At 45.9% G+C, this 57,671-nt stretch carries 41 protein-coding genes (1 of these 41 running past the window's edge); 30 read left to right on the forward strand and 11 right to left on the reverse strand.

The window, feature by feature from the left end; genetic code table 11:
• The 13 genes from AB4512_RS10320 to AB4512_RS10380 form a co-directional block, all read left to right on the forward strand.
• On the forward strand, nt 1-924 hold a 924-nt coding region (locus tag AB4512_RS10320; RefSeq protein ID WP_372174873.1), incomplete at its 5' end, for a chemotaxis protein CheW.
• Between the two features lie 72 nt (nt 925-996).
• Nucleotides 997-1,491 carry a chemotaxis protein CheW gene (locus tag AB4512_RS10325; protein ID WP_017064109.1) on the forward strand — a complete coding sequence of 165 codons (495 nt, stop codon included), beginning with the start codon at nt 997-999 and terminating at the stop codon, nt 1,489-1,491.
• On the forward strand, nt 1,491-2,003 hold the full coding sequence (locus AB4512_RS10330) for a DUF2802 domain-containing protein (RefSeq protein ID WP_017060660.1): 513 nt from the start codon (nt 1,491-1,493) through the stop codon (nt 2,001-2,003). The genes AB4512_RS10325 and AB4512_RS10330 overlap by 1 nt, the downstream gene beginning before the upstream one ends.
• 278 nt (nt 2,004-2,281) lie before the next feature.
• On the forward strand, nt 2,282-2,899 hold the full coding sequence (gene ccmA, locus AB4512_RS10335; protein ID WP_017060659.1) for a cytochrome c biogenesis heme-transporting ATPase CcmA: 618 nt from the start codon (nt 2,282-2,284) through the stop codon (nt 2,897-2,899).
• Nucleotide 2,900: 1 nt separating this feature from the next.
• Nucleotides 2,901-3,569 carry a heme exporter protein CcmB gene (ccmB, locus tag AB4512_RS10340; protein WP_017060658.1) on the forward strand — a complete coding sequence of 223 codons (669 nt, stop codon included), beginning with the start codon at nt 2,901-2,903 and terminating at the stop codon, nt 3,567-3,569.
• A 148-nt stretch (nt 3,570-3,717) separates the two neighbouring features.
• Entirely contained in the window at nt 3,718-4,458 is a 741-nt protein-coding gene (locus tag AB4512_RS10345; protein WP_102332830.1) for a heme ABC transporter permease, read from the forward strand.
• Between the two features lie 14 nt (nt 4,459-4,472).
• On the forward strand, nt 4,473-4,679 hold the full coding sequence (gene ccmD / locus AB4512_RS10350; RefSeq protein ID WP_009848525.1) for a heme exporter protein CcmD: 207 nt from the start codon (nt 4,473-4,475) through the stop codon (nt 4,677-4,679).
• Nucleotides 4,676-5,158, forward strand: a complete 483-nt coding sequence (ccmE, locus tag AB4512_RS10355) for a cytochrome c maturation protein CcmE (RefSeq protein WP_017064106.1) — start codon at nt 4,676-4,678, stop codon at nt 5,156-5,158. The genes ccmD and ccmE overlap by 4 nt, the downstream gene beginning before the upstream one ends.
• The gene (locus AB4512_RS10360) at nt 5,155-7,125 is read left to right on the forward strand and encodes a heme lyase CcmF/NrfE family subunit (RefSeq protein ID WP_372174874.1); all 1,971 of its coding nucleotides are present in this window, start codon (nt 5,155-5,157) and stop codon (nt 7,123-7,125) included. Before ccmE ends, AB4512_RS10360 begins: the two co-directional genes overlap by 4 nt.
• Nucleotides 7,126-7,130: 5 nt before the next feature.
• Nucleotides 7,131-7,682: a DsbE family thiol:disulfide interchange protein gene (locus AB4512_RS10365; RefSeq protein ID WP_017060653.1), complete on the forward strand. Its 552-nt coding sequence runs from the start codon at nt 7,131-7,133 to the stop codon at nt 7,680-7,682.
• Nucleotides 7,679-8,170, forward strand: coding sequence for a cytochrome c-type biogenesis protein (locus AB4512_RS10370; protein ID WP_372174875.1), 492 nt, complete (start codon nt 7,679-7,681; stop codon nt 8,168-8,170). Before AB4512_RS10365 ends, AB4512_RS10370 begins: the two co-directional genes overlap by 4 nt.
• A complete protein-coding gene (ccmI, locus tag AB4512_RS10375; protein ID WP_050621064.1) occupies nt 8,170-9,390 on the forward strand; it encodes a c-type cytochrome biogenesis protein CcmI in 1,221 nt (406 codons plus the stop codon). Before AB4512_RS10370 ends, ccmI begins: the two co-directional genes overlap by 1 nt.
• Nucleotides 9,391-9,514: 124 nt before the next feature.
• Nucleotides 9,515-10,300, forward strand: a complete 786-nt coding sequence (locus AB4512_RS10380) for a VacJ family lipoprotein (protein WP_372051039.1) — start codon at nt 9,515-9,517, stop codon at nt 10,298-10,300.
• Nucleotides 10,301-10,396: 96 nt separating this feature from the next.
• Here the strand turns inward: AB4512_RS10380 and AB4512_RS10385 are convergent, their stop codons facing one another.
• The 4 genes from AB4512_RS10385 to AB4512_RS10400 all read right to left on the reverse strand — a co-directional run bounded on the left by AB4512_RS10385 (nt 10,397) and on the right by AB4512_RS10400 (nt 14,854).
• Complete coding sequence (locus tag AB4512_RS10385; RefSeq protein WP_372131974.1) at nt 10,397-11,701, reverse strand: outer membrane protein transport protein; 1,305 nt, start codon at nt 11,699-11,701, stop codon at nt 10,397-10,399.
• Nucleotides 11,702-11,997: 296 nt separating this feature from the next.
• The gene (locus tag AB4512_RS10390) at nt 11,998-13,260 is read right to left on the reverse strand and encodes an outer membrane protein transport protein (protein ID WP_017068970.1); all 1,263 of its coding nucleotides are present in this window, start codon (nt 13,258-13,260) and stop codon (nt 11,998-12,000) included.
• 297 nt (nt 13,261-13,557) lie between these two features.
• Nucleotides 13,558-14,286, reverse strand: a complete 729-nt coding sequence (locus AB4512_RS10395; RefSeq protein WP_060983667.1) for a DUF3379 domain-containing protein — start codon at nt 14,284-14,286, stop codon at nt 13,558-13,560.
• Nucleotides 14,279-14,854: a sigma-70 family RNA polymerase sigma factor gene (locus tag AB4512_RS10400; RefSeq protein ID WP_080582228.1), complete on the reverse strand. Its 576-nt coding sequence runs from the start codon at nt 14,852-14,854 to the stop codon at nt 14,279-14,281. The genes AB4512_RS10395 and AB4512_RS10400 overlap by 8 nt, the downstream gene beginning before the upstream one ends.
• A 525-nt stretch (nt 14,855-15,379) precedes the next feature.
• Between AB4512_RS10400 and fadI the strand changes: the two genes are divergently transcribed.
• Together fadI and fadJ are read left to right on the forward strand one after the other, a co-directional pair.
• A complete protein-coding gene (gene fadI, locus AB4512_RS10405) occupies nt 15,380-16,687 on the forward strand; it encodes an acetyl-CoA C-acyltransferase FadI (protein ID WP_017060645.1) in 1,308 nt (435 codons plus the stop codon).
• Nucleotides 16,687-18,903 (forward strand): fatty acid oxidation complex subunit alpha FadJ, encoded by a 2,217-nt coding sequence (gene fadJ / locus AB4512_RS10410; RefSeq protein WP_372174876.1) that lies wholly within the window; start codon nt 16,687-16,689, stop codon nt 18,901-18,903. Before fadI ends, fadJ begins: the two co-directional genes overlap by 1 nt.
• A gap of 303 nt (nt 18,904-19,206) precedes the next feature.
• On the opposite strand, the gene AB4512_RS10415 is transcribed toward fadJ, so the two are convergent.
• Complete coding sequence (locus tag AB4512_RS10415; RefSeq protein ID WP_372174877.1) at nt 19,207-21,984, reverse strand: insulinase family protein; 2,778 nt, start codon at nt 21,982-21,984, stop codon at nt 19,207-19,209.
• 305 nt (nt 21,985-22,289) lie between these two features.
• Between AB4512_RS10415 and sixA the strand changes: the two genes are divergently transcribed.
• A complete protein-coding gene (sixA, locus tag AB4512_RS10420) occupies nt 22,290-22,754 on the forward strand; it encodes a phosphohistidine phosphatase SixA (RefSeq protein WP_372174878.1) in 465 nt (154 codons plus the stop codon).
• A gap of 107 nt (nt 22,755-22,861) precedes the next feature.
• Here the strand turns inward: sixA and smrB are convergent, their stop codons facing one another.
• The gene (gene smrB, locus AB4512_RS10425; RefSeq protein ID WP_048661493.1) at nt 22,862-23,392 is read right to left on the reverse strand and encodes an endonuclease SmrB; all 531 of its coding nucleotides are present in this window, start codon (nt 23,390-23,392) and stop codon (nt 22,862-22,864) included.
• 62 nt (nt 23,393-23,454) lie between these two features.
• Here smrB and prmB point away from each other — a divergent pair, with 62 nt between their 5' ends.
• The 10 genes from prmB to hflX all read left to right on the forward strand — a co-directional run bounded on the left by prmB (nt 23,455) and on the right by hflX (nt 35,707).
• On the forward strand, nt 23,455-24,387 hold the full coding sequence (gene prmB / locus AB4512_RS10430; RefSeq protein WP_372170050.1) for a 50S ribosomal protein L3 N(5)-glutamine methyltransferase: 933 nt from the start codon (nt 23,455-23,457) through the stop codon (nt 24,385-24,387).
• Between the two features lie 253 nt (nt 24,388-24,640).
• Nucleotides 24,641-25,282: a LysE family translocator gene (locus tag AB4512_RS10435; protein WP_017060639.1), complete on the forward strand. Its 642-nt coding sequence runs from the start codon at nt 24,641-24,643 to the stop codon at nt 25,280-25,282.
• 535 nt (nt 25,283-25,817) lie between these two features.
• Nucleotides 25,818-27,275: a protein adenylyltransferase SelO gene (locus AB4512_RS10440; RefSeq protein WP_372174879.1), complete on the forward strand. Its 1,458-nt coding sequence runs from the start codon at nt 25,818-25,820 to the stop codon at nt 27,273-27,275.
• 159 nt (nt 27,276-27,434) lie between these two features.
• Entirely contained in the window at nt 27,435-28,163 is a 729-nt protein-coding gene (locus AB4512_RS10445) for a response regulator (RefSeq protein WP_017060637.1), read from the forward strand.
• Nucleotides 28,164-28,208: 45 nt separating this feature from the next.
• On the forward strand, nt 28,209-29,654 hold the full coding sequence (locus AB4512_RS10450; RefSeq protein ID WP_017064094.1) for an ATP-binding protein: 1,446 nt from the start codon (nt 28,209-28,211) through the stop codon (nt 29,652-29,654).
• A 111-nt stretch (nt 29,655-29,765) separates the two neighbouring features.
• Nucleotides 29,766-31,013: an ABC transporter substrate-binding protein gene (locus tag AB4512_RS10455; protein ID WP_017066147.1), complete on the forward strand. Its 1,248-nt coding sequence runs from the start codon at nt 29,766-29,768 to the stop codon at nt 31,011-31,013.
• Between the two features lie 144 nt (nt 31,014-31,157).
• Nucleotides 31,158-32,096, forward strand: a complete 939-nt coding sequence (locus tag AB4512_RS10460; RefSeq protein ID WP_009848503.1) for a carbohydrate ABC transporter permease — start codon at nt 31,158-31,160, stop codon at nt 32,094-32,096.
• Complete coding sequence (locus AB4512_RS10465; RefSeq protein WP_239717622.1) at nt 32,093-32,950, forward strand: carbohydrate ABC transporter permease; 858 nt, start codon at nt 32,093-32,095, stop codon at nt 32,948-32,950. Before AB4512_RS10460 ends, AB4512_RS10465 begins: the two co-directional genes overlap by 4 nt.
• A gap of 6 nt (nt 32,951-32,956) precedes the next feature.
• Nucleotides 32,957-34,069, forward strand: coding sequence for an ABC transporter ATP-binding protein (locus AB4512_RS10470; RefSeq protein WP_017066148.1), 1,113 nt, complete (start codon nt 32,957-32,959; stop codon nt 34,067-34,069).
• A 270-nt stretch (nt 34,070-34,339) separates the two neighbouring features.
• Nucleotides 34,340-35,707 (forward strand): GTPase HflX, encoded by a 1,368-nt coding sequence (gene hflX / locus AB4512_RS10475; RefSeq protein WP_017071725.1) that lies wholly within the window; start codon nt 34,340-34,342, stop codon nt 35,705-35,707.
• Nucleotides 35,708-35,820: 113 nt separating this feature from the next.
• On the opposite strand, the gene pfaD is transcribed toward hflX, so the two are convergent.
• The 4 genes from pfaD to AB4512_RS10495 are packed head-to-tail and all read right to left on the reverse strand — an operon-like array spanning nt 35,821 to nt 53,002.
• Complete coding sequence (gene pfaD / locus AB4512_RS10480) at nt 35,821-37,458, reverse strand: eicosapentaenoate synthase subunit PfaD (protein ID WP_372131983.1); 1,638 nt, start codon at nt 37,456-37,458, stop codon at nt 35,821-35,823.
• A 30-nt stretch (nt 37,459-37,488) separates the two neighbouring features.
• Nucleotides 37,489-43,434, reverse strand: a complete 5,946-nt coding sequence (locus AB4512_RS10485; RefSeq protein ID WP_372174880.1) for a beta-ketoacyl synthase N-terminal-like domain-containing protein — start codon at nt 43,432-43,434, stop codon at nt 37,489-37,491.
• A complete protein-coding gene (locus AB4512_RS10490; RefSeq protein WP_065583680.1) occupies nt 43,431-45,479 on the reverse strand; it encodes a PfaB family protein in 2,049 nt (682 codons plus the stop codon). The genes AB4512_RS10485 and AB4512_RS10490 overlap by 4 nt, the downstream gene beginning before the upstream one ends.
• A complete protein-coding gene (locus tag AB4512_RS10495) occupies nt 45,479-53,002 on the reverse strand; it encodes a beta-ketoacyl synthase N-terminal-like domain-containing protein (protein WP_372174881.1) in 7,524 nt (2,507 codons plus the stop codon). Before AB4512_RS10495 ends, AB4512_RS10490 begins: the two co-directional genes overlap by 1 nt.
• Nucleotides 53,003-53,711: 709 nt before the next feature.
• Between AB4512_RS10495 and AB4512_RS10500 the strand changes: the two genes are divergently transcribed.
• Nucleotides 53,712-54,524, forward strand: coding sequence for a 4'-phosphopantetheinyl transferase superfamily protein (locus tag AB4512_RS10500; RefSeq protein WP_372102858.1), 813 nt, complete (start codon nt 53,712-53,714; stop codon nt 54,522-54,524).
• 75 nt (nt 54,525-54,599) lie between these two features.
• On the opposite strand, the gene AB4512_RS10505 is transcribed toward AB4512_RS10500, so the two are convergent.
• On the reverse strand, nt 54,600-55,007 hold the full coding sequence (locus AB4512_RS10505; RefSeq protein WP_004736070.1) for a thioesterase family protein: 408 nt from the start codon (nt 55,005-55,007) through the stop codon (nt 54,600-54,602).
• Between the two features lie 346 nt (nt 55,008-55,353).
• Between AB4512_RS10505 and AB4512_RS10510 the strand changes: the two genes are divergently transcribed.
• The 3 genes from AB4512_RS10510 to AB4512_RS10520 form a co-directional block, all read left to right on the forward strand.
• Nucleotides 55,354-56,349, forward strand: coding sequence for a TRAP transporter substrate-binding protein (locus AB4512_RS10510; protein WP_016788636.1), 996 nt, complete (start codon nt 55,354-55,356; stop codon nt 56,347-56,349).
• 64 nt (nt 56,350-56,413) lie between these two features.
• The gene (locus AB4512_RS10515; protein ID WP_372174882.1) at nt 56,414-57,169 is read left to right on the forward strand and encodes a TRAP transporter small permease; all 756 of its coding nucleotides are present in this window, start codon (nt 56,414-56,416) and stop codon (nt 57,167-57,169) included.
• Nucleotides 57,170-57,171: 2 nt separating this feature from the next.
• Nucleotides 57,172-57,671, forward strand: the 5' portion of a protein-coding gene (locus tag AB4512_RS10520; RefSeq protein WP_372174883.1) for a TRAP transporter large permease. 862 nt of this gene lie beyond the right edge of the window; only the first 500 of its 1,362 coding nucleotides appear in the window; the start codon lies at nt 57,172-57,174; its stop codon lies beyond the right edge, outside the window.

Below are 57,671 nucleotides of genomic sequence, written 5' to 3' on the forward strand. Positions count from 1 at the left end.
CCAGAGCCAGAGCCAGAGCGCCAATTTTCGAGTCACCACTCAAGCTACGCAGAAATACGCGCGGCTGAGTTTGAGGTTCCTAACCTTGAAGATGTTCAGAAACTACTCAGCCGTTTAGAGGCGACCAATGTTGTTGATGAACTGAACCTTGATGAGTTGATGGATCAGAACACCCAGAAAATCGCCCAGCAAGCTGACATGCAAATGTTTGATGCTGCGGTTGAGTCTGTTCAAGTGTTTGAAGAGCCAGAGATTCAAGATTGGAATCTTCCAGAACCCGATTTATCAATTGCTGCAGAGTCATCTGTTGAATCGCAGCAAATTGAAGAGTTACAAGCTGAATCGCTGGAGACGGAACAAGTAGAAGTTAAGGCTGTTGAGCCTGAACTTGACGTTCCTGATCCCGAGACAGTTATTGAACCCGAAACTCAAGCCGGAGGTGCTGACCAGTTTACCTCTTGGGAAAGTACGATTCGCAAAGAAGACTTTCAAGTCTTGTATTTTGATGTAAACGGCGTGACCTTTGCGGTGCCACTTGATGAGCTTGGCGGCATCCATCGCCTTGAAGAGTTAAGTCATATCATTGGTAAGCCAGCTTGGTATTTGGGTTTACAAACCAACCGTGATAGTCAGCTAGATGTGGTCGACACCGCAAAATGGGTGATGTCTGAGAAACTATCAGGTGACGAATACAAAGAAAACTATCAATATATAGTGATGCTTGGAGAGAGCTTGTGGGGTCTGGCGGGCACAGAGCTCAAAGGCACCGAGCTACTTAATACAGACAAAGTACGTTGGCGAGAAATGGCAGGGAAACGCCCATGGCTCGCTGGTATGGTAAAAGAAAAAATGTGTGCTTTGATTCATGTTGAAGCATTAATCGCCATGCTAAACGCAGGGCTAGATGTAAAAGCATTAAGCTAGTAATAAGCATTGGGCTAACAATAAGCATCAAGTTAATAATAGTGGTCGGTAACGACGGCAAGAGGATTATCTATGTCTCATATGAGTGAAGTTGAAGTAAGAAAAGAGCAAACGAATGATGAAGTACTTCAATGGGTGACTTTCCAGCTAGAAGAAGAAACTTACGGCATCAACGTAATGCAAGTACGTGAAGTACTACGTTACAGCGAAATTGCTCCAGTACCGGGTGCTCCAGATTACGTTCTAGGTATTATTAACCTACGTGGTAACGTTGTTACTGTTATCGACACTCGTTCTCGCTTTGGTTTGATGCAAGGTGAAATCACAGACAACACTCGTATCATCGTTATTGAATCTGAGCGTCAAGTAATTGGCATTCTAGTAGATAGCGTTGCTGAAGTGGTTTACCTGCGTTCTTCTGAAATCGACACAACGCCAAGTGTTGGTACTGATGAAAGTGCTAAGTTCATCCAAGGTGTAAGTAACCGAGATGGCAAGCTACTTATCTTAGTAGATCTAAACAAACTACTAAGCGAAGACGAATGGGATGAGATGGCTCACCTGTAATGTTTGAAGCGCTTCCTTTAAGCCCTGTCGCTCTGATATCAGGCGTTGGGGTTTTTACGTTATTTATCCTGATTTTGATTAGCAAAGTAAAACGTGCGATTCAAAAGCAGCTCGATCAGTCACGCCTGCAAGTTCGTAACTTGGACAAAGAGCTTCAAAAATCGAGTAAGCAATTACTTGAGGTTCGCTCTGTTGTGGTTGGCCTTGGCCAGAAAGTGACTGAACAACAAGATCTTATCAAACATTTGAATGAACGTATTGTTGAGCTGGAACATGCGGATACCGATGGACGTTTGTACACACGTGCAACGAAAATGGTTCAGCTTGGCGCTGGGATTAACGAGTTAATTGAAGAATGTGAATTACCCAAAGCAGAAGCTGAGCTGATGATGTCTCTGCAGAACAAGCTTGCTGGTAAAGAGAAAATTCCTTCATTACGAAGCGACCCTTCATCGTACGATCAGCAACCCGATGCCTCTCGCGATCGCAGAGACCCGCCTCGACGTCGTTAAATTGAGCGCTTAATTCGTATTGAGCAATTGATGTTTATTACGTATTCCTCTTAAAAGAAGCTTCGGCTTCTTTTTTTATGTCTGTCCGATCTATATAGAACGATGTTTATAAGTGCTTGTATCTACGACAATATCTTGTTTGTTGATGAAAATGTGTAAATTGTGATGAGGTGGTAACAGTTTCTTACCGACTTTGTTCTATCGAAAACGCCTAGTCCTGTTTTGTCACCATGTTGGTGTGCTACTATAGTGCTCTCATTACTCGACTAAATTTACCTATGCTAGAAGTCTCAAATTTAACTGCTATTCGTGACGACAGGATTCTGTTTGAATCGTTGTCTTTTCAATTGAAACCAGGTGAGCTGGTTCAAGTTGAAGGTCGTAACGGTACCGGGAAAACGACACTCCTTAGGATTATTACTGGCTTAGGCGATCGCGATGACGGCACTATCTCTTGGGACGGTGAGTCTATTGAATCGAGTCGAGATGTTTATCATCAAAATTTACTTTTTCTTGGTCACCAAACAGGCGTAAAGCGCGAGCTTAGTGCTTATGAGAATCTGAGCTTTTATCAGTCGATTCACAGTGGCGGTACCAGCAAAGAAGAGCTTTATCACGCGCTGGCTCAAGTCGGGCTTGCGGGCAGAGAAGACGTACCTGCGGGGCAACTTTCAGCAGGCCAACAACGCCGAGTTGCGTTGGCTCGCCTTTGGTTGAGCAAGCAAATGTTGTGGATTCTTGATGAGCCGCTGACTGCCATTGATAAGCAGGGCGTGAAAGTTCTCGAATCTCTTTTTTCTCAGCATGCAGACAACGGTGGCATTGTGTTGTTAACCACACACCAAGATATGTTTGCTGATAGCCCGAAACTAAGAAAAATAAAGTTGGGTGAGTAATATGATCTCTTCAATGACCACGATTATCCGACGCGAACTGCTTATCGCGTTTCGACGTCAAGCGGATATCTTTAACCCTTTGTGGTTCTTCATCATTGTTATCACGCTTTTCCCTTTGAGTATTGGCCCAGAGCCAAACCTACTTGCGCGTATTGCTGCGGGTATTGTTTGGGTGGCCGCTTTGCTCTCTGCATTGCTCTCTTTAGAGCGTCTTTTCCGTGATGATTTTCAAGATGGCGCCCTTGAACAGATGATGCTGATGCCAATCCCGTTGCAGTTGGTAGTATTGTCCAAAGTCATAGCACACTGGTTGTTGACCGGGTTACCATTGATTTTAATCAGCCCATTATTGGCTGTTTTGTTGTCTTTAGATTTTGATACATGGCTCTCAGTTGTGTTGACCTTGCTGGTAGGAACACCCGCATTGAGTTTTATTGGTGCGATTGGTGTTGCGTTAACCGTTGGGTTACAGAAGGGCGGAGTCCTGTTAAGCCTGTTAATCTTGCCGCTTTACATCCCCATTTTAATCTTCGCGACGTCAGCAATTGACGCTGCGGCTTTGGGCGTTGCATACAACGGTCAATTGGCGGTGCTTGGGGCAATGTTAATGGGTGCGATGACTATGACGCCTTTTGCGATCAGTGCCGCACTTAGAGTAAGTGTGAACTGATTGGGGTTCCGTTATCGTATAGCCAATGTGAACCAAATGTGTCGATTGGACTCATAGAGTCAATAAAACTGAAAGCAAGACAAATAAAATTATTATAATTATAGCTTTAATAGCTGTAAGCAATATGAAGTAAGAGTGAGATTACAACATGTGGAAATGGCTCCATCCCTATGCCAAAGCAGAAACCTCTTATCAGCTTGCTGGTAAACTTTTGCCATGGTTTTCGATCCTAGCGCTATTGTGTCTATCCGTCGGTACCGTGTGGGGGCTTGCATTTGCGCCTTCTGATTACCAACAAGGCGATAGCTTCCGTATCATCTACATCCATGTTCCGTCTGCAATCTGGTCGATGGGCGTTTACATGTCGATGGCGATTGCTGCCTTTATCGGTTTGGTATGGCAGGTAAGGCTATCAGACATGGCCGCACTGGCGATGGCACCGATTGGCGCTGTGTTTACCTTCATTGCGTTACTAACTGGCGCAGTTTGGGGTAAACCAATGTGGGGTGCTTGGTGGGTTTGGGATGCGCGTTTAACCTCAGAGCTGATTCTTCTATTCCTATACTTGGGTGTGATCGCACTACACCACGCTTTTGACGACCAAAAAACAGCAGCGAAAGCGGCGGGTATCTTGGCTATCGTAGGCGTGATTAACCTCCCTATCATTCACTTCTCTGTAGAGTGGTGGAATACACTTCATCAAGGCGCGACCATTACTAAGTTCGCAAAACCTTCGATCTCAAGTGACATGTTATGGCCGCTTCTTCTTAACATCTTCGGCTTCGCCTTTTTCTTTGGTGCTGTGACTATGGTTCGTTTCCGTAACGAAATCATCAGTAAAGAAAGTCACCGTCCATGGGTTCGCAAGCTTGCGGCTGAAAAAGCGTAGTAGGGTAGGTAATTATGTATTTTGAATCTTTGAGTGATTTCTTTGCCATGGGAGGTTATGCCTCGTATGTCTGGAGTGCATTTGGAATCACATTCCTCGCGATGATCATTTTACTGGTCGTAAGCGTTCGTCGTGGTAAGCAATTACTAAATGAAGTACAAGCTAAGATTGATCGTCAAGCTCGTATCGATGCAGCAAAAAATATGGAGAACACTCTATGAACCCAAGACGTAAAAAGAGGCTGGGCATTGTCTTAGCGATCTTTTTTGGTATCAGTGCGACTGTTGGATTGATGGTTTACGCACTTAACCAGAACATGGATCTGTTCTACACACCAACTGAGCTGGTCAACGGCAAAGATGGTAAAAAACCTGAAGTTGGTCAACGCCTACGTATTGGTGGCATGGTCGTAGTCGGCTCTGTAAGCCGTGACAATGAATCACTACGTGTAAGCTTTGATTTGCAAGATGTAGGCCCTAAAGTAACGATTCTATACGATGGCATCCTTCCTGATCTTTTCCGTGAAGGCCAAGGTATTGTTGCTCAGGGTGTCCTTAAAAATGCAACGACAATCGAAGCGTTTGAGGTGTTGGCAAAGCACGATGAAGAGTACATGCCTTCTGAAGTTGCGGAAGCAATGAAGAAAACCCATGAGCCTTTGCAATACACGACTGAACAAAAAGAAGGAAATGCTCAATGATAGCCGAGATCGGCCATTTTGCGATGATCCTGTCCTTGGGACTTGCATTGCTGCTAAGCGTGCTCCCATTGTATGGAGCCGCTCGAAATAACACATTATTGATGAACAGCGCACGACCGTTGTCGTGGGGTATGTTCGGATTCTTAGCGATTTCGTTCTTTATCTTGTGTTACGCGTTTTACACAAATGATTTTACGATTCAATACGTAGCAAGTAACTCAAACAGCCAACTACCTTGGTACTACCGAATTACGGCGGTTTGGGGTGCGCACGAAGGTTCATTACTGCTTTGGGTTCTCATCCAAGCGGGTTGGACTGTAGCAGTAGCGACATTCAGTCGTGGTATGCCTCAAGAGTCTGTGGCTCGCGTTTTGGCTATCATGGGTCTGATTACTGTCGGCTTCTTGCTGTTCATTATCGTGACGTCTAACCCGTTCTTACGTACATTGCCTTTCTTCCCTGTTGATGGCCGTGACCTGAACCCACTACTGCAAGATCCGGGTTTGATTATTCACCCGCCAATGCTTTACATGGGTTATGTAGGTTTCTCTGTTGCGTTCTCTTTCGCCATCGCTTCTCTAATGAGTGGTCGTCTTGATACGGCATGGGCTCGTTGGTCGCGTCCTTGGACAATCGCAGCTTGGTTATTCCTAACGGTAGGTATCGCACTAGGTTCATGGTGGGCTTACTACGAACTTGGCTGGGGTGGCTGGTGGTTCTGGGATCCAGTAGAAAACGCTTCATTCATGCCTTGGTTGGCTGGTACTGCTCTAATGCACTCACTAGCGGTAACAGAAAAGCGTGGCACATTTAAAGCTTGGACAGTATTGCTGGCTATCTCTGCATTCTCGCTAAGCTTACTAGGTACATTCTTAGTTCGTTCGGGCATATTGGTATCGGTTCACGCATTCGCGTCGGATCCTGCTCGTGGTATGTTTATTCTAGGTTTCCTAGTCTTTGTTATCGGTGGCTCACTGCTGTTGTTCGCTATTAAAGGCGCATCGGTTCGTGTTCGCGGTAACTTCGATTTGGTTTCTCGTGAAAACGCACTGCTTGGTAACAACATCTTATTGATTGCAGCGCTTGTCGTTGTGTTAGTCGGTACGCTACTGCCATTAGTTCACAAACAGTTAGGCTTGGGCTCGGTATCTATCGGTGCACCATTCTTTGACATGTTGTTCTTCTGGTTAATGATCCCGTTCTCGTTCCTGCTTGGTATCGGTCCTCTGATCCGCTGGAAACGTGACAACCTATCTAAGCTTGTTAAACCAATGCTGATTTCAGGTGCATTCTCACTTGGCTTGAGTGCGCTAATGGTTGCTCTACTGGCTGACCGCTTCAGTGGTACTGCGTTTGCTGGTTGGGTAATGGCGTTCTGGATCATCTTCATGCACGGTTTTGAGCTGTATGAGCGTGCGACTCACCGTCACACATTCCTGAAAGGTCTAACTAAGCTACCTCGTAGCCACTGGGCAATGATGTGTGGTCACATTGGTTTAGCCGTGACAGTGATTGGTATCGCGATGGTGCAGAACTACAGCATCGAACGTGATGTGCGTCTGGCGCCAGGTGAAAGCTACCAGCTTGAAGAATACAGCTTCCTGTTTACAGGGGTTCGTGACAAAGATGGTCCTAACTACGATGGTTACATTGCTGACTTTGAAATTACTAAAGAAGGCAAATACATCAACACGCTTCACGCTGAAAAACGTTTCTACACCACAGCTAAGTCTATGATGACAGAAGCGGCGATTGACCGTGGCGTAACACGCGACCTATACATCGCAATGGGTGAGCGTTTGGACGACAACAAGTCTTGGGCCGTACGTATCTACTACAAACCGTTTGTACGTTGGATCTGGGCAGGTTCTTTGATCATGTCGATTGGTGGTGCTATTGCAATCAGTGACCGTCGTTACCGTTTCCGTAAGCCAACAAAAAAGTCGGCTGAAGAGCAGGAGGCTTAATTCGAATGAACAAGAAGATTTTATTCATTCCATTGATTGCGTTCATGGTTCTAGCTGGAATCTTTGCAACGCAATTAATGCGCAACCAGTCGGGCGATGACCCGACTAAGCTTGAATCTGTATTGATTGGTAAGCCTGTTCCTGAGTTCGGTCTAGAAGACTTAGAGCAACCAGGTAAGTTTCATGATCAAGCGATCTTTAAAGGTGAGCCACTACTTCTAAACGTGTGGGCGACTTGGTGTCCTACTTGTTATGCAGAGCACTCTTACCTGAACAAGCTCGCGGATCAAGGCGTTAAGATCATTGGTCTTAACTACAAAGATGATCGCAACAAAGCGGTTGGTTGGTTAAAAGAGCTGGGTAACCCGTACCTAATCAGCCTGTTTGATGGTAACGGCATGCTAGGTCTTGACCTTGGTGTGTATGGCGCGCCTGAAACCTTCCTAATCGATGCTAACGGCGTAGTTCGCTACCGCCATGTTGGTGACGTGAACCCAACCAACTGGGCATCGACGCTTGAGCCGATGTATCAAGAGTTGTTGGAGGAATCGAAATGATTAGAAAGGCACTGATTACTCTATTCGCTACGTTCGCAATCTCAGCGACTGTTTCTGCTGCGCCTATCGAGTTTCATGAATTCGAAACCGTGGATCAAGAACAGCAGTTCAAAGAGCTGAGCAATACGCTGCGTTGTCCTAAATGTCAGAACAACACGATTGGTGATTCGAACGCTGAACTAGCGGTCGACTTACGCCAAAAAGTGTACGAGATGACAAAAGATGGCAAGTCGAAGCAAGATATCATTGATTACATGATTGCTCGCTACGGTAACTTTGTGACTTACAATCCACCACTGACACTAGCTACATCGGTCCTTTGGATTGGTCCGTTTGCGGTTGTTGTGTTTGGATTTGGTTTGATTATTTTACGAAGCAGAAAGTCAAAATCAAAAGCAGCAGTAGAGTCAGATAAAGACTGGGATGCAGACAAAGAAGCTCGCTTAAAAGCGTTACTCGATGAAGAGAACGACGGAGATAAGAAGTAATGACTCTATTTTGGATTTCTACCATTATCCTTTCGCTAGCGGCAATTTTCTTAATTGTTCTGCCTTTTATTAATAAGAAGGCAAACAATGACGAGATGCTTCGCGACGAGTTGAACAAAGCATTCTATAAAGACCGTCTTGTCGAGTTAGAAGTAGAAGCAGAGGAAGGTCTTGTTGATAACCAACAAGAACTGATCGCTGATTTGAAACAGTCTCTGCTTGATGATGTTCCTGCCCAAGAAGAGATGAAGAAGACTCAAATCTCTACGCTTGGTGTGGTTGTACCGTCGATCATTCTTGTCGTCGTTGTGACTTATGGTATGTACTTTAAGTTCGGTGCATTGGACAAAGTTCAACACTGGCAAGAAGTGAGCTCTAACCTTCCTGAGTTGTCTAAAAAGCTAATGTCATCGGAAGGTGGTGCACTAACGGATGATGAGCTGGAAGATTTGACTCTAGCGCTTCGTACTCGTCTGCATTACCAGCCAAAAGATTCAACAGGTTGGTTGCTACTCGGTCGTATTGCACTGGCTAACCGTGATGCTGAAACAGCAAAAGATTCTATGGAACGAGCTTACAAGCTTGAACCTAAGAATGAAGATGTTCAGTTAGGTTTCGCACAAGCACTGATGCTTTCACCTGATGAAGCGGATCAAAACCAAGCTCGTTTGATTTTGAGCCGTTTGATTCAAAACGATTACGTAGACCTTCGTGTGTTCTCACTGCTAGCGTTCGATGCATTTGAGCGTCAAGACTATCCAGGTGCTGTGAAGTACTGGAGCATCATGCAACAGATGATTGGTCCACAAGACAGTCGCTATGAAATGCTTTCGCGCAGCATTGAAAGTGCTCAGAAGAAAATGGGTGACACTATGGGTGTCGACCAAGGTAAGACTGTTGCTGTAACGCTCGATCTATCTGCAGACGTGAATGCTGACCCTAACTCAGTGTTAATTGTGTCAGTACACAGAGCGGATGGTTCTCCAATGCCTATCGCAGCCGCTCGTTACCCACTAGGGACTTTCCCTCGTACTGTTGTGCTAGATGACGGCAACAGCATGCTGGAAGGACAAGAGCTGTCTAGCCTTGAAACTCTGATGGTTAGAGCTAGGCTTGATACAGACGGCAACGTTTCAACTCGCGAAGGTGATTGGTACGGTGAAAGTGAAGTGGTTGAATTGGGCGCTCCAGTCACCATTGATATCAATAAGCAATATTAATCATCACTTTGCATAGGTGTTAGCTATTCCGATTTGCAGATAAACGGTATAGACTTAGCCAAACAATTGAGGCCAGCGATTGCTGGCCTTTTTTATTATTTGAATTCCTTATGGAAAAGGTGATATGTCTGTCAGTGTTTTAAGACTCTCGAGTTTACTTTTTATCGCAAGCTTAACGGTTGGGTGTTCAAGTGCGCCGGACGAAAGTGTTGACGATGATAACCTCGAAACCTCTGAATACGTCGAAGAGTCCCACCCGAATGATCCTTTTGAAGGCTTCAACCGAGCAATGTGGGATATCAACTACGAATATCTAGATCCTTATTTAGTTCGTCCTGTTTCCCTTGCTTATGTTGACTACACCCCTGTGCCAGTGCGTTCTGGTATCTCCAATTTTCTAGCCAACTTAGACGAACCATCAAGCATGGTTAACAACCTTATTATGGGCAATGGTGAAAAAGCACTCGACCATTTCAATCGTTTTTGGATTAACTCAACGATTGGTTTGTTAGGCTTAATCGATATTGCTAGTGAAGCTGGGATTACCAAGTACGATGATAAGTCGTTCTCTGATGCGATTGGTCATTACGGAGTAGGGAATGGTCCGTACTTCATGGTGCCGGGTTATGGTCCACTAACAACGCGTGAAGTAACTGAAACCGTTGATGGCTTGTATGTCCCTCTGTCGTTCTTGAATTTCTGGGCTAGCTTAGGCAAGTGGGCATTTGAAGGCATGGAAACACGTGCTCAGTTAGTATCACAAGAAGCGCTGTTGGATAACTCTCCTGATCCATATGCATTAACGCGTGATGTTTACATTCAACGTCGTGACTTCAAAGCCGAGATAGAACCTGAAGAGGTCGACCTTGAAGAAGAAGACTTCATCGATGGTTATCTAGAAGATTACTAGAAACATGATTTAGAGAACCGATAAAAGAAAGGCTCGATGTTGATAACAACATCGAGCCTTTTTAATGTTTGTTTACTTTAGATTAAGTCAAACAGATTAGAAACGGTAGTTAGCTTGGATACCCACTAGCCAAATACTACCAGTTACTTCACCTTCGAAGTCACCACCAAATGGCGCAGAACTTGCGTCATCTTCAACCATTTTTGCGTCTTTCGCTAGGATGTAAGTGAAACCAGCGTCTAGTGTTAGTTGCTCAGACCATTGGTAGCCAGCACCAATACTTAACCAAGTGCGGTCTGTTTCCGGAATCGTTGCTGTACGGTGCTCTTCGCTTACCGCTGAAGTATCGTACGCAATACCAGAGCGCAGAGCTAACTTAGGTGTCATTTGGTAAGTTGTACCGATCGCAAATCGGTAGTTGTCTTCCCAGTTCTCTTGCTTGATATCTTGAGTTCGAGCAGGACCGAATTCAGGGATGTCAGCTACCAGTTCTTCAAAGCTACTCCAATTAGTCCAGTTAACGCTCGCATGTACAGCGACTTTATCTGATAGTTGATGGAAGCTTGCAAGCTCGGCGGTTGCTGGCAATGCAAGTTGCATTGAGCCGTTATATTTTGACTTCACAGGAGTACCTAAAGCGCCAGCAACAGCATCAAAAGCGACACCATTTGCGTGGCCCTCAAGCGTTAGGTCTACTTCTGACTTGTAGGTAAAACCAAGGCGGTTGTTTTCATTGATCTGCCAAGCGGTACCAACTTGCCAGCCCCACGCTGTGTCATCACCTTCCATGTATTTTAAAGCTGTACCTTGAGGCATAGGAACTAGAGAGTTAACTGTAGATACCGCTCCAAAGCTACCTTCAGCCATGATGTAACGAATACCACCACCAATAGATACGCTTTCAAGTACTTGGTAAGCCGCGTTTAGGTTTAGCTCCATCGTAGTAACACTTGCTTCGTTACCGTGGTTTGCGCCACCAAAGTCTTTACCTAGGTCTGTTTCCATACCGTAGTTAGTGCCAGCAGCAAAGCCTAATGCGAACTTGTCGTTGTACTTATGAGAAACATAAAAGTTTGGAATTACTGCACTGTGCGCAAAATCGCTAGAATTTGACGAAGTCGATTGTCCCATCATGGACGTAGAAGTACCGTCGATATCGATGTTAGGGTCAACATAGATAGCACCAACAGAAACCTGAGTACCTTCTAGGTAAGTCAGCATGGCAGGGTTACGCCATTGTGCGTCTGCGCCGTCAGCCATTGCAGCTTCACCAGCGTATGCGCGGCCAAGGCCTGTTGCTGAGTATTCTGCTAGTTGAAAACCTGCCGCGTGAGTGACGGTAGAAGTCGAAAGTAGTCCAACTGCCACTGCAGCAGATAGAAGAGTCTTATTCATTTTCATTATTATGTTCGCTGAATCATAAGTATTTAGTGGCGTGATTCTACGTTTAGAGTCATTGCTTTAAAAATGAAATTCGAATAAAACAGTGTTTTAGGGATTTAATGAGTAAATGTGTTTAATTATTAGAGAAATAATCTAAATGTTTCTGCTGTGTTGCGAAGTTTGAGCGTACACTTGTAGTCATATATTGACCTTGCAGGCTACAGTTGTAAGCTTAAATTGATGTAGGTCAGTGGTTTAGGTAATAAAAAAGGGTCGCATTATGCGACCCTTTGAGGTTTATAACCTAGCTTTTATTAGAAGCTACGGCTGTACTGTAGACCCATTAGGATTGCATCTGCACGAGTTGTTGCTGAAATTGACGAAACAACAGAAGTTGATTCATTAACTTTAACATCGTCGCCCATTAAGTATGTGAAACCAAAGTCGATGTTCGACTTTTCGTCTAGGTGGTATGTGAAACCAGCTGAGAACCATTGGCGATCTGAATCTGGAACTGAAACTGAAGTGACTTCATCTTGTGCACTTGTGTCATACATGTAGCCGGCACGAAGTGTCCAATCGCGATTCATGTAATATGTACCACCTAGAGAGTAGTGCATACCATTCTGCCATTCGTAATTGTTTAGAACACCTGCTTTGTCTGCTTCTAGCTTGTCAAATGAGCTCCAACCAATCCATTGCACTGAGTAATGAACTGCGAATTTAGTATCTTCAATCTTGTGGAAACCAGAGAACTCAACCATATCAGGTAGAGGCATATGAAGGGTATCATCTTTATATTCAGTGCCTTGGTAGCTGATATCGCCTTCAGCTTCAAGTTTCGGAGAGTAGTGGTAAGCCAAACCAAAACGGTTATTTTCATTTAACTCGAAAACAGTACCAAGGTTAAAGCCCACAGCCCAACCATCCGCTTCAGCATCAAGAACTGTTTGACCTGCTTGTGGCAAGCCTGGGATTGGCGGAGTATTAACTTCCGAGCTCATTGTTCGTTTCAGTTCGCCTTTACCGTAAATAAGGTCAAGGCCTGCACCAAAGCTCCACTGTTTGTTTAGACGGTATGAACCAGCTAAACCAAAGTTAACACTTTTTACATCTGTTAGGCCGCCGTATTCACCACCCACATAGCTATCGCTGAATTCAGTTTTTGTACCGAAGTTAGAATAAGCATTTACACCCCATGCAAATTTATCATTTACTGGAACGATTAGATGAATGTTTGGTGCAATCGAAGTATCGCCAGCATCGTCATAGTCAGCATTGCTAGAATTACCGCCCATGAAGCCTGTGTAAGTAGCATCCTTGACTTCAATCATAGAAGTGATGCTTTCAAAACCAAGAGATAGTTCAGTTTTGTCAAACAGTGCCATTGCCGCAGGGTTACGTGCCATTACTGACGCGTTATCTGCGATTACTGCATCACCAGCGAAAGCACGGCCGATACCGGTAGCTGATTGTGCGTTAAGTTGGAAACCTGCTGCCATCGCTTGCGAAGACGCCAGTGTAATTGTTACTGCTAAAAGAGACTTTTTAAACAGACGCGTGTTGTTGGTAGTCATTCATTTATTCCTTTATATATCCGCCTCTACAGGGCGATTAATTTGAGCAATTGCTCAATGGTGGCTGATCCTATTCGCAAGTATACGATATACAAATCCGACCATTGGGAATTTTGAGTGGAAAATTATGGAAATGACGCCTATCTGGCACGAAAATGGTGTGAAATGCTGTTTTTTAGAGTTTTAACTCTAGAGGTATTGGTGGTGTGAATGGTTTTGTGGTTCATTTATAAATAAAGCCCAGCAATATCAGTAATATAATTGCTGGGCCTTTTGTGACGGGGCTTTAAGAGCGAATTAGCTCATTGGTTTGATCATTTTTGTCAGCTTTTCGGCGATTTTGGAAACATCCTCACCATTTTCACCCACAAGGATTAAGCTGCTGCCATCTACGGGTGTTACCGAGCCGGACATGCCTTTTTCATCAAAATCGATAGGTTTGTCTGTTGGAATACCGGTTAAAAACAGTGTTACTTTGCCTTTTGCGCCTTGGAAGACCATATGTACTGCGTTGGATTTACCAAAGCCACAGTGGTTTAGGTAATAAACATGGTAAGGGAAAGCGTCATCAAACTGAAAAGCAAATGGGTTCATTTTTGCGTTGATCTGCTGCGATGTAACCTGTTCATCGATGTTACTAACAAAGCTCTTCTCATCAACCACATGCTTCATCGCCGTATCAACTAAACTAGCTTGCGCAGGTGAAACGAATGCATTTCCCCAATTCACTTGGCCAACTAATAAACCAGCAACAAACGCCACTGAGGCAGCCATTGCCATTGCTCGTCTCGCAAACGTAGGCCTTACTACTTTGCTTTCTTCGCTTGAGGTCTGATTGAACAGAATACGATCAGCAAGATCGTCTGGCACATCCACATTCATCGCAGAGTGGATCTGTTTATCAAGCGCTAGTACATCGTCTAAGAAGTTACTATTGGCTTCGCTATTCGCGGTCGCATCAACAATATCTTGTGTACGTTGTTTAGGTTCCGACAATACACGACGACGAAATTCCAAATCATCCATTATGTTGCCCCCTCTCTGCCTCTTCTGTATCCAACAGCTCTTTCAACTGATTTCGAGCTCTGAATAAACGTGTCATCACCGTGTTTTTGTTGAGATCGAGAATATCGGCAATCTCATCACCACTAAAACCACCAATCACTTGCAAGAAGAGAGGTTCACGGTAATCAATTTCAAGTTTCATGATCTGGGCTTGCAACCACTGATGCTGATGGTGCGGGTCATCACTGACACTAGCATCGTTACCGTGATCGTCGATATCAACCAGATCAAACTGTTTGCGTTCAAAACGTCGAGCGTTCTCGCGTCTCAAGATGGTAATCAGCCAAGATTTGGCGGCTTTTTCATCTTGAAGGCTATCGAGTGACTTCCATGCACGAAGGCAAGTTTCTTGAACTAAGTCTTCGGCAATGCTTTTGTCTTTGCATAACCAATAGGCGTAGCGAAAGAGGTCACGATGATAGGCGCGCACAAGTGCTTCGTATTTTCTTTGTTTGTCCATATCAGAGTTGACCGGACGCTTGGCTGTTTTCTTTCCAAACATTTTTATTATTGACACACGAGCCTCCATAATTGCTCTGCGTATAGCTGTCCTCTATACGTTGTGCTTCGTTTTTATATTTTTAGAGCTAACGATCGGCAGGAAATCGTAAAATCACATTAAAATTGATCTACTTCAAAATCTAAGGCCTCGAACCCGTTATAGTACACCTTGTCGTCTAGTTAGTCATTCGTGGCTAGCATGTTGAGCAAGACGACACTTCCTTTTGAAGGCTGACTTTACTTTCTCCTAATCAGGAAACTGATTATTTCAATTGGCGCTAAGTTAATTGCTTTATATACATTCCGACCACACAGCTTTGTGTGGTTTTTTTTTGCCTCAAGAAAACCATTCCCTACACAGCGATAACAGTCTTTGCTTACAATAGTTTAGTCTCTTACGACAACCTTTCCCCCAAAAAGGTTCGCCTGAATGCGCAGTTATATTTTCAAACAGTGAGATACTCGTATCACGTTTATTTAAACGCTCGTTTGATTTAATTAACAACTTCTTTACAATGCTTCAGGTCAGACCTCTTAACTTTAAGGAGAAACCATGGGCAAACAGGAAGTCAAAACGCGTTCTGGAGAACGTGTTGCCGTTGTCGCTGGATTACGAACCCCATTTGCTCGTCAGAGCACAGAATTTAGCCAAGTGCCTGCGGTTGACCTAGGCAAAATGGTTGTGAGCGAAATGCTTGCAAGAACGGATGTCGATCCTGCGCTTATCGAACAAGTTGTGTTCGGCCAAGTAGTGCAAATGCCAGAAGCGCCGAACATTGCGCGTGAAATCGTGTTGGGCACAGGCATGAACATCAATACCGATGCCTACAGTGTCACACGAGCATGTGCGACCAGCTTCCAAGCGGCAGTTAACGTGACCGAAAGCATTATGGCTGGCACGATTGATATCGGTATTGCGGGCGGTGCGGACTCTTCTTCTGTATTGCCTATCGGTGTTTCGAAAAAGTTAGCGGCAAATCTATTAGCGCTGAGTAAAACGAAAACTATGGGTCAAAAGCTGAAAATTCTTAAAACACTTTCCGTAAAAGATTTGATGCCAGTACCACCTGCAGTTGCTGAATACTCGACCGGTTTATCCATGGGACAAACGGCTGAGCAAATGGCTAAGACGCATGGTATTACTCGCGAAGCTCAAGATGCACTTGCTCACCGTTCTCACTCTTTGGCTTCTCAGGCATGGAAAGAAGGCAAGATTAAAGACGAAGTGATGACGGCATTCCCGGCACCTTACAAAAAGTATCTAGCGGAAGACAACAACATTCGCCACGACTCAACGGTTGAAGGATACGCCAAGCTACGTCCTGCTTTTGATAGAAAGTACGGCAGTGTAACGGCAGCCAATGCTACGCCTCTTACCGATGGCGGTGCAGCAGTGATGTTGATGCGCGAAGGTAAAGCGAAAGAACTAGGCTTAGAAGTGCTTGGTTATATTCGTGGTTATGCGTTCTCAGCGATTGGTGTTGAAACAGATATGTTGATGGGCCCGACTTACGCGACCTCACAAGTATTAAAGAACACCGGTTTAGAGTTGTCAGACCTTACACTGATCGAGATGCATGAAGCATTCGCTGCCCAAGTTTTGGCTAACGTTAAAATGTTCGCGAGCGATGAGTTTGCACAGAAGAATCTTGGCCGCGACAAAGCGATCGGTGAGATTGATATGGAGAAGTTCAACGTGCTGGGTAGCTCGATTGCTTACGGACATCCGTTTGCAGCGACTGGCGCGCGCATGATGACTCAAACATTACGTGAACTGAAACGTCGCGGTGGCGGCTTGGCATTGAACACAGCTTGTGCGGCTGGTGGTTTAGGTGCAGCAATGATCTTGGAGGTAGAATAATGTCTACGACTCTTGATGCAACAACAGAAAAAGAAACAGTCGCTCAACCAGATTCAACCTCTGCGACTGAATCAACCAAAAAGAAAGCGACAGCATTTACTCTCAATATCGATGAGCAAGATATTGCTTGGTTAGCGATTGATGTACCAAACGAGAAAATGAACACGCTGCAAGCGGCTTTTGCTGAAGAAATGAAAGCCATCTTCGAGCAACTCAAAGAAAAGCAAAGCCGAGTTAAGGGCCTAATCGTTCATTCTCTTAAGCCAGATAACTTTATCGCTGGTGCTGATGTAAGAATGCTTGATGCGTGTAAAACGGCTGACGAAGCACAGTCTCTGGCTCGCCAAGGGCAGGAGATGTTCCAAACGCTTTCTGAACTACCGTACCCAGTAGTCGCAGCGATTCACGGCCCATGTTTAGGTGGTGGTTTAGAGCTTGCACTGGCGTGTGATTACCGTGTATGTACCGATTCAGATAAGACTCGCGTTGGTCTGCCAGAAGTACAGTTAGGTCTGTTACCAGGCTCTGGCGGTACACAGCGTCTACCTCGCCTTATTGGTTTGCTGCCATCTCTTGACCTAATCCTTACGGGTAAGCAACTGCGCGCTAAGAAAGCGAAATCGCTCGGTGTTGTGGATGCTTGTGTGCCTGAAACTATCCTGCTTGAAGTCGCTAAAAGCTTTGTTGAAAAGAATACGGGCAGTAAAAAAGGTAAGCGCCTTGCGTCGAAAAGCCAAGCGTCGACCAAAGAAAAGCTGATTTCACGTAACGGCCTTGGTCGTAAAGTGATTTTTGAACAAGCTTCTAAGAAGACCAATCAGAAAACACGCGCCAATTACCCAGCAGCGGATGCGATTTTAGACGTGATTCGTTATGGCCTTGAGAACGGCTTTGATAAAGGTCTTCAGTATGAAGCGAAGCGTTTCTCAGAACTGGTTATGACTTCAGAGTCTAAAGCCCTTCGTTCGATTTTCTTTGCAACCACGGAAATGAAAAAAGAACACGGCGCAGACGCAGAACCCAAAGCGGTTAAGCGTGTTGGTGTGCTAGGCGGTGGTCTTATGGGCGCAGGCATCAGCCATGTCAGTGTTGCTAAGGCGAAAGTGCCTGTACGCATTAAAGACGTATCAAATGAAGGTGTACTGAACGCGCTTAACTACAACTTCAAGTTGTTCGATAAGCAGCGTAAGCGTCGCATTCTGAGCCGAGCGGGCCTTGAAAGTAAGATGCTTCAACTGTCTGGTGGTATCGACTTTACGAGCTTTAATCACACCGATGTGGTGATTGAAGCGGTATTTGAAGACCTCGACCTTAAGCAGTCAATGGTTGCGGACATCGAAGCCAATGCCAAGCCAGAGACTATTTTCGCGACGAATACGTCTTCATTGCCGATCCATAAGATTGCGGAGAAGGCGCAGCGACCAGAAAACGTGGTCGGTCTTCACTACTTCAGCCCAGCCGAAAAAATGCCGCTAGTAGAAGTTATCCCTCATGAAACTACGTCAGAAGAGACGATTTCTACGGTTGTTGCATTAGCGAAGAAGCAAGGTAAAACGCCGATTGTTGTGAAAGACACGGCTGGTTTTTATGTGAACCGTATTCTTGCTCCGTACATGAACGAAGCAGCGCATTTACTGCTAGCGAACGAGCCGATTGAAAAGCTCGACAGCACGTTATTGGACTTCGGTTTCCCGGTTGGTCCTATCACTTTATTAGATGAGGTGGGTGTTGATATCGGTGCGAAGATCATTCCGATTTTAGTGAATGAGCTTGGCGATCGTTTCCAAGGTCCTGATGTGTTCGATATTCTTTTGAATGACAATCGTAAAGGCCGCAAGAGTGGTAAAGGTTTCTACACTTACAAAGGCAAGAAGAAGGAAGTGGATAAGTCAGTTTACAAGCTGCTTAAGCTGCAACCAGATCCTAAGTTGAGCGATAACGATATCGCGATGCGCTGTGTGTTACCTATGCTAAACGAAGCGGTTCGTTGTCTAGACGACGGCATTATCCGCAGCCCTCGTGATGGTGATATCGGTGCGATTTTCGGTATCGGTTTCCCGCCATTCCTAGGTGGTCCGTTCCGTTATATGGATCAAATCGGCATTAAGTCACTGGTTGAGATGATGAACGATTTCGCTAAGAAGTACGGTGATCGTTTCGCGCCATGTGATGGCCTACTGACACGTGCTGGATTGGGTGAGTCTTTCTACAAGTAACTCTCTAACTCATTGATTAAGAAGCCCGTATCAAGCAATTGATGCGGGCTTTTCTGTTTTATGAACGAGTGTGAAAGGAATGAGATTCCCGACTCAGTCGTTCCTCCTTCTCGGGAATGATGATTGAGAGATAAAAAGTAAGTTATTGCGTTGATTAGAAAGGTGGTCAAACACACGTCAATCAAAACTACCGTCATCTCCTAAAGCGACGAAGGAGCGTAATAGGAGATCTGCTTTTGGGCTGCATCCAATAAAAAAGGTTGATGCTTTCACATCAACCTTATGATTTTCATTCCAGCTTTATCAGCCTAGCTCAGTATCTTTCGGGCGTAACTGAAACTCATCAATAGAGCCAATTTCAACACCTGCTGACAGCTTCTCTTCCTCATTATGAGCATTACCGTGAGCATGCATAATCAGGCGATTTGCCGTGCGTGGTTTTAGCTGGCTAACCACAAAACGCATCATGTCTGAGCGAGTTAACCCCTTAAGGTCTTCCAATACGCGCTCTCTCTGGTTGAACTCAACATCCTTATTGCCTATCGCAACCCATAAGCGCTGAGCTCGCCCTCGCAAAGTCGTATCTGGTGTCGAAATCTGATTCCAGAGACCGCGCTTACTGCTGTGCCATTGATAGTCGTTAAGCTCCAACAGCACCATGTAAAAGGCATTGAGGAACTCATCTATTGAAGCTAACAAGTCAGCAGGGGCGGCATTCGGTGATTGCACATACAACACAATACCAGGGTGTCGGTTGAGCGGCATATTGCCAGTACCGACCATGTAACCTAGCTGCTGCTTGGTTCGTATCTCATGGAAGAAAGTGGCCGACATCAAATGGTTTGCCAATGAATACAGCGCGATATTTTTAGGTGAAATATCAGGGCATTGGTAATAAACCACAATTGCTGAATCATCTTGGTTACACACCACTTCACGTTGGAAGCTGCCGTTTTCACCGAGCATGATGAGCGGACGCAGTGATTCTTCGTAAGCCTGATCTTGAACACGCAGTGCATCTTTTAGCGTTTCAGCCATCTTGTGTGCATCGGCTTTTTTCCAGTCGCCATACACAAACATCTCAACATGAAGTTCCGCCAAGATTGCTTGAACAAAAGAGGAGAGCTCATCGACCTCTATCGTTTCTAGGGCTTCAATTAACACGGAATAAGGCGGGTTATTTGGTTGAAGTATCCCAGTCATTGCATTAAACAACTGCGAAATAGGGCGATCTTGCGACGCGTTGTTCCAGTTTCTGAGCAATTGATGCTTGATGGTTTCGAAGCGTGTTGGACTAAAGTCGCGTGCTTGGAAACGTTCAAGAATCATATTGAGCAGTTGTGGCTGTTTCTCGCTAAACCCGGACAGAGTGAGCGTTACACCGCCCTGATGGGTGTACATGTTGTAGCCCATTCCGGCGATTTCAGCCTGATACGTATCTTTTTCGAGTGAGTCTAAGAACATCTCTACGCACAAGCGTGTTTTAACGATATTTCTTGGGCTAGCAACTGAGTGCGGGCTATCGATAGCAACATACACCACACCTTTTGGCACCCGGAATTGATGGTCTTGCAGATGCCATAGCTTAAAGCCATCGAGCTCTTCTAACAGTTGTGGGAACTTAGCGTCACCTTCGAGTTCAGTCGGGTCTAGATCGTAGCAAATAAACGGGTTTTTGCTTGGGAGTTCAAACTGCCAACCGGGGTTAATGCACGTAAAGCATTGAACTTGTTCAGCGCTAAAAGGTGTGACCGAGTAGGGCGTAAAGTACCACTTCGCTTCCCTGTCATACTCGAATCCCTGAGCAACAATGGTTGCCCGCATGTTGTCGACGGTTAAGTAAGGCAGCAAAGCACGCTGTAATTCGTCATCGAAATGCGACATTTTGTAATCGCCATACACCACATCTTGCTCTTGATAGTGCTGCATGTTGATGACGAGGTGGCTGACGACATCAAGCGGTCTTGCTGGCTCTTGAAAGCGGAAAGCAGACTCTAAAACGGCGCGTTTTTCTAGGTAGCGCCACTCTTCTATGCCTTGTTGTTCGACTAACTTGATGTACTGAAATATCGCTTGGATGATGTTATCGGTTTTGGTTAAACCTTCTATGGTCAATGAGCAACTGACTGTGAAATCACGGTAGTTACTGCCACTCGCGCCACCACCTGCAGAGAGAGATGTTATCCAGCCTTTCTCTTTGAGTTGCATCATCAAACTGCCTTCACCTTCGTAACCTAAAAGGTGGGCAAAGAACGACAAAGGCTTAACGCCGTAGTGTTCGTCCATGCTTGGCATCGGGAAGGTTAAGATCAGTTTGCGCACTTCTTTAATCGGCTCAACGCGGATTTGTACACCCGTACTTAACTCGCCGACAATCGGAACTTCAACCTTTTTGCCTTGTAGGTTGTGATTGGTGATTGAGCTAAAGCGATCCTCAACCCAGCTTTGCATCTCATCTAACGACTGATTGCCAGACAGTGTCAGTGTCATCAAGTCAGCAGAGTATTGTTGCTGGTGGAAAGCCAAGATCTCTTGTCGAATCGTCTCGCCGTTTCTGTCACCCAACGTATCGATATTACCGACAGAAAACTTCGAGAATGGGTGATTGTGATTCACCAGTTCTTTGGTAACTTGGTACAAGCGTCGTGAGTCGTCGTTGAGTTTCATCTTGTATTCGGAGTCAACGGCTTGGCGTTCTTTGTCTAACGCTTCTTCGTTGAAAAGGGGAGCGGTAAAAAATTGGCTGAAGCGATCGAGTGCGGTTTCAAAGGCATTCAATTCAACATCAAAAAAGAAGCAGGTGTGCTCTGTTCCTGTCCAAGCGTTGTTGCTACCGCCATGCTGGCTGATAAAACTTTGGAACTCTCCGACCTTTGGATACTTTTCAGTTCCCAAAAATAGCATATGCTCTAAGTAGTGAGCTAAACCCTCTCGGTCTGTAGGGTCATCAAAATGCCCCACATTGACGGCTAATGCGGCTGCTGCTTTTTGAGCATTTTGATCCTGAACTAACAGTACACGTAACCCGTTATTTAAGGTTATGTAGCGGTATTGATGTTCATCATTTGGGCTTAAGTGCACAGGAGCATCTCCAGAGAAGGTGGTTTTTAAATTATGTACCCGATGATTCGGCGTGCAAACCTTGTGATCATATTTTGGGATATGAAGTGCTTTTTGGCGATTTCTAAATCACTTTTATCGATTTTTATCAGTAATTTATTTTCTTTTAACAAGATTGTTAAGAAAGTCGAACTCTTTGGCAAGTGACTTGATATAATTATTTATATTGACTGCGGTTTCTCTGGATTGAGAGCCAAACCTAAGTAGCGTTTCGCTGATATATGGGATATATCGACTTTCGACATGTTACGAAGACAGGATTGAACATGAAAATATTCATTATGCGCCACGGTGAAGCAGAACATTTTGCCAACTCGGATGTAGAAAGAGCGTTGACCAAGCGCGGGAAAATGGCTTCTCTTGCCGTGGCACAAGCTGCAAATGAGCAGGGGATTAGTCAATTCGATAAAGTGCTGGTGAGCCCATATTTAAGGGCACAAGAAACGTGGTTAGAGATCTCTCAGGCGTTTTCTGGAAAGAAAGTAGAAACCTGTGATGATATTACGCCTTATGGAATGTCCGACGATGTGTTTGATTTGACCGTGGCAATGGCTGAAGTAGAAAAACTAGAGACCATTTTATTTGTTTCTCATTTACCTCTAGTGGGCTACCTAACAGCAGAGTTTGCAACAGGCATGGCACCGCCTATGTTTCCCACTTCGGGCCTAGCGTGTATCGACTTCAATCTTGAGACACAAAAAGGCGAGTTACTTTGGAATATCAATCCATAGTCGACGCTTAATCTAAGTTGTCTCTCGTAAGCAAAATGAAAAGGGCACCTCAAATATTTGAGATGCCCTTTGTTGTTTATGACGTCGAGCGGATTCGAAAACCAGAATTATTTCTCAGGAATCGACAACAGAACCAATAGTGCGCCATTGCCGCCGAACTCTAACGGCGCTTGGTGGAAAGCCATCACATCAGGGTGTTGTGCTAGCCACAACGGCACTTTCTGTTTAAGGATGTGTTTACCGATACCATGCTGAACACAGGCACACGCCACGCTTTCTTTCACGCAGTGCGCAATCATCGCGCCAAGCTCACGTTTAGCTTCTTGTTGAGTCATACCATGCATATCGAGATACACATCAGGAACGTAGACACCACGACGTAAGCGCTTTACCTCATATTTCGAGACATCATCGCGAGCATAGCGTGTCGGACCCTCTTCGCTAAGGTGCGGAATGAACTCATCCGAGAAATAAAACTCGCTATCACTGGCTTGTCTTGCCGTTCGAGTAATTTCTTTTTGCTTGGCATTTCTTTTTGGCTGCTGGACTATGGTATCCTGTTGCAACTTTTTAACGCCCTTTACTGCATCGTTGAACAGGGCGAAATCGTCATCGAAGTCGGTGTCTTTTTTGCTCATCAGGTTATGAATTCTAATTAGAAACGTAATTAGCAGTATTGTAGCGCTTTTCGGAGACAATTTTGGATAAGATTTTTGTAGAAGAAGCGGTATCAGAACTACACACGCTTCAAGATGTGATTCGTTGGACTGTTAGCCGCTTTAACGCAGCGGGCCTATTTTATGGTCACGGCACTGATAACGCGTGGGATGAGGCAGTACAACTTATCTTACCTACTCTTTATCTGCCGATTGATGTTCCTTCGCATGTGATGAACTCTCGTCTAACGAGCAGCGAACGTCTACGTATTGTTGAGCGCGTAATCAAGCGTATTAATGATCGTACACCAACGGCTTACCTAACCAACAAAGCTTGGTTCTGTGGTCTTGAGTTCTTCGTTGATGAGCGTGTTCTTGTGCCTCGTTCTCCAATTGGTGAGCTGATCGAAGCTCAATTCCAACCTTGGTTAACTGAAGAGCCAACTCGCATCATGGATATGTGTACGGGTAGTGGTTGTATCGCTATTGCTTGTGCTCACGCATTCCCAGACGCTGAAGTAGATGCGATTGATATCTCTAGTGACGCATTGCAAGTTGCAGAGCAGAACGTTCAAGATCACGGCATGGAGCAGCAAGTGTTCCCAATCCGTTCAGATCTTTTCCGTGATTTGCCAAAAGAGAAATACAACCTGATCGTATCTAACCCACCTTACGTGGACGAAGAAGATATGAACAGCCTGCCAGATGAGTTTACTCACGAGCCAGAACTTGGCCTAGCAGCGGGTACAGACGGTCTGAAATTGGTTCGTCGCATCTTAGCTAATGCACCAGACTACCTAACTGACGACGGTATTCTTATCTGTGAAGTTGGTAACTCAATGGTTCATATGATGGATCAGTACCCAGAGATTCCATTCACTTGGATTGAATTCTCTAACGGTGGTCATGGCGTATTCATGATCACTCGTGAGCAGCTTGTTGCTTGCGCTGATGAGTTCTCTATCTACAAAGACTAGGTTTCAATTATTAGGTTAGTGCCCCTATCTTAGGGCTGTAAGCTTAGAACCTGACATCTAGTAAGACGTTCGATTTGAAACGTTTTTATTTAAACGCCATGCAGCAATGCATGGCGTTTTTTATTGCCTAGATTAAAGATGTTTGCATTTATATCGAAGACGTTAAGCGCAATATTTAGTTGATTAATATGAGGGCTTATTACATATTGGTGTTTAATATTTAGTCGTTTTAGTGAGTTAAGGAGGATTCACGATGAGCTTTGATACATGGATTTATTATTTATTAGCGGTGCTAATTTTAACGGCATCACCAGGCCCAAGTTCTTTATTGTGCATGACCAAAGGTGTGCAATCTGGCTTTAAATTATCGATATTTACTGCCTTGGGGAGCTTAACTGCGATTACTGGTATTTTAACTTTATCGTTTACCGGGCTAGGGGTAATTATTGCTTCGTCTGAAGTGGTATTTAATGTCATAAAATGGACTGGTGCGGCTTACCTTATCTTCCTCGGTTGGAAGTCTCTGCGCTCTAGCCAACAAGATTATGACAAGTTATCGGATCAACAAGGCGGTGCTCAATCTGTCAAAGAAAGCGCTGCGCAGCATTACTTAAGTGGCTTTATTGTTGGCGCGAGTAACCCCAAAGCTATCTTGTTTTTTACTGCACTTTTCCCACAGTTTATTGATCCCTCAATTGCGCTATTACCACAGTTTACCGTGTTTGCTTTTACCTTCGCAGTGATGGAATTGTCTTGGTTATTGGTGTATGCCTACTTGGGGGCGAAGTCGTCAAATTGGTTGTTTGCGAAAGGTCGAGCCAAGGTCTTTAATCGTGTCACTGGAGGTGTCTTTATTGGGGCTGGCGCACTGCTTTCGACGACCAGTCGAGCATAACTTTCTGTTTTATCAGAGAGGTGAATGGTTACAGAATATTCTTGATGCTGTCATAAAAGGTTAATATTAATGTGCTTGCTGCTTTTGGCGAAAAGCCGATATATTGTAGTTACACCATCACGTTCTCAAGGAGAGACATATGCAGCATCAAGAAATGATTCAACACAGTAACTTTGGCGTAATCAGTCGTACTTGGATTTTCTCTACCCTTTCTCTAGTGGGTATTCTTGCTCTAATGTAGTCAGCTTCATGGCTCTATAGTTTTAGTTTTTATTATGAAATCACTTGTTAAAAAGTCTTCAAAGTCAGAACTCTTTCTCTTATAAATGTGGCTTTTCTCATCAGGCTAGCCACTTAACTTTTTCTTAGTCATCTTCTTCTAGCAAGCATCCCCCAGTAATTTACTCCTAGTCACCACTTTCTTCTTGTGGAATGGTTTATCACCTTACCTCTATAAACAAGCGCCATCGCACTTCTGAAGTTGTTACGAAACTGTGATAACCTTAAGTTATCTTTTATCTACAGTGTATCTCTCATGTCTGTCTGGGATTCTATTTCATTTAACAATCGATTTACTGCATTACCTCGACTGTTCTATACCCCAATTCAACCTACACCGCTCAGCAATGTCCAATGGCTCGCATGGAATCATAAGCTTGCGGATGAACTCGGTTTTTTGTCATTTGATGATGCTTCCGAGGAATTGCTTGAAACGTTATCTGGCAATGTTGAACCTGAGCAGTTTTCGCCTGTAGCAATGAAATACGCAGGCCACCAGTTTGGTTCTTATAACCCGGATTTAGGTGATGGAAGAGGGCTGTTATTAGCTCAAATTGTCGCGAAAAGTGGCGAAACGTTCGATTTACACCTTAAAGGTGCCGGTAAAACGCCCTATTCACGTATGGGCGATGGACGCGCTGTTATTCGATCAACCGTTCGTGAGTACTTATGTAGCGAAGCGATGGCAGGGCTCAATATCCCAACCACTCGCGCGTTGGCTATGATGACCAGCGACACACCGGTATATCGAGAGAAGCAAGAGTGGGGCGCATTGTTGGTGCGTGCTGCCGGATCACACATCCGTTTCGGTCACTTTGAACATCTGTTTTATACCAATCAGTTGGCTGAGCATAAGTTGCTGGCCGATAAAGTCATTGAATGGCACTTCCCTGAGTGTCTCGATGAAGAGAAACCCTACGCTGCTATGTTTAATCAGATTGTTGACCGTACCGCGGAGATGATTGCGTTGTGGCAAGCGAATGGTTTTGCTCATGGCGTGATGAACACCGATAACATGTCGATCATCGGGCAAACTTTCGATTATGGTCCGTTTGCGTTTCTTGATGAATATGACCCAAGATTGATCTGTAATCACTCGGATTACCAAGGTCGTTATGCTTTTAACCAGCAGCCAAGAATAGGGCTTTGGAACCTGTCGGCACTGGCTCACTCACTTTCTCCGCTGGTGGATAAGGCCGACTTAGAGGCGGCTTTAGAGCAGTACGAACCGCAAATGAACGGTTACTTTAGTCAGATGATGCGTCGTAAGTTGGGGCTACTTTCGAAACAAGAAGGCGACAGTCGTTTGTTTGAATCTATGTTCGAGCTGATGTCGCAAAACAAAGTCGACTACCCAAGGTTCTTTAGAACGCTATCGAACCTAGACACCTTGTCGCCACAAGAAGTGATTGATCTGATAATTGATCGAGAGGCAGCAAAACTGTGGGTAGATAACTACTTACAACGCTGCGAATTGGAAGATAGCTCAGTGGTCGAGCGCTGCGAAAATATGAGACAGGTAAACCCGAAATACATCCTCAGAAACTACCTAGCTCAGCTAGCGATAGACAAAGCAGAGCGCGGTGATAGCAGCGATATTGACGCTTTGATGGTGGTACTGGCAGACCCTTATGCGGAACACCCGGATTATGAATACCTTGCGGCTCTACCTCCTGAGTGGGGTAAAGCCATGGAGATCAGCTGCTCTTCATAACCAACCAATAGCGGATTAAGCCCTAAAGATTCAGATAGAGGTCACTAAGTTGTGATCTTTATCTGTTTGTTCTTCTAACTTTACAAACATGTCAATAATCAAACAATCGGCCAGCCTATACACTATGTGAATAAGTTGTAAATTTAATAGGTTTGGGCGATGCCAACAAATACTCGAATTCTCGTGGTGGATGATGATCAAGAAATCCGCGAGCTGCTGGAAGAGTACCTCACAAAATCTGGTTTCGATGTTTCTTCTGTGGGAGATGGTGTTGAACTAGAAGCTCATCTGCAAAACCAAGGTTATCCAGATCTGATTCTGCTTGATGTGATGCTACCCGGTGACGATGGTTTTACCTTGTGTCAACGCGTCCGTAAGCAATCGAATGTGCCTATCATCATGCTGACTGCCGTATCGGATGAAACCGACCAAATTATCGGCTTAGAAATTGGTGCTGATGATTACATTGCCAAGCCGTTTAGCCCTCGTCAGTTAATGGCGCGTATCAAAGCGTTGTTGCGCCGCGTTCAAGTGGTGGATGACAAGACAAGTGATGCATTGCCAAAACAGATTGTTTTTGGTGATTGGACGCTTGATACGTTAGCGCATCGAATTTCCCACAATGAAAACTCGGAAGAGATGGATTTGTCGGGCAGTGATTTTTCTCTGTTGATGTTGTTCTTAACTCGCCCTAACGAAGTTCTCGACCGTGACACTATCTCATTCGCGACCAGAGGCCGTGAAGCGTTGCCTTTTGAGCGAGGCATTGATGTGCAGCTTAGTCGTCTGAGAAGCCGATTGGGCGACAGTGGCAAGTATCCTCACTACATCAAAACCATGCGCGGTAATGGCTATATCCTCGCTGTGCCTGTTCAGTATGAACACTGATAATCAAGTGATGTTAATTAGCACCTCGGCAATGAAGTATTTCCTATGAACGGGTTGAGTCGGTTAAAGCCAAACTCTTTGGTTGCCAGAACATTGTTACTGACCTTGTTAGCTGTGGTGATAGCTCAAGGTATCGCAACGTCTATTTGGTATAGCGAATCCAAACACAAAGAACTGGAGGGGATTCGTTCTGCCTCTTCAAGCATGGCCAATATGTTTGCCTCGACGGTGACTTTCTTCCAGTCTCTGCCCGTTAAATATCGCCATATCGTGTTGGATCAAATCCGTAATATGGGCGGTACGCGCTTCTTCGTTTCTTTCAATAAAGAGGCGTTGATTGTCGAACCGATCCCTGATACCCGTTTAAAAACCGCCTCGATTGAAGCGATAGAAAGTGTTTTGAGTAGCAAGCTCAATAAAGTCGAATCAGTGCGGGTTGATTTCTCTCGCCCTGAACATCTTCGTTTGCTTAAAAATGACATCTACTTGAGCGATCTCCCACGATCGTGGGCACATCATACTTTAACCTTAGAACCTCTTAACCCTCCTATTCTGGTTGTTCAGATAGAATTAGCCAGTCATGAATGGGTGTATATCGCCGCGTTGTTGCCTGCGCCTTACGTCAAACTCGACGATACGATTCTCGGCAGAGAACAGGTGATCTTCTTAGTTTCCTCGACCCTCATTCTTTTGGTTTTGACTTACTTGATGATTCGTCGGCAAGTACGCCCTCTTAAAAAATTAGCAAGAGCGGCCAATGAGATGAGTATGGATATTCAGCAGCCGCCACTTAACGAAGAGGGGGCTACTGAGCTGGTGACGGCGACCCGAGCGTTTAATCGAATGCAGCAACGGATTCGTCGCTATGTTGCCGACCGTGAGCACCTTTTCTCTGCAATCTCACATGATTTAAAGACACCAATAACACGGCTTAGACTACGAGCCGAGCTATTGGAAAGCGAAGTAAAGAAAGACAAGTTCAATAAGGATTTGGATGAGCTTGAGATGATGGTTAAGGGCGCTTTACAAGCGGTAAGAGATACCGACCTTCACGAAAACAACGCCATTATCGATCTCAATGAGATGATGCTCTCCGTGATTGAACTGCACAACCAACATCAAACCTTGGTTGAGTTTGAGCCCATTGTGGTTGACCCGTTAGTCGCCAAACCATTAGCCATTAAACGTGTGCTGACCAATCTTATCGACAACGCTGTGAAATATGGGACATCAGCTGAAGTCGATATTAACAGTGATTCGGTGTGGGTTATCGTGACTATTCAAGATCACGGAAAAGGTATTCCTGAAGACAAGTTAGAGTTGGTGTTTGAACCTTACTTCAGGCTCGCCACTGACGACCAAGGACACGGTTTAGGGCTTGGAATCTGTCGAAACATCCTACACGGACACGGCGGAGATCTCATTATTCGTAACTCCCCTCAAGGCGGCTTAGAAGCTAAAGTCTATATTCCACGAGGCCTAGAAGTTTAATGTAACAATTGTGTTACATTGAGCTTACCTTTTGTTTCAATCTTACAAATCAGAATAAGTAGACTCTGTATTGAACCGGACGTCGAGTCCGCTAAAACATGGAAGATAATAATGAAAATCAATAAAACCCTACTTACTCTATCTCTTCTTGCTGCCTCAACATTTTCTCAAGCTGGTGAAGTGGAAGTGCTTCACTGGTGGACTGCCGGTGGCGAAGCGAAATCCGCAGCTGTACTGAAAGAGATGATTGAAGAACAAGGCCATACTTGGAAAGATTTCGCTGTTGCTGGTGGCGGCGGTGAAAGTGCGATGACTGTTTTGAAAACTCGAGCAGTGTCGGGCAATCCTCCATCTGCGGCGCAGATTAAAGGTCATGATATTCAAGAGTGGGGTGGTTTAGGTTTTCTAACGTCTCTCGATGCAACTGCGAAACAAGAAAAATGGGATGAGCTACTGCCAGAAGTGGTCACTAAAGTGATGAAGTGGGATGGCGAATATGTCGCAGTTCCTGTCAACGTTCACCGTGTTAACTGGCTTTGGGCGAACCCTGTTGTTTTAGAAAAATCAGGCGTGACGGTTCCAACTACGTTAGATGAGTTCTTTGTTGCCGCAGACAAGATTAAAGCGGCTGGCTTCATTCCACTGGCTCACGGTGGTCAACCTTGGCAAGACGCGACAGTCTTCGAAGCTGTAGCACTTGATGTACTAGGCAGTGAAGATTACAACAAAGCGTTCGTTGATCTGGATATGGACGTGTTATCTGGCGACAAAATGGTGGAAGTGTTCACCAAGTTCAAAAAGATGCGTGATTACATCGACAGCAACTCTCCGGGTCGTGATTGGAACGTAGCAACTTCGATGGTTATCAATGGCGAAGCGGCAATGCAGATCATGGGTGACTGGGCGAAAGGTGAATTTACTGCGGCAGGCAAAGTACCGGGTAAAGATTACATCTGTGCACCAGCACCGGGCACTGATGGCCAATTCACTTTCAACATCGATAGCTTTGCGTTCTTTGAGCTGAGTGACAAAGAGAACCAAAAAGCGCAGCAAGACCTAGCGAAAACCATTCTTACCAAAGATTTCCAAGAAGTCTTCAACCTTAACAAGGGTTCTATCCCTGTACGTCTAGATATGGACATGTCTAAGTTCGACCAATGTGCGTTGGATTCAATGGCAACCTTCAAAGCGAGTGCGAAATCTGGCGATCTTGTTCCGAGTATGGCTCACGGCCTAGCGACAACAAGCTACGCTCAAGGCGCGATTTACGACGTGGTAACCAACTTCTTCAACGAAAAAGATGCCGATCCAAAACAAGCGGCGGCTAAGTTAGCAAAAGCAGTGAAAGCGGCTATCTAATCTCAATTGGTTTAACACCAAACCCCCAGGGTGGGTAGGCTCGTAGGGAGCCTATCTGCTCTTCACTCCCAATTCTGATATGCGTGATGCTGATGTGGTGCCGAGAGGTAAGCCATTGGCTCGATTGTGCAACAAGGATAAGTTATGGAGCATGTTTTGACTGAGTCGACTCCAAAACCGACAAGGAGCCAGCCTGCACCGAAACCGAGTTTTGCTGACAGGTTGCAACATTGGTTACCTAAAATTGTACTGGCGCCGACCGCGTTAGTGACCGTGGTGTGTATCTACGGCTACATTTTTTGGACGGCAGCGTTGTCGTTCACTAACTCTCGATTTCTGCCGAGCTTTAACTTCGTTGGGTTAACCCAATATGAAAAGCTGATGGATAACGATCGCTGGATCACCTCAATCACCAACCTCGGTGTGTTTGGCTTTCTATTCATGGCTATTGCCATCTTGCTTGGTGTTGGTTTAGCGGTATTGCTTGACCAGAATATCCGCCAAGAAGGGGCAATTCGTACTATCTATCTCTACCCAATGGCGTTGTCATTCATCGTGACAGGTACGGCGTGGAAATGGATTCTTAATCCGGGTCTTGGCATTGAAAAGTTGATGCAAGATTGGGGATTTACTGACTTCAAATTTGATTGGTTAGTCGACTCGGAAATGTCGGTGTATACCTTAGTTATCGCGGCACTGTGGCAGTCTTCAGGCTTCGTGATGGCGATGTTCTTAGCGGGTCTGCGTGGTATCGATTCATCAATCATCAAAGCAGCTCAAATTGACGGTGCAAGCTTACCTACCATCTATCTCAAAATCATTCTACCTTGCTTGCGCCCTGTGGTTTTCAGCGCGGTGATCATCACGTCACACATTGCGATTAAGAGCTTTGACCTTGTGACCGCAATGACAGCGGGTGGCCCGGGTTATTCATCGGATCTTCCTGCGCTATTCATGTACGCACACTCATTTACACGTGGGCAAATTGGTCTTGGTGCTGCCAGTGCCATGATGATGCTTGCCGGTATTTTAGCGATTCTAGTGCCTTACCTTTACTCTGAACTTAGGGAGAAAAAGTCATGATGAATAACATCAATTTTGCTCGAATGTTTATCTATTCAGCACTGCTTTTCTTCTGTTTAGTGTATCTAATGCCATTGTTCGTAATGGCGCTCACTTCATTCAAAACTCTGCCTGATATCAAGGCGGGTAACTTGATGAGCTTGCCAAAAGAGTGGGTGTTTGATGCTTGGTATAAAGCGTGGGACACCGCTTGTACTGGTGTGAAGTGCGAAGGCATTAAAGGCTACTTCTGGAACTCGTTCCAAATGGTGATTCCTGCGGTAGCGATTTCAACATTGTTGGGTGCATTCAATGGCTATGTGGTAACGAAATGGCAATTTAGAGGCTCAAACCTGTTCTTTAGCTTGTTGCTCTTTGGCTGCTTCATTCCATTCCAAGTAGTGCTGCTGCCAATGGCAACCATGCTTGGCAAGATGGGGTTAGCGAACACCACGATTGGCTTGGTGATTGTGCACGTTATCTATGGCATGGCGTTTACCACTCTGTTTTTCCGTAACTTCTATATTTCGATTCCTGATGAATTGATCAAAGCGGCAAAACTTGATGGTGCAGGTTTCTTTACCATCTTCTTCAAGATCTTATTACCGATCTCAACGCCAATCATCATGGTGACGGTGATCTGGCAGTTCACCGCAATCTGGAATGATTTCTTGTTCGGGGTGGTTTACTCAGGTTCAGAAACTCAGCCGATCACCGTGGCATTAAACAACCTAGTCAACACCAGCACTGGCGTTAAAGAATATAACGTCGACATGGCTGCCGCGATTATCGCCGCACTACCAACACTGTTGGTGTACGTCTTCGCAGGAAAATATTTTGTTCGTGGCCTAACGGCAGGATCAGTAAAAGGATAATTACTCATGGCAACATTAGATTTAAAACAGATCCGTAAAACCTATCGCAACGCGGACAACGAAACGTTAAAGGGCATCGACATCAGTATCGATTCGGGGGAATTTTTGATACTTGTCGGCCCTTCGGGGTGTGGAAAATCCACCCTAATGAACACCATTGCTGGGCTAGAAAATATTAGCTCGGGTGAAATCGTGATTGATGGTGTTGACGTGGCCCAGGTTGAACCTAAAGACCGCGACATCGCGATGGTATTCCAGTCGTACGCACTTTACCCAAACATGACGGTACGCGGCAATATCGCCTTCGGCTTGAAGATCCGCAAGATGCCACAAGACGAAATCGACGCAGAAGTGAATCGCGTCGCTGAAATGCTGCAAATTGAGCAACTGCTTGATCGTAAACCATCACAGCTATCTGGTGGTCAGCGCCAGCGTGTCGCGATGGGACGTGCACTAGCGCGTCGTCCTAAGTTGTACCTGTTCGATGAACCGCTTTCTAACTTGGATGCCAAGCTGCGTGTTGAGATGCGACACCAGATCAAACGCCTTCACCAAAAGCTTAACACCACCATTGTTTACGTCACCCATGACCAAATAGAGGCGATGACCTTGGCGGATCGTATTGCGGTGATGAAAGATGGTGAACTGCAGCAACTCGGTACGCCGCAAGAGATCTACACCAAGCCAAATAACATGTTCGTGGCGGGCTTTATGGGTTCACCATCTATGAACTTCATTAAGACCATGGTGGATTTGGATGATGAGCAGAATCCGATCATCAAAGTAACGGGTACAGCTGAGCAAGAGCACCACATTCGATTACCACAAAGCATGCGTGAGCAAGATGGCAAAGAAGTGGTGATTGGCCTGCGCCCTGAACATATTACCGAGCAGGAAAGTGAAGATGTGTCGGCAACGACCAAGCTAGACTTGCAGTTAGAAGTGCTAGAACCAACAGGGCCAGATACGATTGCGATGGTGAAAGTGAACGACCAAGAAGTGGCATGTCGCTTGTCGCCAGAATTTGAAGTGTCAGTTGGGCAAATGGCGCCGCTGCATTTTGACTTATCAAAGGCGGTATTCTTTGATGCTCAGACTGAAGCGAGAATTGATTTTTAGTTTTTGAGACAGTAGCTCAATGAGAGTCTAAGCTTAAGCAAAGGCAGTATCACTAATTACTAATAAGTAACGTGATGCTGTCTTTTTTGTTGTTTTAGCCTGTTTTATTTCCTCACGAAAACAGAGGGATAAACGAGATAAATGGATTAACTGCAATAATATCGCCAAATAGCCTCCGTTAGCTCTATAAAGCTGACCGAGAACAGCGTAGGATCGCGCTACTTTAGACCAAATACTAGGTTGCACATTAGTGCATAAACAGAAGAATACATGAAACTAACAGCAAAACCCTCAGCTAGTAACGCTTTACTTATTTCTATTACGACACCGGACTTCAAAGGTGACGAAGCAAAAGAGTCTCTTGCCGAACTTGCTCGCTTAGTAACAACCCTAGGGTTTAAAGTGGTCGGTACACAATCACAGCACCACAGTTCAACACAACGACAAAACGTGTTGGGCGCAGGTAAGCTTGCAGAAATTGCACACTTAACCGGTTACCAAGGTTCGATTGAAGAAGCCGAAGATGAAGATTTTATCGATGAGTCTTTTGATTTTCGTGCTGGTATCGATGAGTTAGATTTTGATGATCTTCCATCTGAAGACGTGGAGTTTGGTACTGCTGACGTAGTGGTATTCGACTGTGATTTGAGCCCATCTCAACTGCGTAATGTAGAAGCTCACTTGGGTGTCGAGGTGTTTGACCGTACTGGTATCATCATTGAGATCTTCAGCCGTCATGCTCGTACTCGTACCGCACGTCTGCAAGTTGAAATCGCTCGACTAAACTACCTAGTGCCTCGACTGCGTGAGACGGCCGACGGTGATAAAGAGCGTCAAATGGGTCAGGGTGCAGGTGAAACTTCACTAGAGCTAGACCGCCGTAAAGTACGTGACCAAATTGCTGCACTTAAGCGTGAGCTGGTTAGCGTACAAGACGAAATGAAGAACCGACGCACTCAGCGTTCGGAGCTTTTCACTGTTGCTCTGGTTGGCTACACCAACGCGGGTAAATCTTCGATGATGCGCGCTATGACCGCAACCGAAGTGAGCGGTGAAGATAAGCTATTCGCGACCTTAGATACCACGGTTCGTGCACTTCAGCCGATCACTCAGCCGCGTATCTTAGTGTCAGATACGGTGGGTTTCATCAAGAAACTGCCACACGATCTGGTTGCTTCATTCCACTCAACACTAGCAGAAGCGCATGATGCTTCATTACTGCTTTATGTGGTTGATGCTTCTGATGTTTCATTCCGCGCACAGCTTGATGTGGTACACGAAGTATTAGCGCAAGTGGGCGTTGAAGGCAGCGAAAAACTATTGGTACTGAACAAGTGCGATAGATTGAGCGAAGAAGAACAGTTAGAGCTGATTGAAGAATTCCCAGATGCAATGCTGACCTCGACTCGTGACCCGCTCGATATCACCAAACTACACAAGTACATTGTGGGTGTGGCTGAACAAGGCATGATCGAAGAAGAGATCACGATTCCTTATTCTGGACAAGGCATTATCGGTGAGATTCGCTCAAACATGAGTGTGGTGAAGGAAGAATACGACTACGAATGCATCAAGCTTACTGTACGCTCAAGTGCAATTGATTTAGCGCGCTTGAAAAAGCGTATGCAGAAGTCTTAATTTTGTAGCGAGCCTGGCAAGAACAACCAAAAGAAAAGCGACCCGATAAGGTCGCTTTTTTGTTTCCTGTCGCTGAGTAATTAGTTACTCGTCAACCAGTCCATTTAGGTCATTTACGCCATTCTTTGTGTCGGCTTCCAACGTGCTAGCTCTGGATCAAGCTTGATACCTTGCGAGGTCAGCAAGTTAACACGAGCCAAGTAGGCTGCGCCATGCATTAGGTGTTTTGCTAGGTCGACTGCATTACGCTGCTGGTAATCATCTAGGTAGCTGTCTTTCGCCCATGCGTTGAATGCGCCAAGTGCAGGGCCAGCCCATACTTGGTAATCCATCTCACGACCTTGCTCGCCGGTGTTTGACCAACGGCTAGAAAGACCCAAGTACCAACGGAAGATCAACGCCATTTTACGCTTTGGGTTGCCTTCAGCGCGTTCGATCTGTTTAGGATCGCGCTCGTTAAAGTGCGCCACAGTCCCCGCCCAAATGTCATCCAGTGTTGAACGGAAGACTTGCTTCTCAAGCTTCAGACGCTCTTCTACTGGAATCGCTTCAATTGAGTCGTAGCGAGTGTATAGCTCATGAAGTTTGTTGGCACGCATTGGGAACAAGGTGCCGCGCTTAACCACTTGCAGTTTCACGCCCATTTCGAACATGTCGGCCGCCGGAGCCATCGTCACGTCAGCCATTTCAGTTGTCGAAAGCAGCTTACGTGTGTGTTCGCTTGCGCCAGCCTCAATACACGCTTGGTTGATTGAACCAGTAACAATGTAAGCCGCGCCCATGTTAAACGTCGCTAGAGCAGCGTCAGGCGTACCTACGCCACCACCACAACCGACACGTAGCGGTGTTTTGAATTGGTACTGAGCTTGGATTTGCTCTTTCAGTGCAAGAATCGTTGGCAGTAGGGTAACCAGTGGACGATTATCGGTGTGACCACCAGAATCGGCTTCTGCGGTAATGTCATCAGCCATAGGAACAAGCTGTGCCAGTTCCATCTGTTCTGCTGTGATTCGGCCTTCATCAACTAAAGCTTGCAGCATTTTCACAGGAGCAGGCTGCATGAACTTACTTGCGACTTCAGTACGGCTTACCTTAGCAATAACCTTGTTACCGATCTGAATCTCACCTTGTGCATCGCGACTAAGGCCAGCTGCACGGTAGTGAACGATTTGCGGTGTTAAACCTAAGAATGCAGAAGCCTCAACCGTTTTCACTTTGTGCTTCAAAAACAGCTCTACACTGCCACGTTCTAGCGCGGGTTCACTTGGGCTGTGAATCAGGTTAAACGCGTAAGGGCCGTTTGGCAGTGCTGCTTGGATACGGTTGATCGCTTGCTCAACGCGAGATGGGATTAAGCCCGCCGCGCCAAATGAACAAAGAATGCCAGCCTGACCAAGCGCAATCACCAACTCTTCAGATGAAATACCGTTTGCCATTGCGCCCGCGTAGTAAGCGTATTTCACGCCGTGGCAGCGACGAAAATCTTCGTCGCCTAGGCTTTGTGTACCAAGAGCTGGAGCAAAGGCGCTAACAGGTTGGTTGTTCGCTGAACTTGCTGAGTCGCCCGATGTAATTTCCGCTTGTTGGCTAACACCTAACCCTTTTTCTGGGTGGTTCACGACGTAACAAGCAAGGCTTAAGTCTTTTAGTATTGTCGACATTGCCGCGTTATCAAAGCGAGTTGTGCTCTCTTCGATCTGCCAAGGCCACGGAGATAGCTTTTCGTTATTGATAGTGGTTTGAGTTGTCATAATTATTTCTTTCCTAGATCCGTGTCAGGCTTATGCTTCTTCGATACAAATAGCGATGTCTTTCACTTCGTAAATACGCAGACCATCTTTGCTTAGGTTTGCGTCGCCAACGATGATGCGTTTGCCGTCTTCGTCTTTAATCGCAGTGATGTGTACATCCAGAGACATCTGTTTGTTCAGAGGGTTAATCTGACCACGATATTTCCATTTCACTTCAGATTGGATTTGACCAAACTTCGGATTGCGGAAGCCAGCGCCTAAATCTTTATTCAGTGCGTAGGTTTGCATTAACTCGATGATCGCTTCGACACCTAGAGAGCCTGGCATTACCGGATCTTGATGGAAGTGGAACTGGAAGAACCAATCGCTTGGGTCAATTGTACGCTCAGCGTAAAGGTAACCTAGGCCATCTTTACCACCATCGCTGGTGATCTGCACCGTATCGATAAAGTTCAAACGACCGCCAGCCAGTTGGTAGTGCTCTTGCACTTCACCAGTAGCAGAAATAGGTGCATTGAAGTAACGCGTTGTTTTGTCTAGCAGGTTGATGTTTACATCTGGCGTGCGATTGTTATCAACGTGCCAAGGGTGAGTCACTTTACCGTTGTCCAAACCAAGTTGGTCTTTCAGTGCTGCGCCTTTGAAGTAACCAAATACCGCTGTACCTTGGTAGAAAGGCACGCCGTCAGTACTCAATTCGAAACTGAAGCTCTGTACGATGTTGGTGCCCATCATTACGGTTGAAAGCAGACGAGAATCGTTGGTGATCGTTTTGCCACGCAAGTCGACGTTACGCAGCATTTTGCCGCTACCATCTAAGTTACGGAAAAACAGTTCTTCACCTGGGAAGCCCAATGTTGTTCCCATGTAGCCAGAGATAAAGCCGTTTGGCTGCAGTGAAATCTCCATCAATACCGAGTAAGGCATTAGGGTCTGGTGGCTGTTTTCATCAAAGTACCATGCATTTTCTGGCACTTCGTATTCTGCAATACACGATGAAGGCTTCTTGAAGTCGCCACGCTTACCGTCAATCTCAACGACACGGGTGGTTAGCTGCAAATCGCCACATGGAGTACGTGGTGGAATCATGCCACGGTAAATAGAGAAATCAGGACCGAAACATTTTTCGATGTCGCCAGTCGCGAATTCGAACATGTGATAAGGCGTGAATGGAACCGTATCGGGTGTGCGATTCGGGTAATCAGGCGTTACCGGCGCTTCAACGTGTTGAAGAGGAACCACACCTTTGTTAGGTGCAGTTTCTAGGTCTTCAATTTGTGCCATCAATGGCGCATTCGCTGAAGCCTGTTGGTTCACTGCTGGTGTATGGCCCAAGCTTTTATGGTCCAAGCTTTCGATAACAGGGGTCGCGACAGATGTTTCTAAAGAAGGTAGGTAACGAGTACATTCGTCGTCTTCTTTGATCATCACCCCCAAGTTTTGGAAATCAACAATCACTTTGCCGTTGAGCAAAATATCGATGTTAGCTTTCGCGTATGGGCGAGGGCTTAGACCAATCTCGGTCACTTCCATGCGGTAAGTCAGCTCTGCCGATTGTGGGAGAACTTGACCACGACAGCGTACTTGTTGAGGCGCATTTTCAAGCGGTTGGAAACGACCATTTTGAACAAGCGTATGCATGCCAAGGTGCATCATGAAGAATTGAAGCAGTTGACCACAACCTTCTGCCATCAAAGAGCCAGCCATTACTGAGTCATCTTTGAAGTGACAAGGGAAGTACCAATGCTCAGGCTCTAGCTGTTTGTGACCTTCAATCAGACCAAGTCCCCATGTGCCGCCTTGCGGTTCAACACGGCTAACCTTTTCGATCATCATGAACTTCTCTGAGCTGAAGCACAAAGAAGGCTGGTGGCTATTTGATTGGTGAGTTGGGCCAAAACACTCTGCAATGTTTGCAGTCAGCAGGTGGCGCAGTTCTTGGTGGTTAAACTGCGTTTTAGGGCAGTGCAGCATAGGGTCGAAGCGTTGCTTAGTTGCAAGTTTACGAGCCTTGATTTCGTCTTCAGTGTGAATCACACCTTTGCCATCTGCTAGCTCTTCATCAGTGAAGAAGCCCGCACAGCCGTTATCCATTTTCAGGATCATCTTGTCGCCAACGAAACACTCGTACGAGAAGAAGAACAGTAATGTGTCGCCATTGCGAGCAAAGTTGTTGATTGAGATATCGTAACGCAGTGTATCGCCACCACGAGGCAAGTCGCCAAGGAAGGTCAGCGTACAATCAAGCAGGCGATAAACACGCTCGCCTTTGTTTTCAAAATCAATGCCTAAGTAGCTGATCAGCATTAGGTCACACTGACCAGATTCAACTGCAACAGCCCAAGGAATCTGACCATCAACAAGATACGGCGCATCAACTGGGATGTCGTATTCGGTAGTCATGGTACTTGGCTTGTACTCGTTAACGGTCGCGTTGAGCTTAGTGACACGAGATACCAATAGGTAGTCGGTAGTTGGCAAACGAACACGGCGCGAGTAGCTATCGATGATCGCGTAATCAGGGCCGAATACATTCGCAATGTCGCCTTCAGCGTATTCAACCAGATCATCGTAATCCCAGATACATGGTTTACGGATAGGTTTTACTGGTGCTGGCGTCGCAAGTACGTTGACTGGCGCTGACTGAACCTGAGCCGGTTGAGCTGGCTGAGCTGGCTGAGCTGATGTTTGCTGACCAGTCGTTTGTTGAGAAAGGGCATTGCTATCTAAACCAGATGTCACTGCGTTTAGCTGTGCTTTTAACAGCGCATCAGCCATTTGCATGCCTTGGACACGAGTGTGCAGGAATGCTTTGTGTACTTGCTGAGCTGCATGCTGATTTTGAGCAAAAGCTTGGTTGTATGGTGTTACAGACGGCTGTAATGCTGCGTCCGTATTAGCGTCGATATTCGATACGCCATTTTTAGCGGATAGGACATGAGTCATATTGCTGTGGTTACCTGTTAGCTGACTGTGGCGCGTTGGCGCCAGAGTAGGGGATACTGATGTAGGAGTTTCGATGACTGGCTCTACCGCGTTCTGCGCTAATGCGTTCTTCTCTAACTCTTTTTGCGCAAGGGCTGCTTGAATGTTTGCTGTCGTTGGAACCGACGCCACTCTTGCTGCTTGTTTACCAGAAGCTTTCTGTTGAATCGTTGCTAAGTTGGTCACTGGGGTTTGGGCAATATGTTGATAGATATCGCGACCACCGAGAGTGACTTGCTTAACCAATTGACGCTTAGCATCACTCGCCAGTTCACTGCTTAAACGAACGGAAAGTGATTGAGATTCAATACTCGATTGGCTTAGTAGTAGCTGTGAACATTGTCCTTCGCTGATGTTGGCAACAATCGCGCTCTTAGAGCGGACATTTGGATTCAGTGGCTCATGGTTCAGATTGAGCAGACCGTGTAGCAGGCTTGCCATACCAGAAGCTGCAGAGCAGTGACCAACACGTTGGCTCGCTTGAGTGGTCTTGGTAACTTCTAAGTTGAGAGATACAAGCTCGTGTGACAAAGACTCAGGTGCATGGTTAAGCTCAAGCAGAGAAACATCGTTTGAGCTCATACCGACTTGAGTCAGTAACTCATCAACAACGGCGTTGTTACGCTCGCTTGAGCCAAAGGCCAAGGCGTTAATGCTGCCGTAAGCTGTGTCTTGGTTGCTCGCTACTCGACCTTCTTCCACAAGAACAATTGCACCTGCGCCTTCGCCCACATTCCAACTGCCGTCTTGCGGTTGTCCGAATTTTGGATCAAGCGACACTGGGCTCACGCTGTTCTTCAGAATCACATGTTCCGCACTGCCGCTTAGGTCGACGGCTGCAATCACGACTGCATCCATGGATTCTTGCGACATCAGGTTTTGCGCGACATCGACACAACGAGCAACTGATTGTTCAGCGGCTGAAATCGTAAACGCAGGGCCGTTAAAGTCCCACAATGAAGAGATACGCGAAGCCATGATATTGCCGATGAAACTGGTGTATTGGTTCAGTTTGGCTGCGTCCATCACACTGTCCATCGCGATGGTTTCTAGCGATTGGTATTCGTCTTGTGTTAGCTCAATACCCATGTTGGCAAAGCTGTCAGCCAATTGGCTATGCAGGTTTACGCGTCCACGGAATTGGTGCATCTCAAGCTCAGTTTCCATCGCTACCAGTACTGCAACCTTTTGGCCTGCCACAAGCTTGGCATCTTTGATCGCTTCGTCTGCAACTTTCATCAGTAGCAACTGCTGAGAGATCAAACGGTCATCTTCATTCGGCGGTACTTTGAAGCGTAGGAAATCGAGGTCGAATTGATCGACGTAAGCCCCGTTTGGAATGCCGTGTAAACCAAACTGATTCAGCAGTTCTGGATGTTGGTCTAAACCTTTCCAGCGCTTCTTAGGCAAAGCAATGAAAGCATCGTTGTTGGTTTCAATCGCAGTGCTCAGCGCGTTGATGCTTTGCAGAGAACCGAAGTGAGACGCTAGGCCAGTAATGCTTAAATTAGACGGCTGTAGGCTTGGAGATGCCGACTCTAGAGTCTGGTTTACATGACTCTTATCTGAGTACGCTTCAAGCAGTAAGTGTGCGTTACAACCACCGAAACCAAATACAGAAACACCCGAACAGCGCTCTGGGTTGCCCGCTTTACTTGGCCAAGGTTGAACCTGTGTTGGCAGAGTCTGTGAACCAAATAAACCTTCTGGCGACGATAGTGGCTTGTCCAAATTAATACTTGGAGGAAGTACACCTTCTTTCATCGCAAAGATCATTTTCATGATCCCTGGCATACCTGCCGCAGTCAGCAAGTGACCGAGGTTGGACTTGGCTGAGCCAATCAATGGCGGGTTAGAACCATTCAATTTGTCAGCAAAGAAACGCTCCATTGAGGTTAACTCAACCTTGTCACCTAATGGTGTGCCGGTTGCGTGACACTCAATCACTTCAATGCTGTCTGGTGTTAGGTTTGAAGCCTCGTAAGCGCGTTCAAAGGCTTGGACTTGTCCCTTGCTATTTGGACTTAATACGAACTGACCGCGACCATCGTTTGACAAGCCAATACCGCTGACAACTGCGTAAATATTGTCGCCATCACGCTCCGCATCAGCTAAGCGTTTTAGGACTAAAACCCCCGCACCTTCGCCAGCAAACAGACCTTTACTATTGCTATCAAACGGAACCGACACACCGTGGTCAGGGTAAGCGTGGAAGATCGAAAAACCCATGTTGATAAAGAATGGGTCAGCACCGGATACCGCGCCTGCCAACATCATGTCGGCTTTGCCCGTGTTCAAGTAATCACACGCTAACTTCAATGAATACACAGAGCTTGCACATGCGGCATCTAGACTCAGTTGTACGTTACCTAAACCCAATGCATCAGCCACTAACTTAGAGGCATTGTGTGCCGCTGCACCATTGATAGGATTGAGGTCTTGCGCGGTTTCATTGGTTGGTAGCAGTGAAAACTGGTCATTAGCCAATTTAGCTTGTAGTGCCTTTTCGACCACCGAGTGATACATCGGCAAAAACAAGTCGTTTGAACGTGTGGTTGGGAACGAAAGGGCACCCATGATCACGCCTGTGCGCTCTAAAACATCGGCATTCAGATCAATGCCAGCGTCGACTAAAGCCTTACGACTGGTGTCCAAAGCCCATAGGAAACTTTGGTCAACACCGTTGAATGACTCAGCTGTTAAGCGGTAGCCATTGCTGTCGAAATTGAAGTTTTCGATGTAGCCGCCTTTATCACAGTAAAAGCGGTCTGATTCGCCTTGCACGCCCTGATAGCTTTCAGGTTTAGCACCTAACTTTTCAGCGCTTAATGTGGTGCGAGAATCTTTTTTATCTAGCAAGTTTTGCCAAAAGTCTTTTGGCGTATCCGCTTCTGGATACTGGTTAGCAATACCAACAATCGCGATCTTATTGCACTTCACTTGCTGCTTATTCTTAGTTTGAGCCTGATACTGGTTCGATTGAGAACTCATACTAGCTCTCCTTGATGATTCACTGCGCTGCCTTGAGGCACACCACGTAATTGCTTAGCGGCGGTGATCTGTTGTTCTAGCCCTTGAATAAGTGGCTCGACAGACAGTGGAATTTGATGAGTAATGAGCTGGCCAATACACTTGATGAGCGTGACAATATCGTCACCACCCTTGGCATTGGAAGCGATTGTGCAGTACTGGTCGGCTACGTTGTCGCTACGATTGATCTTGTCGATCAATGTGCTGGTTTGACGATCGGCACCTACTTCGACAAACAGACGAGCACCTTGCTGACGCACACTCTGGATCAACGCGGTGAAATCCAGCGTCGAACAGAAAGTATCGGCAATTGAAAGGGCGATGCTGTCGCTGTCGATATTGATTGGTGCGCCCGTCGTTAGACCTGCTGCGCTGATAAAGCGGATATGCTTTGGCAATTCGTCGAACAGTGGTTGCGTGTAAAACTTACGCACTTGGCTATGTTGGCTCAATGCTGGTGTGGTGTGCATTGCGGTAACACGATTCGCGGCAATGCCACGTTTACCCAGTTTTTTGAGCAATGCACGACATGTGCTTTCACAACCTGCCAGTACGCAAGTGTCACCTTGGATGATAGCGAGATAAGCGCGTGGAAACTCTGGTAACAGAGCCTCAATCGCTTGCGCATCACTGCGAACCACAAAGCTGTTCCATTGGATGCTTTCGTCGCCGTTCAGCTGCCAATCTTGACGCACTGCAGTGAGTTCGCCAGAAATTGCCGTGGTGAAAATAGGGCTAGTTTGAGTCATCTCAATCAGCGCATGTGGGTTTTTCCAAACATTTAAGCTGGCCCACATGGAAGCCTCACCCTTGGAGTAACCCAAAGCGAAATCTGGCTGCACTTTGAATTCATCACATAGCAGTTGTGTTAACAGGTAACTACTGCCTACACCGGCAATTGCCAATTCACTAAGCGACATTTCTTGCGAATCTTCAGCGTAGGTTTTCTCTGCCTGCAGCATCTCTTTCAAGTTACCCTCACGTTCTAAACGAGCAAATAACTGTGGGAAATGGTGGTGAAAATCGCGCAACATACCGGGATAAACCGTGCCAACACCAGGGTAAACAAATGCAACGCCACCTTTGCTTTGAGGCTTTGGTGAGAAACAACTGCCTGCTGGAGTCTTGTATTGGCTATTGTCAGCCATTATTTTTGGCAACGCATTTTCTAGCGCTGTGATCTCTTGCAGTGCAGCATCGATTGAAGCCGCCTGAATCACGATATTCGCACCACAGTCAGCATTGTGTTGAGCGCTTTGGAAATGACTTAGGTTTGAATACATCAAGCTGGCGATAGCAAGTTCTCTGTCTGCCGAATCACTAACGCATTTAAGCTCAGCTCTTAGTGAGGCCAACTGAGAAACCAATTCAGTTTGCTCGCAGCCAGAAACCACAAACATCAAACTCTCGCTGGATAGCAATGGCTTTGGCTCGTGCAAACCGGTCGCTTGAGTCAATATCAGGCTGGTGGCTTTTGGGCTATCGTCACTGAAAGTTAACGCAGCAACACGTGCTTTGTTTGGCTCAGTGAACCAGTAATGGTTAGGTAATGAATGGCTCGGTAATGAACGGCTCGATATCGCATTAACTATATTCAACAATTCATCAAACTGCTGCGAAGCCGATAAGTCAGAGTGTTGCTGTTGATGACTTAAATCTGAAGCGGGGCGGCGTGCAATATCCAGAGCTAGCTGAATGCTATTTCCGGTAGCTGTATCTACAAAGCTCGCCAAATTCGCGTGTGGGTGAATCTTATTCTGAGCAGCATTCAGCGCACTTAACATCAACAATGATGGTGAGTGATGATCCAAACAGAGCTTAACGACATTACCTTGATTGACTGTCTCGATGGCGTGAGCAAGTGCTTGATTAAAATTGCCATCAACCACAACAGTTATCATCTCTGGGAACGAGGGAAATAAGTCGGCAGAAAGCTCAGCCGCGTTTGCTGGCTGAGCTAAAAGAGCGATGCGCAATGGCATCGCTTTATTAGTAGGAACAGTCACTATGACAATTGCTCCTTTTCTGGGTTCTTAGTCGCTTCTTTCTTCGGCACTGCTGAGCTAGATTTTGGCAAAAATGCGTCATTTAAGCTCTTGCTGATGGTGACTTTGGCACCTTTCATTACTGCGCTTAAACGACCATCTTGGTGGTAAAGCGAGATATCAGCTTGCAGTGAACGAGTCGTGCTTTTTATCACGCTCAGTTCTAGCCAACCTTGGTCACCATTGTGCATCGGTGCGTAACACACAAACTCACCGATTGCAGACGGTAGGCTTGCCGCGCCGTATTTCAATCGAGCCCATACCAACATGGCTTGCAACAGATAATCTTCAGCAAATGGTTGGCTATCGCCAAAGCCTTGCTTAGGAATAAATGATCCGCAGTCGCTGTTTTCAATCTGAGGCAACTGGCACTGAGCCAATAAGCCTAAGTCGTCAAAGCGCTCAACTGAGGTAATACCTTGCAATCTTGGTCCATGAAACAGAGTGCCGTCACTGTATAGAGCTTGTGCCGTTGTTACAGGTGCTGAAGTGCTGGCTTCAAAGCGTTTTGTCGACGCTTGTTGAACATCTTCAGACATTTGCACAGAGGCAACTTGCAACTGAGCTTGATACTGTGGTCGTCCTTGGCAGCTGATTACTGCTTTTAGCTGATCTTTTGATTTAGCATCAGAGGAAAGAACCAGTTTCAGCTCTTTCACTTCATCAGTATCAAAAATCACACCTTTCAGCAGTTTGTAGTTGTGAACGCTAACGTTCACCCCTAACAGTTGCTCTGCGACTTCACGCATCCATTGGATGGCACACACTGTCGGTAACACTGGGTTACCGGCAATGCAGTGATCTTGAATGAAAGGCAATGCCTTTGGATCAAGATGACGTGTCACAGTAATGCTTGTATTCAGCGGACTCTCTGCAAGGTGCACAGACTCCGCATTAAGCTTTTTTACAGCAGCTTCCTTGTTGTCAGAACCTTGCATGCTCGTACCAACCAGCAGTTGAATGCCAGTTTCGTTCAGTAGTTGAGAACTAAATAGCTCTGCACCCGCCTGAAGAGGAATTACGTACACACCGCGCTCTGTAAACATACGTTTCAGTGCTGCGTTGACCATGCCACCGTCCCACGGTCCCCAGTTGAAGCTCATCACTTTCGCTTGAGGGTTACGAGCAGACAGCTGTAGAGCCGCTTTGTTCAGGATCTCGTTGGACATTGAGTAATCGCTTTGGCCTGTGTTTCCGTAGAAACCCGCCGCCGAAGAGAACATCGCAATCAGTTTTAGCTTGCTGCTATCAAGACCACTAAGAACCGCTTCTAGTCCGCCCACTTTGGTGCCGTAAACCATGTTCAGTTCATCAAGCGTTTTGTCTTGAATATGCTTGTCAGCCAGTACACCTGCACCGTGGATAAGACCTGTGATGCCTTCGAAGTTTGCCAGTGTTTTTGCTACTGACTCATGGTTCGATACATCTAGGCTTAGGTATTCAGCGCTCGCGCCGATCTCATTGAAAGCGGCAAGTGCTGCGTTGATTTCAAGGCTGCTCAATACAGGTTTTAGCAAGGCATCTACTTTCTTCGGCGTTGGTTTGTCACCTGTTGCTTGTAGGTGAGCGATAGCCGCTGGTTTTAGCTCTTTCTCTTGCTTACCTTGTGCCCACTGAGGTAGCTCAACTGAAGTAATATGCTTACTACGACCTGCAAGAACGAAATGAGATTTACATTGCTTAGCAAGCGTCAGTGCACATTCAAACGTCACGCCTTTAGCGCCACCAGTTACGAGAACTTTGTCGCTCTTGGTGAGTTGAGCGCCTGTGTTTTTAGTTTGTGCAGCGCCTGGTGTTGTCGCAATCAGTGTTGCACGACCAGATTCACCGTTTTCCGTATGGCTAAGGCCGATTTCAACCGTGTTGGTATCGATATCGAACAGTTCACCTGTGATAGCTTCAGCTAGGTGACGAGCATCAATAGAAGCGTCAGCATCCAATGCACGGCAGAATACGTTTGACCATTCATGGCTCAGTGTCTTAGTTAGACCAGATAGAGCCGCTTGGTTAAGTTCTGCATTCGCTAATTGCTTAGTATCTAGGTAACCAAAGCCACCATCGATACGGCTTAGTGTGAAGAACACGCTACGACCAGAAACGGCATTCAGTTGGCCATTTAGGTGCTTGGCGAATAAGAACGCTGTCGTCAGTGAAGCTCTTGAGTCTGCATTCAAGTTAACCGCTTGCTCGTTGCTTTGTTTAGCATCAACGATAGCTTGTAGGTGAATGAATCCAGCAATCACTTTGTTCGACGTTTTAAGGTCTGCTTCGATGTCGTTAATAACTGCAGTCACACCAGCATCATCGACGCTGTTGAGTGTGTAGCTTGCGATTTCACTGTTTAAAGGTGACGCGGCAGAAAGAGCACTACGCACTACAGCAACTTGAATGCCGTTAGCGGTCAACTTTTCTGCTAGAACACCGGCGTTGTGACCATCATCTGTGATCACGACACAAGCGTCTTTTGAGAAACAATCGACGAGTTTATCTGCCGCTGGTAGCTTTTTTAGCGCTACCTCATTGTGTGGAGGAAGTTCCGCTGTCGCTGTTTCTGCGATAGGCGTTACTGATTCAGCTTTAGCAGTCGCTACAGGTGCAGCAACGGATAGCTTGCTTTGCATGTAGGTAACGATTTCACCAAGAGTACGACACTCAGCTAAGTCTTCAGGGTTTAGCTCTGGCAGCGTTGGTAGCTGGTCTTGAACCGTACCCAAGATCTCAACGCGTTTAATCGAATCGATACCAAGGTCAGCTTCCATGTCCATCGCTAGGTCGAGCATTTCTGCTGGGTAGCCTGTTTTGTCGGCAACCACTTCCATCATAGTTGATTGAACGTGAGCAGGGTTTAGGTCGTTGCTCGTGCTTTCTACAGCGGCTTCTGGAGCAGGAGCGACTGTCGCTGCTTCCGAATTCGGAGCTAGCTTGCTGTTCATGTAGTCTACAATTTCACCCAGAGTACGACACTCAGCTAGGTCTTCAGGGTTTAGCTCTGGCAAGGTTGGTAGTTGGTCTTGAACCGTACCAAGGATCTCAACACGTTTGATTGAGTCGATGCCAAGGTCAGCTTCCATGTCCATTGCTAGGTCGAGCATTTCTGTTGGGTAGCCCGTTTTATCAGCCACTACGCTCAACATTGTGCTTTGAACTTGCTCGGCGTTTAAACCGTTTGAGACTGCTTGTGCTGGTGCAGATACTTGAGCTGCTGCTGGAGCAGAAGCCGGAAGCTTGCTGTTCATGTAAGCAACGATTTCGCCAAGAGTACGACACTCAGCTAAGTCTTCAGGGTTTAGCTCTGGAAGAGTAGGCAGTTCATCTTGAACCGTACCAAGAATCTCAACACGCTTGATTGAATCGATACCAAGGTCTGCTTCCATATCCATTTCTAGATCAAGCATTTCCGTTGGGTAACCTGTCTTCTCAGCAACCACTTCTAGCATGGTTTGTTGAACGATTTTTGCATCAAGACCATTAACTACAGCAGCTGCTTGAACTGGTGCAGCTTCATTAGTTGAAACTCCAGAAGGCATCTTGCTGTTCATGTAGGTAACGATTTCACCAAGAGTACGACACTCAGCTAAATCTTCAGGGTTCAGCTCAGGTAGGTTTGGCATTTCGTCTTGAACGGTACCAAGGATCTCTACGCGCTTGATTGAGTCGATACCAAGATCTGCTTCCATGTCCATTTCTAGATCAAGCATTTCCGTTGGGTAACCCGTTTTCTCAGCGACCACTTGTAGCATCACTTTTTCAGCATCGGCTGATTGTACTGCTACTGGTGCAGCCACAGGAGCCGGTTGTGCTTTTACTGGCACAGGCTGAACTGCAACAGGCGCTGCCGCTTGAGCCGCTACTTGTGGTGCAGGAACTGCTTTCTGGACTGGAGCTTGCTGAACTGTTGTATTTTGAACTGGCACAGCCTGTACAGGAGCTGTTTGCACTTGAGCTACAGGCTGTTGAACGATAGCTGCTGGAGTAGTTTGAGTAGCTGGAGCTTGAATCGCTGGCTGAGCATTTACAGAAGCAACGAAGGTTGGTTGTACTGTTTCGACAGAACCTTGTGTCAGCATATTAAGTGCTGAGTTGTTGCTGTGCGCTTGCATTTCTAGGTAATGAGCGTGAGCTTTTAGCGTTTCAGCTTGGTGCTGGTGGAACATCTCCATAGAACGCTGTAGGTTCTCAGGAATTGCTACGCCTGCTGTTGCCATTTTCGCTTGCTCAGACATTAGGGTGTTGAACGTGTCACCGTATTGTTGAGGAATTGCAAGGAACTGCTGATGTACTTCTGCTGCTTGTTGTTGAGCATTGAAGAATGATTGCAGTGAAGACTCATCAACCGTTACTGAAGCTGTTGGTTGAATAGTCGCCGATGCAGGTTGTGCCACTTGAGGTTGCTGAGCTGCTTGTGCACTTGGCGCTGCTGCAACTGACTGTTGTACATTTGAAGCTTGAGGAGCAGCCACAGGTACTTCAACGATTTCTGTTTTAATCACTTCTTTTTCCACGATTTTCTCGACTTCAACTTTCACTTCAACAATCTCAGTCTTTTCGGTGACGTTGCCCGAAGCCAATGATTGATCCATTTTCTTACGAGTAGCAGGGCTGATGTAGTTGGTTGCATTCAGCTTGATGTTCATTGGTGATGCCTTTGCAGGTTCAGCAATGTCAGCTTGGTAAGGGTCAATGTTGTCTAATGAAACACCTGTCACGCACAGTTGAACCGCAGCTAAACGAAGCTGTTGGTCACTGTCTCCTTTAGGGCTTGGGTTGATGCTGATTGCGTAAAGTTCTTCGTTTTTATCAGCCAGTGTTTTCTCAACCAGCTTTTGAAGAATGTTTTTCGGACCGAACTCAACGAATACGCGCGCGCCTGCTTCATACATCGCTTCAATTTGCTCGCTGAAACGAACCGATTGCAGCATGTGTTGTTTGAATGCTTTCTTAATCGCTTTAGCGTCTTTGCTGTGCAGTTTGCCCGTTGCGTTTGAGTAAAGCGGCAGCGTTGGAGCGCTAAATGAAGCTTTATCAATTGCAGCTGCAAATGGCTTTTGAGCATGAGCAACAAGCGGGGTGTGGAAAGCACCAGATACTGGCAGAGCAATTGCTTTGAAGCCTTGCTCAGTTAGCGCTTGGGCTGCCTGCTGAACGGTTGCTGTTGGACCAGCAATAACCAATTGAGTCGGAGCGTTGTAGTTGGCAATGCTCACGCCTTCGAATTGGCTGATGCAGCTTTCAACGGCTGGAAGTTTGTCTGCGTCTAGAATGACCGCAAACATAGTACCGCTGTCGCCTTGTTCAGGTGTCGCCGCCATCGCATCGCCACGAGCGAAAGCTAGTTGGTAGTAATCGTCTTGCGAGATAACACCCGAAGCACATAGTGCGCTTAGTTCACCAAAGCTGTGGCCTGCAACCATGTCTGCTTTGAAGCCAGCTTGAGTCATGATGTCGAACTGACCCATAGACACAGTACCAATTGCACTTTGCGCATTGGCCGTGTTGGTTAACACCGCTTCTTGAGCTTTGGTTGCTTCTGGTGTGAAGGTTGGAATGGGGAATAGAATTTGGGACAGAGCCGTCTTCTTGTGCTGACCAAATACTTGGTCCGCTTGAGCAAGCTGTTGGCGCATCTCTGGGTAATGACAAGCAAGCTCGCGACCCATGTTGAGATATTGCGAACCTTGACCTGCAAATAGCGCTGCTACTTTACTAGTGCCGTTTTCAGCAATCAGTGCTGACTCACGGTAGCTAGTACCGTTTGGCATCTGCCAATGTGCTTTGGTTTGGCTCTCAAGCATAGGAATCGCTTGAGTCAGTTGCGCTTGAAGGTCTGCTTGGTCAGTTACAACTAAACCAAGACGAGCATGCTTAGCGTCAACTTCGCGTAGAGCGTGTTGCTCAGCAAGCGCTTCCAGTTTGAACGCTGCATCTGCAGTTTGAGTTGAAACCTGTTTAAGTTCATTGATCAGTGCTTGACGAGATTCTGCGCTGAATAACAGAGTTTGCGGCACTTGGCGTTGACGGTATTTGTCACCGCGAGTGTGCTCTGGTGTGTACTCTTCCAATACCACGTGGAAGTTAGTGCCACCAAAACCGAATGAGCTGATACCTGCACGGCGTGGTGTGCCGTCGACACGTTTCATCCAAGGGCGCGTTTGTGTGTTTAGGTAGAACGGCGAGTTTTCGATATCCAGTTTAGGATTCGGAGCCGATACGTTAATCGTTGGCGGCAGTACTTTGTGGTGCAGTGCTAAGGCAGCTTTGATTAAACCTGCAGTACCCGCGGTTGATTTAGTGTGACCAATTTGAGATTTCACAGAGCCTAACGCAATGTGTTGCTTCTCTTCATTGTTCTCACTGAATACCGAGTTTAAGCCACCAAATTCAGCAACATCGCCTGCTGCAGTACCTGTGCCGTGCGCTTCTAGTAGGCCAAGCGTGTGCGGTGCGAAACCTGCATCATCATAAGCACGTTTGAGTGCTTTTGCTTGTCCTTCAGGGCGAGGCGCGTAAATACTCTTGAACTTACCATCCGAAGAAGAACCGACACCTTTAATCACTGAGTAGATTCTGTCGCCGTCACGTTCAGCATCTTCAAGGCGCTTAAGAGCAACCATGCCGATGCCTTCACCAATCATCATGCCTTTTGAATCGATGTCGAAAGGTTGAATGGTTTCGTTTGTAGTGAATGCTGGGGTTTTAGAGAAGCTCATGTACATGGTTGGTGAGTTATCAGTACACACACCACCAGTGATCATCATTTCACTGCGGCCTTCAACCAGCTCGCTCAGTGCCATGCGCATTGCGGCTAGAGAACCTGCACACGCAGCATCTACTACACAGTTGATGCCACCAAGGTCAAAGCGGTTAGCAATACGACCTGAAATTACGTTACCTAATGAACCAGGGAATGAGTTCTCTTCCCAGTGGATGTATTGGTCTTGGAATTTTTTGATCAGCATTTCGCTGTCTTCGTCGTTGATGCCACTGCTCTTGAAGACTTTTTTCAAAACAGGGTATTGAAGACGAGCATTCAAGCTTTGAGCGATCTTCTGACCACCGCCTACACCGAGTGTAATACCGATCTTATCGCGATCGTAACCTTCAGGAAGTTTCGCATCTTCAAGTACTTCTTTTGCCACGATCAGAGATAGCAGCTGTGACGTATCAGTCAGTTCTAGGATATTTGGCGGAAGGCCGAATTCCATAGGGTTGAAGTCAACTTCTGGGATGAAGCCACCGCGCTTACAGTAAGATTTGTCTGGCGTAGTACGATCTGAATCGTAGTAATCTTCTGGGCGCCAGTGTGTATCAGGCACTTCGGTAATTGCATCGATCTTTTCGCTGATCAAATCCCAGAATTTGTTTAGGTAGCGAGAGTTCGCAAACATGCTTGCCATACCAACGATAGCAATAGGCATGTCTTTAAGACGTTTATTAAGTCGAGTGTCGTCGACTGATTCCGGTGTATTTTTTTCGGGTTGGCTCATTATGAGTCTCCACTTGAAATCACTGAGGGCGATGTCGTGTTTTGAAGCTGCGATTTTAAATAAATCGAAAATAAATCTGAGACAGATTTGGGCAAACGCAGCTGAAGAGTAAGGCTACCGAAAGTCGGCCACCTGACTGAAATAGGGGGTGCGAAGTACAGTGACTTGCAGGGGTTGATTACGTTTTTCATGCGAGAAGAGGGCATTCGAATGTGAGGTTAATGTCCATTTAAATCCTGTCCAAAGTACTGCTTTATGCAAAGCAGGTATCCGCAATAAAAACGTGTGAATTTGTTTAATGGTTGAGCAGGCTACCCGAGGTGAGTGGCCGATACAATGCTCCCAGAGGCCACTATGATCTGTTCAGACCAGATGATTTTACTGAACTTTTGTTTTTTGTATTTTTAATGCAATTAACTTGTTGATAATTAACGGGTCTGAGTGGTTGTTTAGTGTTTGTACTCTATTTTTTGACTTGGTGAGATCTATGTCAGATTTTTGTAAGTAACATTTAATAGATGCCTGTTCCGTAAGGCTAAGTGTGATCTGTGTTTTAATTTGTTATTATTTGAAAAATTAGTTTTAAGTCCGCATATGAAGGGTGTTTCCTGCGCAGATTCTCTATGTTTATCTCAAATCATAGGTGACTTAAATTTGTTCGTTTTGATGGTTTTTTGATAAGTGGTTTGAAGAAGTGAGCGTGAGTAAATTGGAAAATCCAATCGTTGATTTGTGGCTATGTTCTTTGAGTAATTTGCGTGATGATGTAGGCAGTAAGTCACACCTCAAACAGACACTCACAGCTGATGAAATAGCGAAGGTCGAGCGGTATCGAATGCCCTCATCTCAAGTTCAAGCCCTATATGTTCGCAACTACCTAAGAAAGGTGTTGTCTAGCTATTCTGATTTAATGCCCGAAGCGTGGTGCTTTGAATATGGCGAGAAAGGAAAGCCCAGTTTAGTCGCCGAACAGCAACTCATGACGGGGTTAAACTTCAATATCAGTCATAGCAAAGAACATTTGTTGATTGCAGTTTGCCAACGAGAAGGGAAGCCAGTCCAACTGGGTGTCGATATCGAACATGCAAGAAGCTCGACCAATATCGACTCGATCATGAAGCACTATTTTTCAGATAAAGAATTGGCGGATTTACTTGAACTTAGTAAAGAGCTGCAGAGAGAGCGTTTTTTCGATCTTTGGGCGCTGAAGGAGTCGTATATCAAAGCGACAGGTAAGGGGTTGGCCACATCATTGAAAAGTTTTTCGTTCGATTTTTCCAATCTAACTCAACAAACGCTGCCAGTTCATTCGTCGGGTTTACGACCAGAGTTACATGGAGGAATCATTGTCCATAACGGTGTAGGGTTGGATGCTGCTGAAAATGACAATACTTCAACAGATTGGCAATGCAGTTTAGGAAGGCTGGATAACCAGTTTCGATTTGCCGTGACGCTTGGTGGTGCAACGCTTCCTATGCAATTAGAGATTAAGTGCTTCCCCAAATCGAAGCTACTTGGCTGAGTTTACGTTCGTTACACTAGAACCTTTAGCTTCTAATCTTGAACACGGCTCGCTCTCAGCCATTCGTAATATTGGCTAACTCGTTTCGCCAAGCATCGCTTTTAATACTTCTGCGGGTACAGGCTGAAGTTGTTTGTCTTTATCTAGGCAAACCATCTCGATATCACCAATCACGGCAGGTTTGGTTGCATCTTTACGCCATACCTCTTGTCGCCATAAGGTTTTGTATTTGCCATCGAGCTCAAAAGAGGTTCGGATATCGCAGATCTCTGCGAACTCAACGCCGTCTTGAAAGGTCATATTGGCTTTATACACCGCAAACCCCAGTCCATGTTCATTCCACAACTCTGCCAGTTTATCGCTGCCCAACACATGCTCGCGCGCACGCTCAAAGTATTTAAGAAAGTTAGGGTGATAAACCACACCTGAGTGATCGGTATCTTCGTAGTAAATCTGTACTGGGTGATGGTAGATCTGACTCATGGGTAGCAACTCTTGGTAAGTAGTGGATCAGTAAATCTGACTAAGTTGTGCAGCACTCTACAGGATAGGTTGAAATTACTTCAAGGCATCATCGTGAAAGGGGCTTTTGGTCAGACCTCATTTATCACTGATGCTTTGGTCAACTCCCACCCATTTACAAATATTCTATGTGTCATTTTCCACCCATTAATTTTTGTAGCGAGTTAGCGACAACTGCAGGCAGATCTGATGAAGCCTTGCGGTTAAAGGATTGTTAATGAATTGTGTCAATATGGCGCGCTAATTGCCTTAGTGAAAGCACGCAGTTCCCATTGAAGGGCTGCTTTGTTTACTAAGGAGAATAATAATGTTTAAGCCTCTTACCCTGCTGTCTGTATCTGCTCTGGCGCTCACAAGTTTTAATGCTGCTGCAAACTGTGACCCTGGTGAAATCGTGATTAAATTCAGTCATGTAACCAATACCGATAAGCACCCGAAAGGCATCGCCGCTTCTTTACTGGAAGAGCGAGTAAACACAGAAATGAATGGAAAAGCTTGTATGCAAGTTTTCCCTAACTCAACACTTTACGATGATAATAAGGTACTGGAAGCCCTGTTAAATGGTGATGTTCAAATGGCGGCGCCATCGCTGTCAAAATTTGAGAAGTTCACTAAGAAATACCGCATTTTTGACCTTCCTTTCCTATTTGAAGACGTAGAAGCCGTTGACCGTTTCCAAAACTCAGAATCTGGTGAAAAGCTGAAGAACGCGATGAAGCGTCGTGGCCTGCAAGGTCTTGCGTTTTGGCACAATGGCATGAAACAGATGTCGGCGAACAAACCTCTTATCAGCCCTGAAGATGCAAAAGGTTTGAAATTCCGTGTTCAAGCATCGGATGTATTGGTGGCTCAGTTTGAACAACTAGGCGCTAACCCACAGAAGATGTCTTTCAAAGAAGTGTACGGTGGCTTGCAAACTAAAGTTATCGATGGTCAAGAGAACACATGGTCAAACATCTACGGTAAGAAGTTCTTTGAAGTACAAGACGGCGTGACCGAAACTAATCACGGTATCTTGGATTACCTAGTTGTAACGTCAAACGACTTCTGGAAAGACCTACCTGAAGATGTACGCACACAGCTTGGCACTATCGTTCAAGAAGTGTCTGAGACGCGTAACGCAGAATCTTCAAAAGTTAACCTAGCGAACAAAAACAACATCATCGAAGCGGGTGGTGAGGTTCGTACACTTACGCCTGAACAGCGTGAAGCATGGGTAGCTGCACTTCAACCAGTATGGAAGAAGTTTGAAAAAGACATCGGTTCAGACCTTATCGATGCAGCGTTAGCTTCAAACCAATAACACCGCTAAGGGAGTGGCGAGTATTCGTCACTCCTTATTAAAACAATTATAAGCGGAGTCAATTATGGAAAAGCCTCAAATGGAACAACCAAATTCTAGCGAATCAGCACTGGAAACCTCTCTTTTTTCCAAAGTCGGAAGAGTTACGGATGTGATTGAAGAGTCACTAATCGCATTTTTCCTTGGCGCAATGACGCTACTTACTTTTGCCAACGTGGTATTTCGATACGCATTCAATGACAACATCTTATGGGCACTGGAACTGACCGTGTTCATGTTTGCTTGGATGGTGTTAGTGGGCGCATCTTATGGCGTTAAAAAACACTTCCACATTGGTGTTGATGTGATCATCAACCTTGCCCCAGAAAAGCTACGCAAAGTGTATGCGCTCATCGCCGTGACAAGCTGCCTAGCATTTTCAATCTTACTTCTTATCGGTTCTTGGAATTATTGGTACCCATTCGCGACCGATCGCGCATGGTACGAGACCGACGATATTCCAATGCCAGAGATGCTTCAGTTTCTTGCTGACTGGCTGAATGAAGGCGAGCGATACGAGAAACTGCCACGTTTTATTCCTTATATGGCGCTGCCGATTGGTATGGCAATGCTAACGTTCCGTTTTGCTCAAGTTGCTTACCAAGTCGTCACAGGCAAGCTTGACCGCATGATTGCAGGACACGAAGCCGAAGAAGAGCTGGATGCGTTGAAAGCAGACGTGCTAGCGGGCCCTGACGAAGATGCAACAGCGGTATTGAATTGGACTCCGCAGAACAAAGCGAATGAGTCGAGTACAAAATCTAACGGTAAGGAAGACTAATCATGGCAATGTTATTTCTATTTTTAATGGTAATTGCTTTCATGTTGGTCGGTGTACCAATTGCAATTTCCCTCGGTTTATCGAGCGTAATATTCTTATTGATGCACTCAGATGCGTCATTAGCTTCAGTCGCACAAACGCTGTTTAATGCATTTGCAGGCCACTACACACTCTTAGCGATTCCTTTCTTTATCTTGGCCTCTAGCTTTATGTCTACTGGTGGCGTGGCGAAACGTATTATCCGTTTTGCTATCGCGATGGTGGGTTGGTTCCGCGGCGGCTTGGCGATGGCGTCGGTTGTGGCATGTATGATGTTCGCAGCCCTTTCTGGTTCATCTCCTGCAACGGTAGTGGCGATCGGTAGTATCGTTATCGCAGGTATGATCAAAAACGGCTACTCAAAAGAGTTCGCGGCAGGGGTTATCTGTAACGCAGGTACGTTGGGGATCTTGATTCCACCGTCCATCGTGATGGTGGTATACGCGGCGGCGACCGATGTATC

The sequence above is a fragment of the Vibrio sp. 10N.222.52.B7 genome, from assembly GCF_041474275.1.
In the GTDB taxonomy this organism is placed as follows: domain Bacteria; phylum Pseudomonadota; class Gammaproteobacteria; order Enterobacterales; family Vibrionaceae; genus Vibrio; species Vibrio crassostreae_C.

Excerpts from the sequence above, each read along its gene's own strand:
- AB4512_RS10325 (WP_017064109.1), top strand. The coding sequence starts at position 997 with ATGTCTCATATGAGTGAAGTTGAAGTAAGAAAAGAGCAAACGAATGAT.
- AB4512_RS10330 (WP_017060660.1), top strand. The coding sequence starts at position 1,491 with ATGTTTGAAGCGCTTCCTTTAAGCCCTGTCGCTCTGATATCAGGCGTT.
- ccmA (WP_017060659.1), top strand. The coding sequence starts at position 2,282 with ATGCTAGAAGTCTCAAATTTAACTGCTATTCGTGACGACAGGATTCTG.
- ccmB (WP_017060658.1), top strand. The coding sequence starts at position 2,901 with ATGATCTCTTCAATGACCACGATTATCCGACGCGAACTGCTTATCGCG.
- AB4512_RS10345 (WP_102332830.1), top strand. The coding sequence starts at position 3,718 with ATGTGGAAATGGCTCCATCCCTATGCCAAAGCAGAAACCTCTTATCAG.
- ccmD (WP_009848525.1), top strand. The coding sequence starts at position 4,473 with ATGTATTTTGAATCTTTGAGTGATTTCTTTGCCATGGGAGGTTATGCC.
- ccmE (WP_017064106.1), top strand. The coding sequence starts at position 4,676 with ATGAACCCAAGACGTAAAAAGAGGCTGGGCATTGTCTTAGCGATCTTT.
- AB4512_RS10360 (WP_372174874.1), top strand. The coding sequence starts at position 5,155 with ATGATAGCCGAGATCGGCCATTTTGCGATGATCCTGTCCTTGGGACTT.
- AB4512_RS10365 (WP_017060653.1), top strand. The coding sequence starts at position 7,131 with ATGAACAAGAAGATTTTATTCATTCCATTGATTGCGTTCATGGTTCTA.
- AB4512_RS10370 (WP_372174875.1), top strand. The coding sequence starts at position 7,679 with ATGATTAGAAAGGCACTGATTACTCTATTCGCTACGTTCGCAATCTCA.
- ccmI (WP_050621064.1), top strand. The coding sequence starts at position 8,170 with ATGACTCTATTTTGGATTTCTACCATTATCCTTTCGCTAGCGGCAATT.
- AB4512_RS10380 (WP_372051039.1), top strand. The coding sequence starts at position 9,515 with ATGTCTGTCAGTGTTTTAAGACTCTCGAGTTTACTTTTTATCGCAAGC.
- AB4512_RS10385 (WP_372131974.1), bottom strand. The coding sequence starts at position 11,701 with ATGAAAATGAATAAGACTCTTCTATCTGCTGCAGTGGCAGTTGGACTA.
- AB4512_RS10390 (WP_017068970.1), bottom strand. The coding sequence starts at position 13,260 with ATGACTACCAACAACACGCGTCTGTTTAAAAAGTCTCTTTTAGCAGTA.
- AB4512_RS10395 (WP_060983667.1), bottom strand. The coding sequence starts at position 14,286 with ATGGATGATTTGGAATTTCGTCGTCGTGTATTGTCGGAACCTAAACAA.
- AB4512_RS10400 (WP_080582228.1), bottom strand. The coding sequence starts at position 14,854 with ATGGAGGCTCGTGTGTCAATAATAAAAATGTTTGGAAAGAAAACAGCC.
- fadI (WP_017060645.1), top strand. The coding sequence starts at position 15,380 with ATGGGCAAACAGGAAGTCAAAACGCGTTCTGGAGAACGTGTTGCCGTT.
- fadJ (WP_372174876.1), top strand. The coding sequence starts at position 16,687 with ATGTCTACGACTCTTGATGCAACAACAGAAAAAGAAACAGTCGCTCAA.
- sixA (WP_372174878.1), top strand. The coding sequence starts at position 22,290 with ATGAAAATATTCATTATGCGCCACGGTGAAGCAGAACATTTTGCCAAC.
- smrB (WP_048661493.1), bottom strand. The coding sequence starts at position 23,392 with ATGAGCAAAAAAGACACCGACTTCGATGACGATTTCGCCCTGTTCAAC.
- AB4512_RS10435 (WP_017060639.1), top strand. The coding sequence starts at position 24,641 with ATGAGCTTTGATACATGGATTTATTATTTATTAGCGGTGCTAATTTTA.
- AB4512_RS10440 (WP_372174879.1), top strand. The coding sequence starts at position 25,818 with ATGTCTGTCTGGGATTCTATTTCATTTAACAATCGATTTACTGCATTA.
- AB4512_RS10445 (WP_017060637.1), top strand. The coding sequence starts at position 27,435 with ATGCCAACAAATACTCGAATTCTCGTGGTGGATGATGATCAAGAAATC.
- AB4512_RS10450 (WP_017064094.1), top strand. The coding sequence starts at position 28,209 with ATGAACGGGTTGAGTCGGTTAAAGCCAAACTCTTTGGTTGCCAGAACA.
- AB4512_RS10455 (WP_017066147.1), top strand. The coding sequence starts at position 29,766 with ATGAAAATCAATAAAACCCTACTTACTCTATCTCTTCTTGCTGCCTCA.
- AB4512_RS10460 (WP_009848503.1), top strand. The coding sequence starts at position 31,158 with ATGGAGCATGTTTTGACTGAGTCGACTCCAAAACCGACAAGGAGCCAG.
- AB4512_RS10465 (WP_239717622.1), top strand. The coding sequence starts at position 32,093 with ATGATGAATAACATCAATTTTGCTCGAATGTTTATCTATTCAGCACTG.
- AB4512_RS10470 (WP_017066148.1), top strand. The coding sequence starts at position 32,957 with ATGGCAACATTAGATTTAAAACAGATCCGTAAAACCTATCGCAACGCG.
- hflX (WP_017071725.1), top strand. The coding sequence starts at position 34,340 with ATGAAACTAACAGCAAAACCCTCAGCTAGTAACGCTTTACTTATTTCT.
- pfaD (WP_372131983.1), bottom strand. The coding sequence starts at position 37,458 with ATGACAACTCAAACCACTATCAATAACGAAAAGCTATCTCCGTGGCCT.
- AB4512_RS10485 (WP_372174880.1), bottom strand. The coding sequence starts at position 43,434 with ATGAGTTCTCAATCGAACCAGTATCAGGCTCAAACTAAGAATAAGCAG.
- AB4512_RS10495 (WP_372174881.1), bottom strand. The coding sequence starts at position 53,002 with ATGAGCCAACCCGAAAAAAATACACCGGAATCAGTCGACGACACTCGA.
- AB4512_RS10505 (WP_004736070.1), bottom strand. The coding sequence starts at position 55,007 with ATGAGTCAGATCTACCATCACCCAGTACAGATTTACTACGAAGATACC.
- AB4512_RS10510 (WP_016788636.1), top strand. The coding sequence starts at position 55,354 with ATGTTTAAGCCTCTTACCCTGCTGTCTGTATCTGCTCTGGCGCTCACA.
- AB4512_RS10515 (WP_372174882.1), top strand. The coding sequence starts at position 56,414 with ATGGAAAAGCCTCAAATGGAACAACCAAATTCTAGCGAATCAGCACTG.